Annotated in this window: 37 protein-coding genes and 1 riboswitch; of the genes, 17 read left to right on the top strand and 20 right to left on the bottom strand. The window is 50.6% G+C overall.

Annotation, left to right across the window (positions count from 1 at the left end):
* On the bottom strand, window positions 1-2,476 hold a 2,476-nt coding region (locus ACTS3T_RS11745; protein ID WP_462935013.1), incomplete at its 3' end, for a GAF domain-containing protein.
* Between the two features lies 1 nt (window position 2,477).
* On the bottom strand, window positions 2,478-4,922 hold the full coding sequence (locus ACTS3T_RS11740; protein WP_462935012.1) for a response regulator: 2,445 nt from the start codon (window positions 4,920-4,922) through the stop codon (window positions 2,478-2,480).
* A 213-nt stretch (window positions 4,923-5,135) separates the two neighbouring features.
* On the opposite strand from ACTS3T_RS11740, the gene ACTS3T_RS11735 reads away from it, so the two are divergent.
* Window positions 5,136-6,569: an ABC transporter substrate-binding protein gene (locus ACTS3T_RS11735; protein ID WP_462935011.1), complete on the top strand. Its 1,434-nt coding sequence runs from the start codon at window positions 5,136-5,138 to the stop codon at window positions 6,567-6,569.
* Between the two features lie 142 nt (window positions 6,570-6,711).
* Here ACTS3T_RS11735 and ACTS3T_RS11730 read toward each other — a convergent pair whose 3' ends face one another.
* The 3 genes from ACTS3T_RS11730 to ACTS3T_RS11720 form a co-directional block, all read right to left on the bottom strand.
* Window positions 6,712-7,671, bottom strand: coding sequence for an ABC transporter permease (locus ACTS3T_RS11730; protein WP_462935010.1), 960 nt, complete (start codon window positions 7,669-7,671; stop codon window positions 6,712-6,714).
* Window positions 7,672-7,805: 134 nt separating this feature from the next.
* Window positions 7,806-8,342, bottom strand: a complete 537-nt coding sequence (locus tag ACTS3T_RS11725) for an anti-sigma factor family protein (RefSeq protein WP_462935009.1) — start codon at window positions 8,340-8,342, stop codon at window positions 7,806-7,808.
* Between the two features lie 187 nt (window positions 8,343-8,529).
* Window positions 8,530-9,198, bottom strand: a complete 669-nt coding sequence (locus tag ACTS3T_RS11720; RefSeq protein WP_462935008.1) for a sigma-70 family RNA polymerase sigma factor — start codon at window positions 9,196-9,198, stop codon at window positions 8,530-8,532.
* Between the two features lie 271 nt (window positions 9,199-9,469).
* Here ACTS3T_RS11720 and ACTS3T_RS11715 point away from each other — a divergent pair, with 271 nt between their 5' ends.
* On the top strand, window positions 9,470-9,994 hold the full coding sequence (locus tag ACTS3T_RS11715) for a hypothetical protein (RefSeq protein WP_462935007.1): 525 nt from the start codon (window positions 9,470-9,472) through the stop codon (window positions 9,992-9,994).
* A gap of 2 nt (window positions 9,995-9,996) precedes the next feature.
* On the opposite strand, the gene ACTS3T_RS11710 is transcribed toward ACTS3T_RS11715, so the two are convergent.
* Complete coding sequence (locus ACTS3T_RS11710; protein ID WP_462935006.1) at window positions 9,997-12,024, bottom strand: ABC1 kinase family protein; 2,028 nt, start codon at window positions 12,022-12,024, stop codon at window positions 9,997-9,999.
* 396 nt (window positions 12,025-12,420) lie between these two features.
* Between ACTS3T_RS11710 and recN the strand changes: the two genes are divergently transcribed.
* A complete protein-coding gene (gene recN, locus ACTS3T_RS11705; RefSeq protein WP_462935005.1) occupies window positions 12,421-14,202 on the top strand; it encodes a DNA repair protein RecN in 1,782 nt (593 codons plus the stop codon).
* Window positions 14,203-14,374: 172 nt separating this feature from the next.
* Window positions 14,375-15,955: a cation:proton antiporter gene (locus ACTS3T_RS11700; RefSeq protein ID WP_462935004.1), complete on the top strand. Its 1,581-nt coding sequence runs from the start codon at window positions 14,375-14,377 to the stop codon at window positions 15,953-15,955.
* 169 nt (window positions 15,956-16,124) lie between these two features.
* Here ACTS3T_RS11700 and ACTS3T_RS11695 read toward each other — a convergent pair whose 3' ends face one another.
* The 3 genes from ACTS3T_RS11695 to ACTS3T_RS11685 form a co-directional block, all read right to left on the bottom strand.
* Complete coding sequence (locus ACTS3T_RS11695; RefSeq protein ID WP_462935003.1) at window positions 16,125-16,610, bottom strand: hypothetical protein; 486 nt, start codon at window positions 16,608-16,610, stop codon at window positions 16,125-16,127.
* A 672-nt stretch (window positions 16,611-17,282) separates the two neighbouring features.
* Window positions 17,283-18,101, bottom strand: a complete 819-nt coding sequence (locus ACTS3T_RS11690; protein ID WP_462935002.1) for an ROK family protein — start codon at window positions 18,099-18,101, stop codon at window positions 17,283-17,285.
* Window positions 18,102-18,174: 73 nt separating this feature from the next.
* Window positions 18,175-18,981: a creatininase family protein gene (locus ACTS3T_RS11685; RefSeq protein ID WP_462935015.1), complete on the bottom strand. Its 807-nt coding sequence runs from the start codon at window positions 18,979-18,981 to the stop codon at window positions 18,175-18,177.
* Between the two features lie 364 nt (window positions 18,982-19,345).
* A riboswitch (Glutamine riboswitch) is annotated at window positions 19,346-19,412 on the top strand.
* A gap of 46 nt (window positions 19,413-19,458) precedes the next feature.
* Between ACTS3T_RS11685 and ACTS3T_RS11680 the strand changes: the two genes are divergently transcribed.
* The 4 genes from ACTS3T_RS11680 to ACTS3T_RS11665 all read left to right on the top strand — a co-directional run bounded on the left by ACTS3T_RS11680 (window position 19,459) and on the right by ACTS3T_RS11665 (window position 23,674).
* The gene (locus ACTS3T_RS11680) at window positions 19,459-19,635 is read left to right on the top strand and encodes a DUF4278 domain-containing protein (RefSeq protein ID WP_462935001.1); all 177 of its coding nucleotides are present in this window, start codon (window positions 19,459-19,461) and stop codon (window positions 19,633-19,635) included.
* Between the two features lie 1,377 nt (window positions 19,636-21,012).
* Window positions 21,013-22,428 carry a multicopper oxidase family protein gene (locus tag ACTS3T_RS11675; protein ID WP_462935014.1) on the top strand — a complete coding sequence of 472 codons (1,416 nt, stop codon included), beginning with the start codon at window positions 21,013-21,015 and terminating at the stop codon, window positions 22,426-22,428.
* 47 nt (window positions 22,429-22,475) lie between these two features.
* Complete coding sequence (locus tag ACTS3T_RS11670; protein ID WP_462935000.1) at window positions 22,476-23,264, top strand: tetratricopeptide repeat protein; 789 nt, start codon at window positions 22,476-22,478, stop codon at window positions 23,262-23,264.
* A gap of 47 nt (window positions 23,265-23,311) precedes the next feature.
* Window positions 23,312-23,674 carry a hypothetical protein gene (locus tag ACTS3T_RS11665; protein ID WP_462934999.1) on the top strand — a complete coding sequence of 121 codons (363 nt, stop codon included), beginning with the start codon at window positions 23,312-23,314 and terminating at the stop codon, window positions 23,672-23,674.
* A 336-nt stretch (window positions 23,675-24,010) separates the two neighbouring features.
* Here the strand turns inward: ACTS3T_RS11665 and glgB are convergent, their stop codons facing one another.
* Window positions 24,011-26,281 carry a 1,4-alpha-glucan branching protein GlgB gene (gene glgB / locus ACTS3T_RS11660; RefSeq protein WP_462934998.1) on the bottom strand — a complete coding sequence of 757 codons (2,271 nt, stop codon included), beginning with the start codon at window positions 26,279-26,281 and terminating at the stop codon, window positions 24,011-24,013.
* A 428-nt stretch (window positions 26,282-26,709) separates the two neighbouring features.
* Between glgB and ACTS3T_RS11655 the strand changes: the two genes are divergently transcribed.
* Window positions 26,710-28,275 (top strand): DEAD/DEAH box helicase, encoded by a 1,566-nt coding sequence (locus tag ACTS3T_RS11655; protein WP_462934997.1) that lies wholly within the window; start codon window positions 26,710-26,712, stop codon window positions 28,273-28,275.
* Between the two features lie 23 nt (window positions 28,276-28,298).
* Here the strand turns inward: ACTS3T_RS11655 and ACTS3T_RS11650 are convergent, their stop codons facing one another.
* The 5 genes from ACTS3T_RS11650 to ACTS3T_RS11630 form a co-directional block, all read right to left on the bottom strand.
* Window positions 28,299-29,375, bottom strand: coding sequence for a nucleotide-diphospho-sugar transferase (locus ACTS3T_RS11650; RefSeq protein ID WP_462934996.1), 1,077 nt, complete (start codon window positions 29,373-29,375; stop codon window positions 28,299-28,301).
* Window positions 29,376-29,546: 171 nt separating this feature from the next.
* Window positions 29,547-30,236 (bottom strand): DUF4340 domain-containing protein, encoded by a 690-nt coding sequence (locus ACTS3T_RS11645; protein WP_462934995.1) that lies wholly within the window; start codon window positions 30,234-30,236, stop codon window positions 29,547-29,549.
* A gap of 12 nt (window positions 30,237-30,248) precedes the next feature.
* Window positions 30,249-31,991, bottom strand: a complete 1,743-nt coding sequence (locus tag ACTS3T_RS11640) for a GldG family protein (protein WP_462934994.1) — start codon at window positions 31,989-31,991, stop codon at window positions 30,249-30,251.
* Between the two features lie 65 nt (window positions 31,992-32,056).
* On the bottom strand, window positions 32,057-32,854 hold the full coding sequence (locus ACTS3T_RS11635) for an ABC transporter permease (RefSeq protein WP_462934993.1): 798 nt from the start codon (window positions 32,852-32,854) through the stop codon (window positions 32,057-32,059).
* Window positions 32,851-33,885 carry an ABC transporter ATP-binding protein gene (locus tag ACTS3T_RS11630; protein ID WP_462934992.1) on the bottom strand — a complete coding sequence of 345 codons (1,035 nt, stop codon included), beginning with the start codon at window positions 33,883-33,885 and terminating at the stop codon, window positions 32,851-32,853. Before ACTS3T_RS11630 ends, ACTS3T_RS11635 begins: the two co-directional genes overlap by 4 nt.
* A 131-nt stretch (window positions 33,886-34,016) precedes the next feature.
* Here ACTS3T_RS11630 and ACTS3T_RS11625 point away from each other — a divergent pair, with 131 nt between their 5' ends.
* From ACTS3T_RS11625 to bchB, 5 genes are all read left to right on the top strand, one after another.
* Window positions 34,017-34,442: a hypothetical protein gene (locus tag ACTS3T_RS11625; protein ID WP_462934991.1), complete on the top strand. Its 426-nt coding sequence runs from the start codon at window positions 34,017-34,019 to the stop codon at window positions 34,440-34,442.
* 38 nt (window positions 34,443-34,480) lie between these two features.
* Complete coding sequence (locus tag ACTS3T_RS11620) at window positions 34,481-34,732, top strand: TIGR02450 family Trp-rich protein (protein ID WP_462934990.1); 252 nt, start codon at window positions 34,481-34,483, stop codon at window positions 34,730-34,732.
* A 373-nt stretch (window positions 34,733-35,105) separates the two neighbouring features.
* Entirely contained in the window at window positions 35,106-35,822 is a 717-nt protein-coding gene (locus ACTS3T_RS11615) for a biliverdin-producing heme oxygenase (protein WP_462934989.1), read from the top strand.
* Between the two features lie 273 nt (window positions 35,823-36,095).
* A complete protein-coding gene (locus ACTS3T_RS11610) occupies window positions 36,096-37,841 on the top strand; it encodes a putative bifunctional diguanylate cyclase/phosphodiesterase (protein ID WP_462934988.1) in 1,746 nt (581 codons plus the stop codon).
* A gap of 357 nt (window positions 37,842-38,198) precedes the next feature.
* Entirely contained in the window at window positions 38,199-39,725 is a 1,527-nt protein-coding gene (bchB, locus tag ACTS3T_RS11605; protein ID WP_462934987.1) for a ferredoxin:protochlorophyllide reductase (ATP-dependent) subunit B, read from the top strand.
* Between the two features lie 80 nt (window positions 39,726-39,805).
* On the opposite strand, the gene ACTS3T_RS11600 is transcribed toward bchB, so the two are convergent.
* Entirely contained in the window at window positions 39,806-40,783 is a 978-nt protein-coding gene (locus ACTS3T_RS11600; RefSeq protein WP_462934986.1) for a homocysteine S-methyltransferase family protein, read from the bottom strand.
* An 83-nt stretch (window positions 40,784-40,866) separates the two neighbouring features.
* A complete protein-coding gene (locus ACTS3T_RS11595) occupies window positions 40,867-41,931 on the bottom strand; it encodes a hypothetical protein (RefSeq protein WP_462934985.1) in 1,065 nt (354 codons plus the stop codon).
* A 224-nt stretch (window positions 41,932-42,155) separates the two neighbouring features.
* Between ACTS3T_RS11595 and ACTS3T_RS11590 the strand changes: the two genes are divergently transcribed.
* Window positions 42,156-42,695, top strand: a complete 540-nt coding sequence (locus ACTS3T_RS11590) for a hypothetical protein (protein ID WP_462934984.1) — start codon at window positions 42,156-42,158, stop codon at window positions 42,693-42,695.
* Between the two features lie 286 nt (window positions 42,696-42,981).
* On the opposite strand, the gene ACTS3T_RS11585 is transcribed toward ACTS3T_RS11590, so the two are convergent.
* Together ACTS3T_RS11585 and ACTS3T_RS11580 are read right to left on the bottom strand one after the other, a co-directional pair.
* Window positions 42,982-43,446 carry a GNAT family N-acetyltransferase gene (locus ACTS3T_RS11585; RefSeq protein WP_462934983.1) on the bottom strand — a complete coding sequence of 155 codons (465 nt, stop codon included), beginning with the start codon at window positions 43,444-43,446 and terminating at the stop codon, window positions 42,982-42,984.
* Between the two features lie 256 nt (window positions 43,447-43,702).
* Window positions 43,703-44,008 carry a hypothetical protein gene (locus ACTS3T_RS11580; protein WP_462934982.1) on the bottom strand — a complete coding sequence of 102 codons (306 nt, stop codon included), beginning with the start codon at window positions 44,006-44,008 and terminating at the stop codon, window positions 43,703-43,705.
* A gap of 158 nt (window positions 44,009-44,166) precedes the next feature.
* On the opposite strand from ACTS3T_RS11580, the gene ACTS3T_RS11575 reads away from it, so the two are divergent.
* Both ACTS3T_RS11575 and ACTS3T_RS11570 read left to right on the top strand, forming a co-directional pair.
* Window positions 44,167-44,403 (top strand): helix-turn-helix domain-containing protein, encoded by a 237-nt coding sequence (locus tag ACTS3T_RS11575; protein WP_462934981.1) that lies wholly within the window; start codon window positions 44,167-44,169, stop codon window positions 44,401-44,403.
* 294 nt (window positions 44,404-44,697) lie between these two features.
* Entirely contained in the window at window positions 44,698-46,149 is a 1,452-nt protein-coding gene (locus ACTS3T_RS11570) for a DUF6602 domain-containing protein (RefSeq protein ID WP_462934980.1), read from the top strand.
* Window positions 46,150-46,569: 420 nt separating this feature from the next.
* Here ACTS3T_RS11570 and ACTS3T_RS11565 read toward each other — a convergent pair whose 3' ends face one another.
* The gene (locus tag ACTS3T_RS11565; RefSeq protein WP_462934979.1) at window positions 46,570-46,827 is read right to left on the bottom strand and encodes a nucleotidyltransferase family protein; all 258 of its coding nucleotides are present in this window, start codon (window positions 46,825-46,827) and stop codon (window positions 46,570-46,572) included.
* Between the last annotated feature and the right edge of the window lie 39 nt (window positions 46,828-46,866).

Raw genomic sequence — 46,866 nt, 5'->3', positions numbered from 1 at the left:
GGAGGGAGGGGGAGAGGGGGAGATAGGGGGATGGGGGGATGGGGGGATGGGGAGAGGGGGGGAGGGATGAATTGTCCCAGGCTGTCTCTAGCTCTGTAGGCTGACTTTCTCTATTTTGCTCGCCTTCTTTCTCTCGCCTTACTGCCTCACGTTGGCTGATTAAATTGGCTTCTAACCATACTGTGCCGCCGGGTTCTGAAAATTTGATAGCGTTGCTGAGCAAGTTGGTCAGCACTTGCAAAATGCGATCGGGGTCGGCTGATAGCGGCAGCGTTAGGGGCTGGCTGACTAGCGTGACTTGAGCTTGACTCGCCATACTTTGCACCAGATCTAAAGCCGTTGCTATCAACTGGGCGGCATCGCAGGTTTGTCTTTGCATCACCACTCGACCTGACTCAATTCGCTCAATGTCGAGAATGTCGTTAATCAGGCGAATGAGTCGTTCGGCGTTGGCTGCGGCGATGTTGAGCATCCGCTGAGCTTGCTGTGGTTGGGCGCTCAAAACACCACCCGCCAACAAATCGAGCGCTCCTGAAATAGAGGTTAGGGGGGTGCGCAGTTCGTGGCTCACTACCGAAACAAATTCGTCTTTGAGGCGTTCAATTTCACGGCGATCGCTGATATCAATACATGAGCCAATGTAGCCCTCAAACAGACCTGCTGGGGTAAAGCGGGGCACCCCCGTATTTAGCACCCAGCGATACTGACCGTCAAAGCGTCGCAGCCGATACTCGACTTGAAAGGGCTGGCGGGCTGCAAACGCTTGCTGGTAGGCATCTAGGCAGATGGCTAAGTCTTCGGCATAAACCCCCGCCGTCCAGCCGTTGCCCAGTTCTTGCGCTAGCGATCGCCCGGTAAAATCTAGCCATCCCTGGTTAAAAAAGCTGCATTGCTGGTCAGTCCCAGACATCCAGAGCAACACCGGGGCACTATCTGCCAGCGTCCGAAAACGCGCCTCACTTTCGCGCAAAGCCGCCACTAACTGACTTTGAGCTAAGGCAATACCCACCTGGTTGGCGAGCTGCTGCAAAAGGTCGATTTCAAACGTCGTCCACTGCCGAGGCCGACTGCACTGATGGGCAATCAGCAAGCCCCAAAGCGTTTCACTTTGCAAAATGGGGACGACCAAATTCGCTTTCACCCCAAAGGATTGCAGCATTTCCAGATAGCAGGCATCTACCCCAGTAGTTTCAACGTCCTCAATTTGACCCACGCGACCCTGGCGATATTGCTCTAGAAAATCGCTTTCAAAGCACGGATCGTCAATTTCTTCGCCTAAAATCATCGGCCAGCCAGAAACAACCGCCTCTTGCAAAACCGTCCCGCCCGACTGATCAGGCCGCAGTTGAAAAATAAGCACCCGGTCGGCTTGTAAAAACTGCTGCACTTCCGTAACGGTTGTTTGCAAAATCGTTTCTAGCTTGAGCGATTGCCGCACCTTGAGCGCCAGTTCGGCAAATAACTGCGATCGCCGATTTTGCCGCCGTAGCGCGATCGCGGCTTGCTGCTGGGCTTGGCTAGCCTGGTTAGCGGCAATAAAACGACCAATACTCTGCGCCATTAGCTCAATAATTTCGCGCTCGTGGGGAGTAAAGGGGGTTTGCCTGATCTCGGTGGAGGAAAAGTTGAGCGTGCCGTACACTTCACCATTGACGAAAATAGGCGCACCTAAATAAGCTTCCAAACGCAAGTTTTGATAAACCGGATGCGACTGCATCTCCCGCTGAGCGCCAACGTGCTGATAAGTGACCGTCCGTTTTTGCCTGACTACGGCTGCACAGTAGGTTTCAGCTAGCAAAAACTCCAAACCGGGCTGCAAAAAGGTCAGTTCAGACTGAACAGCCCGAATGATATAGGTTTGGTCAACCACTTGACTGATAATGCCAGTGGGCATTTGCAAAATAGCGCCGCCTGTCGTTAAGCAGTCAGCAAATAAAGCCTCTACGGTGGCGTAGTCAGTTGTATTAATGCGATGCAGATGCTTAAGCTGGGTGCTGAAGGTGGCTAATGCCTGCGTTTGCTGTTGCAGAGCGACTTCAGCTTGTTGACGCTGCTGCACAGCTTCAATGCGATCGCTAATATCACTGCCAATCCCCAAAAAGCCAACCAACTCCCCTTGCGGATTGCGGACAGCCGTTACCGAAAGGCTCACGGAAAAGCGACTACCGTCTTTGCGAATATAAGTCCACTCGCGCTCATCGGCTTTTCCTTCTCTGGCTTTAGCTACAAAAACTTCAAACCCAGGCTCGATTACCCTACCCAATTCTGCGCTCAGTTCACGCGATCGCTGCTGTATCTCTGCCGCATCATGAAAAATCGCGGGCGTCATTTGGTTGATTACCTCTGCGGGGGTGTAGCCCAGCCAGCGAGCGGCGGCGGCGTTGAAAGTGGTGATGATACCTGTTGGTGTTGTTGAAATAATGCTGTAGTTAGCGCTATCTAAAATGGCTTGCTGTAGCGCGGCGGCTGTAGACATTTCACGACCTCCGACGACGAACTGAACGCGATCGCCCCTTATCTGTGGCAGCGGTGGACGTTGGGGTTATGGCAGGTAAAGGGGGGTCGGCTTCTGCTTGGGCGTGAGTTGTGGCTGTCTGGTATAGCTGCGCTAGCGTTATTCCCCCTTGGGGATAAGCTGCCATGCCCATCGTTAGCCACACGGCAGCGGTTTCGGCTACGCTTTTAAGCGGGCTACTAATTTCGTCTGCTAGCCGTCTTTCGCCTTCGGCTGGGGTCAACCCGTACAGCCCAATGACAAAAGTGGTTCCGCCCCAACGGCCTACCACATCTTCTCCTTGAAAGTGCTGACGTAGCTGTTTACCCACGCTGGCTAAAACCTGATCGCCAGCCGCATAACCCTGCTGCTGGTTGAGTTGCTTTAGCCCCTCTACCGTCAGAACGGCTAAACAAAATGGCTGTCGTCGGCGATCGCAAAGCTGAAGCAAATCCTGTAGCAACTGGGTAGCGTGCCGCCGATTGAGGACACCCGTTAGCATATCGGTTTGGCTCAGGCTTAAACGCAAACGGGTGCGCTCTAAGCGGTTTAGTACCCGTGTTACCAGCTCAGGAACCACAATGGGCTTGCTGAGATAGTCATCTGCTCCCACTTCAAAGACTTTTCGCTTTGTGTCTGCATCGGTGTGGGCGGTCAAAAACAAAATCGGTAAGTCGATCCAGCGGCGGTCATTGCGAACAGTTTGACACAGTTCTAGACCGTTGATGTCAGGCATTTCAACATCTAAAATCAGCAAGTCAGGGGTTGTCGCCTCTAGCACCTGCCAAAACTGCTGAGGGTGGTCTAAGGTCACTACCTCTAACCCCCAGGGTTTGAGCCAATAGCGCAAAATTTCTAGCACGGTGGGATCATCATCAACGGCCATTACCCGCGCGGCGACGGGGCGCGATCGCTGCAACACCTGCACAATGGCTTCAACCACCTCGACAGCCGCTTCACTGCTGCGTAATAATCCTCGTCCGCCCAAGCGGGCAACCTGCACCCGATCAATAGAGGCTTCAGGCGGGATCATCCCCAATACGGGGATAGGCGGCGTATAGGCTCTTAATTCGCCCAGCAATGCCCGACTTTCAGGGCACAACCTGCCCTCAGTGGGATCGGCTTGAGCGGGTATCAGCATTAACAACACCACATCTGGACGCTCCGCACTGATTTGGGTGTGAGCTGTGCTGACATTTGGCACCACCTGGGTTTGCAGATCCCGCTGGTGCGCCATCTGGACAATGGCAGCTAGCGTTGAGGCTTCATACTGTCCTACTAGCCACAGCAGCGGTCGCGCTCGGTTTTGCCAGCTACGGCGGGGCAGCGCTGCGGGAACAACTTGTGGCGGGGTTTGCTCTAGCAGGGCTGTGAGCGCGGTGACCCGTTCTACAAGCTGTCGTTGTTGACTGGGCGAAAGCGGCTGCGGCGTCTGGAGCAAATGTTCAATTTCCCGCGCCAGAATGGAGCCTTGATCTAGCTCAAACATGCCCAAAGCGCCAGCTAGTTTGTGAGCCGCTTGTTCGGCTTGCTGCCGTAGCGTTGGCATGAGCCGATCGCTGAGCAAAGCAGTGACTGCTTGGTTAATCAGGGCAATGCGTTGATGGATCACCGCCTGCGATCGCTGCCAGGAAGCGTCTAAAGCGCCCAAAACTTGCTGTTCTGGACTGAGTGACTGCGCTGCGGTAGGTAGGGGGGGCGGGCGATCGCTAAAATCCTGCTGCCGATCGGGGGCTGTCGCCACCACAATTGCCTCTTCTGGTTTGAGCCGATAGCCAATGCCGTAAACAGTTTCAATGGGTTCATCGGGTACGCCAGCGGCTCTGAGCTTTTGTCGCAAGGTGCGGATATGCACAGTAACGGTTTCTTCCCCCGGCATTTCTTCAAACGACCAGAGGTGATCAATCACGTCACTGCGGCTGAAGACACGCTGAGGATTGCGTAGAAACAGCTCGAGTAAGCCATATTCTTTAGGGGTGAGATGCAGCGGCTGGTCGCGATAGTGAACTTCATGGGTGCTGGGATCGAGGTGCAGTTGCTCCCACTGTAGCGCTGGCAAAAGCACGCCCCCACCCCGACGCAAAAGCGCCCGAATTCGAGCCAGTAGCTCTTTCAGGTTAAAAGGCTTGGTGACGTAATCATCGGCTCCCGCATCTAGGCTAATGACTTTGGTTTCATTGTCTTGACGAGCCGTTAACATCAGCACCGGAACTTGAATACGCTGCGATCGCAGCCGCCGACAAAAACTAATCCCATCCAATTTGGGCAGCTCAATATCCAGCAAGATGAGATCGTAGGGAAAGCTGTCAATCAGCTCCCAAGCGGTTTGGCCATCCGCAGCGACATCGACCGTGTAGTGTTGTGCAGTGAGGCTTTTGATCAGCGGTTCGACGACTAGCTCATCGTCCTCAGCTACCAGAATTCTCATTGGCAGTGGCTGTTAAGCAAGCAGCTGGTTAGCAGGTATCGGCAAGCGCTAAACATCATCTTTCAGCCTAGCGTTGAGTCTATAGATTCGTTAACTGGCAGTTGCAAATTGATACCTGGACTTTTCAGTTCTTTACTTCTTATGAGAGAGCCATCATTCAACCGCTTGATTAAACGTATACTCGCATCAGCGCTCCTTAAATGACAATTATCCATGTCTAATCGAAACGAAACGCCAATTTTGCTAGTCTCGCTGCTGCTCACAGTTGCGTTGGTGGGTGCTTTAGGCGTTTGGTTATGGCCTCGTTTACAGGCAGGTAACTTTTCCCCCGCTTCAACGCCTGACGCTGCTTCCCCCCCCTCTGATTCGCCTCAGGAAACAGCAAATGCTGGCAGCCGTTCTCAACTCAGTCAAGGTGAGCAAATTCTCATTGGTGAAAATGTTTCTGCGCTTAAACAGTCGGCGGTAGACGCGATCGCAGCGGCAGACTATACGCGCGCGGTTTCTTTGCTGGAATCAGCTTTGGCTGAGAATCGCAACGATCCAGAAGCCCTGATTTATCTCAACAATGCTCGTATTGCCGAGCAGCCAGCTTACACTGTGGCAGTGGCGGCTCCCATCACCACGGCTTTGAACCCGGCGCTAGAAATTTTGCGCGGTGTGGCTCAAGCCCAAACCGAAATCAATGCAGCGGGCGGGATCAATGGTGTGCCTCTTAAGCTGGTGATTGCCGATGATGGTAGTAGCCCCGAAACGACGGCGGCAGTGGCTAACCAACTGGTGGCGGCATCAGATGTTTTGGCGGTGATTGGTCATTTCAGCAGCACCACCACGCTAGAAACAGCTCCTATTTACACCCAAGGACAACTGCCCTTGGTCTCGCCGACCAGTACGTCCGTTGAAATTTCGGGGGTAAGTGATTATGTTTTTCGCACGACGCCTAGCGATCGCTTTATGGCGACGGCGCTAGCCCGCTACATGCTCAACCAGTGGCAACAACAACAAGCTGCCGTATTTTTTAATGCAGAGAGCGACTACAGCCTCTCTTTGAAAGATGAATTTACTACGGCAGTCTTTAGCGATGGGGGTCAGGTGCTGGCTGAAGTAGACTTGAGTGCCCCCAACTTTGACGCGGCTGAAGCTGTGAACCGCCTTAAATCTCAAGGGGTAGCGGTGATTATGCTGGCGGCTAATACCGCTACCCTAGATCAGGCGATCGCCGTGATTGAAGCCAACGCGGGTGACCTTTCCCTACTGGGGGGCGACAGTCTGTATAACCCAAGTATTTTATCGGTAGGAGCCGCAGCAACAGATTTAGTGGTCGCCATCCCCTGGCATGTGTTGGCTAACCCTGAGGCTGAGTTTGCTCAAACCTCGCGGCAGTTGTGGGGGGGAGATGTTAGCTGGCGCACAGCTACCACCTACGATGCCCTCAAAGCGATCGCAGCCGCTTTAACCGCGACCCCTTCACCAACGCGGCAAAGCCTCCAGTCTGCTTTGGCTGGATCTACCTTTGTCGCTGAAGGGGCTACCACTGAAGTCCGGTTTTTGCCGTCGGGCGATCGCAACCAAGCTGCTCAGCTTGTCCAGGTCGAACCGGGTTCGCGTTCGGGACGTGGCTATGATTTTGTGCCGATTCAGCCTTAAACGCCATTGATCGCTAAAGGCTGAAGGGTGAGGGCAGCGGGCAGAGACAAAGCTTTTCTGTCAGCGGCTTTTAGCCATTAAAGGGTTTTAACGCTAGCGGCGACAGCTATAGCCATAGGGACTATCAGCATTTGGCAAACCGTTAGTCATACCGCACCCTGGGATCTAACCAGCCATAAAGCAGATCAGCCACCAGGTTAAAAATCACCACCAAAATGGCATAAATAAAAGCGATCGCCATCACCACGGGCGTATCGCCCCGATATATAGATTCCACCAACAACGCCCCAATTCCTGGCACCCGGAAAACCTGCTCTGTTACCAGCGATCCGGTAAAAATAGTTGGGACATCCAACGCTACCAGCGTCACCACTGGAATCAGCGCGTTGCGCAAAACATGCAGGTTGATTACCCGAAAAGCTGAAAGTCCTTTGGCATAAGCCGTTTGAACATAGTCTTGCGGCAACTCCTCTAAAACGGCTGCCCGGACAAAGCGCATCAGTACAGCGGTTTGAAACAGCGCTAGCACGCAAATTGGCATAATTGACTGCCGCAGCAAGGCCCAAAAGCTAGACCAGTCTTGCAGCCCGATCGCGCTGTTGTAGATGAAGGGAAACCAGCCTAGCTGAACGCTGAAAACAATAATAAACAGCAGCCCGGTAAAAAAAGTCGGTAGGGAAAAGCCCATAAAGGCCAGGGTTGTAGCCAGACGATCGAACAGAGAATGTCGTTTAATTGCGGAAATAACGCCCAGTGGAAAAGCCAGCAGCACGCTCAGGCCATAGGCGGATCCCAGCACCCAAAGCGTTGTGGGCAAACGCTGTCTAATCAAGTCGCTGACTGGGCTACGACTGGTGAAAGAGTAGCCCATATTGCCTTGCAAAAAGGCCCACGCCCACTTGACGTAGCGAAGATGAATTGGCTGATCTAACCCCAACGTGCGGCGAATGTTTTCGCGTACCTCGGCGGTAATGGCAGGATTTGAGGCCAAATCGCCTAAAGGATTGCTAGGCGCGATCGCCAAAATCGTAAAAATAATTAGGCTAATGGCAATTAATGTAGGAAGGGCAATCAAAAGGCGCTGCAGCAGATAGCGAGTCATTCAGTCTATACAGGAAATGCGGTGTTTCTGAGTCAGACGGGGTCAGCCAATTAGTTGCAGTTAAAGCGCCAACGCCAAAAGCCGGACGACTGCACAGTCATCCGGTACGGTTGGGCTAAAGCGGGGTGGCGACTCTACTCAGTGAAGGTGGCAGGGGCTACCACTGCTTTGGGAATTTCGATGATGGGTTCGTCTAAAGCCACCTCTAAAACAGCTTCTTCTGCTATTGGCGGCGTCAGGTTAGCCAACTTTAACAAACTGGGGCGACCTTCAAAGACCCCGGAAATGCCCCCTAAAACCAAAACGGCAGCAGTGCTAGCACTGGCTAAAGCCAGCAGTCGAATACGCTGTCCCATACGCTGAAGGACGCAAGCCAGGGTTTGCTCAACGGACACTTCTGCATCTGGCACAGGCAGCGACTGGATGCCTTGTCTCAGCGTTAGAAGGCGATTGTAAAGGCACTGCGCGCCTGGATCATCTGCCAGCCACCGATTAACTTGGCGACGCTCATCGGGCGTCACCTCACCGTCAAGATACGCACTTAACAACTCGAAGCGATCGCGCTTGGTCGCATCTAGATCCCCAAAAGCCTGACGGCGTTTAGGGACAAAAGACAAAGGGGAAGACACAGGAGATTGCATGGAGACGGGCTGATTGATGTTTGAAGTCATCTCAGAACGGATATCGACACAATATCGGACTGAGCAAAGTGCAGAAACCAATGCAAAAAAAATATCGAGGAATTGGGCTAGCCAGATTCCTCAGATAATCTATTCGTAATCATAAGGGGATTTACTGAGATAAGATACCCCCCCTGATGATAGAGATTTCTGCACCTAAGCGACCCAGTTCAATGAGTTATTTAAATACGTGACCCTCCAAATATGGCTGAAGTTCCCCTTGCAGCCGCTGGCGGGCGCGGGCGATCCGAGATTTTACAGTGCCCAGTGAAACACCAGTCATGTCTGCAATTTCTTCGTAAGCCAGTCCTTGAATTTCTCGCAGCACAATAGTGGTACGAAACGATTCAGGTAGCTCAGCGATCGCCAGCTTTAACTGGTCGTAGAATTCCCGGCTGAGCATGTCATCTACCGGGCTAGGTAAGTCGGCAGGCAGCTCCCAATCAACTTCGCCATCTTCTAAGGTGCGAGGGGCGTCAAGCGATAACATCGTGCGGACGCGCTTGCGCTTGCGTAACTCGTCGTAGAACAGGTTGGTGGTGATGCGACCCAACCAGCCCTTAAATTTAGCCGGTTCATTCAATCGGCGGATATTTCGATAAACTCGGATCCAAACTTCTTGAGTCAGGTCAGCGCGATCTGACCAATCGGGGGCGAGATGGTAAAGAAGTCGCTCTACATGAGACTGATAGCGCTTTAGCAGCTCTGCAAAAGCAGCTTTGTCAGGACGGCGACTGCACTGACACCGAAGCACAAGATCGAGGTTCGAGAGTCTCTCAGGGGGCAATTGAGCAGACGTAGGCAGAGAAGTCGTTGGGGAATAAGTCGTTGTAGAAGTAAGACTCATGATTCCTTTATTCAGCTGATTGTGCTTTTCGGGCATACCACCCTGAGATGGCAATACTCGCAACCGAGCGATCGCTTAAATTTATTCAGCAATCAACGCAAAGCGTTCTTAAGCTTTTTATAAGACGTCTGCTAACCCCACAGTCCGATGACTGTGCCTGTCATTTTTTTGGCACATTGGTAAATACTCGGAGAAGACTCAGGGGGTGGGACTGTATGAAAGTCAGGCCAAACGTGTACGCTAGCTTTATAGCTTTGCAGTCAGCTGCCCCATGCAACATCTTGCCAGAGTTCTAAAAAAAGCTTTTATTGGCGGTGCTGAGCTAGAGCTGCTGGCCCGTCAGACTTCAGCGTATACTTGGGAGCTGATGCCAGAGGCTAGCCTCTTGAAAACTGCCAAAATGATCGCCTTCAACGAAGGCGCTCTCATTTTGGTGAAGGTCACGTCTGCGGTTGACCAGGAACTTGACATTGCTGACGTGAAAGACGCAACCGAGTGGGTACTCGACCTCGTCGCCCATTACCTCACCAAAGGACTTTCACCTGAAGCGCTGGCTCAAGAAATTGAGCGGGCGGAGCAGTGGCGGCAGTCTTTAACCCTACAAAACCAGGAAGTGAGCCGTCGCTCTTTAGAAACGCTGGCGCGTCGAGATGAAATTCAAGAATTGGAAAAAAAGCTCAAGCTCGATCGCGAAGAACTTGAGCAAAGAGCCTTAGAACTAGCTGAGCGAGAACGGCAGCTAGAGCAGGCTAAGCAAAATACGGCTGAGAACGCCAAACCCGCATCAGATTTGTAATTCTAAACCTGTGGCTGCTCTACTGGCACAGGCGGCAACGATAGCTGCGGTGGGCGATGGCCGTTATTGTTGGCCGACGGCTCTGGTTCTGAAAGTAAAACTCCTCGAATCAGGCGAGCGGCAGCGCGTTGAGCGAGGCCACCAAAAATGCGCTGTCCCATCTGCCGAGTTTCCGGCTTGAGCAATACCTGAGGCAAGACAGCCGCTAGCGTTGTGGCATCAAAACCTTGTGTATCGCGCAAAATGCTGAGAATGCGAGTGATATGTTCAAAGCTGGCAGATGAAGCCGCTGGGCTAACTGGCTGCGGAGAGACGGCAATGCCAAGATTTTTTTGGATGGCATGGTTGACGCTGTACAGCAAGCCCTGGCCAAAGCGATCGAGCTGTTGGACAATTTCATCGGCAATGCGATCGCGGAAAAATTCTCCCCTTTCTGAAAACAGAAATTCTAGGGTTTGGTTGAGCGCCTTGTTTAGATCGTAGTCGTCGCTGTTGCGGGCGTTGCGCAGAAGATTTTCCAATCGATTCCAGCGAAAGTTACCGTCGCGAAAGAGCAAATCATTGAGCGAAGCTCGCAGTTCTGGTGCTGGATCGGTTAGCAAGCGCTTGGCGATGTAGGGATAGGCTTTGCTCAAAACTTTGAATTCTGGATCAACATTGATCGCAATCCCTTCTAAAGTGACAAGCGAACGAATAATCAAAGCGTAGTAGGCCGGTACCCGGAACGGATATTCGTACATCAGTGCCGAAAATTCGTCTGTGATGCTTTTGAAGTTTAGTTCGGCTACGCTAGCCCCTAAAGCATTGCTAAAGACACGCCCCAAAGCAGGAATAATCGGCGTGAGATCAGTGTCGGGCGTCAGAAATTCTAGTTTGACATAGTCTTTGGCTAGCCCCTCAAAATCGCGGTTGACCATATGAACAACCGCCTCAATCAGACCGTAGCGCTGATAGGGTTTGACTTCGCTCATCATGCCAAAGTCTAGGTAAGCTAGCTGTCCGTCAGCGGTGGCCAAAAGGTTACCAGGGTGCGGATCGGCGTGGAAGAAACCATGCTCTAACAGTTGCCGCAGCGAACACTGAACCCCCACATCAATTAAATAGCTAGCGTCAATTCCCTGGGCACGCAGCTTTTCAATTTGGGTTAGCTTAGTACCCTCAATCCACTCCATCGTCAGAACTCGACGAGCCGTGTAGTCCCAATAGATGCTCGGTACGTAAATATCGCGCAGATGGCCGTAAAGCTTAGCAAAACGCTCAGCATTGCGACCTTCATGGGTATAGTCCATTTCCTCAAAGATACGGGCACCAAACTCGTCCATGATGCCTGTTAAGTCGCTGCGAACACGAGAGACATATTTATCTGTGAGTTTGGCTAACTGCCGCAGAATGTAGAGGTCTAAGGCAATTTGCTGAGCCAAACCTGGCCGCTGAACTTTAATAGCGACGGTTTCTCCTGTTTTTAAGCGTCCTTTGTAAACCTGTCCTAACGAAGCGGCAGCTACGGGTTGGGGCGAAATCTCGGCGTATAATTCTTCGGGCAATGCGCCCAAGGCTTCGCGAATAAATCGAAAGGCGATCGCGTTGGCAAAAGGCGGTAACTGGTCTTGTAACTTGGCAAACTCATCTAGATAAATGGGGGGAACCAAGTCAGGTCGAGTCGAAAGTGCCTGTCCAATCTTGATGTAGGCTGGGCCCAATCGGGTCAGCATATCCCGCATCTGAATGGCTCGTTTGGCTTCGTTGGCTTTAGCTTTACCCGTACGGCGATCTAGCCAAACCTGCACGTAGAATCCTACCAGCGGCCACAAGATGCTAAAAAATCGCCACAAGACCCGCAGCGGTTGCCGTCCGTAGTGCTGCTCGATTGCTGCAGGGTCATAGGTTAACAAGTCCGTTGGCTCAAGCTTGGCAGGCCGAGGGGTGGCTAAGGGAACGTTTTCAACCTCGGTGGTTAGCGGCTGAGAGGCTTCATCTGACCAAACGCTTTCAGGAGATGAAACAGGAGCAATCACCTCAAAATCGGACATAGGCTTTGGATTCATAACCTCAGGTTGGATAGGGTCGCTTAGCTGAGCCATTACGGACATTAAAGCAAAATTAGCAGTCGTAAACTATTGTAACAATATCGCTTTTAAGCCGAAATCTCATGTGCTAACGGATAGATAAACGTTAGTACATCGGTATGCAAACCCCTTACCATAGAATTTGACTGCTATCAGACGTCTCAGCTTGACTTGCTATACCCTCAATAACAGGGAGTTTTTGGGGCGGCTTGTCGAGAACGCTACTGGCTGATTGAGGCTAGAAACGGCTTAGATGTTCAAAAAAGCAGTCTAGGCGACAAAGATTTCTAGATTCAAAGCAGGCGATGGCGATGGCTGCTTGATTGCCTGCTGTTTACCACCACGGTGAAATTAATTTACATGTTGGTTTCCCTGAAAATTGAAAACTTTGCCCTAATCGATCAATTGACGCTGCCGCTTAAGCCCGGCTTGAATGTGCTAACGGGGGAAACGGGGGCGGGCAAGTCGATTATTCTAGATGCCATTGAGGCTGTACTGGGGGGACGGGCTTCAAGTCGTCTGATTCGTAGCGGTGAAAAGAAGGCTTTGCTCGAAGCTACATTTATTCCCCCCGTTGAGTTACATGATTGGCTAGCGCAGCAGCAAATACCGTTGTCTGAGACGGGGCAATTGGTTTGTAGCCGGGAGTTAACCGCAAGTCGCGGAGCCGTCCGCAGCCGCTCTCGTTTAAATGGAGTTGTAGTCAACAAACCCCAGCTAGAAACGCTCAAGCCTAGCCTGGTGGAAATGACGGCTCAGGGGCAAACGATGCAGCTTGGAGCCGCCAACCTGCAACAAAATTGGCTAGACGGTTTTGGGGGAGACGAACTCCTAGCTCAGCGCGATCGCGTTAATGAAGCTTATCAGCTAGCTACAGCAGCTTTTCAAGCGCTCGATCGCCGTCGCAAAGCCGAACAGCAGCGGCTACAGCAACTTGACCTGTTTGAGTTTCAAGGACAAGAGCTAGGAGGCGCTAACTTAGAAGAACCCGACGAACTGGTGAACTTGCAACAAGAGCAGCAACGGCTGAGCCATGCGGTTGAGCTACAGCAGCAGAGCTATCAGGTTTACCAAATTCTTTACGAAAATGATGGCGGAGCCGAAGCCTGTGGTGATCTGCTGGGCAAGGCCAGCTCAATTTTAGAAGACATGCTACGCTTTGATCCCAGCGTTGAACCCATCATCGATCTGGTCAGTGAAGCCCTGGCGCAGGTTGAAGAAGCCGGACGCCAAATTAATAGTTACGGTGAAGACGTTGAAACTGACCCAGAACGGCTGCAAATAGTTGAGCAGCGGATCAGTCAGTTGAAGCAGCTTTGTCGCAAGTATGGGCGAGATTTGCCAGAGCTGATTGAGTATTACCAGGAAATTCAGGCGTCTTTGGCTTTGCTGAATGGCGATGGTCAATCGATTGAAGCTTTAGAGCAAACCTATCAGGTGCGGCAGCAAAAGTTGGTGGCCGCATGCCAGCAACTCACGCAGCTACGACAGCAGGCTGCAAAAGTGCTAGAAACTCGCCTGATAAAGACCCTCAAACCGTTGGCAATGGAGCGAGTTAAATTTCAGGTAGAGATTACCCCCGCTACCCCATCAGCTACTGGGGCTGACCAAATTCAGTTTTTGTTTAGCCCTAATCCGGGTGAGCCGCTACAGCCGCTCACTGACGTTGCCTCGGGTGGTGAAATGAGCCGTTTTCTTTTAGCGCTCAAAGTTTGTATTTCTGAAATTGATGGCGTTGGCACAATGGTCTTTGACGAAATTGATGTTGGCGTTTCTGGCCGGGTTGCGCAAGCGATCGCCGAGAAGTTGCATCACCTGAGCCGCAGCCATCAGGTTTTGTGTGTTACCCACCAGCCAATTGTGGCTGCAATGGCGGATGCCCATTTTCGCGTTGGCAAACAAGTTATTGAGTCAGCCACCCCGCCAGAGGCTCAGCGGCGCAAGTCGCGCAAAAGCAAAGCAGCAGACGAAGCTGCCCAAGAACGAACGGTTGTGCGGGTTTCGCCGCTCGACTTAGACCAGCGCCGGGAAGAACTGGCTCAACTCGCAGGCGGGCAGACGCATCAAGAGGCGATCGCCTTTGCTGAATCTTTGCTGGCTCAAGCGGCTAAACTGCGCCAACAGCAGCAGGTTCCCGCTTAGAAGTGATAGGGCTATCCTCAGGCGGCTTGAAGTAAAGATAGCTCTTAGGAACTATTTGGAAAACGAGTCTAAAACTTTAAAATGGCTGGGCTTTGGCTTGTGTCTTGCCTGCGGTAGAAAAGCGCTATAAAGTGCTGAGCAAGCCAGTCAACTCACCTATTTGTTATAAACAATGCCTATTCTTGCAGTCGTGGAAGCGACCTTAGAAAATGCGGCGATTGAGCAAAATCTGCGCCAATTTTTGCTAGTCCTTTCAGTTTCTTTGGGCGTGGCTACGCTCTCTCGCGTTTTTAGCTGGCTGCGCAACATTCCCTATACTTTGCTCCTGCTCTTAGTTGGGCTGGGGCTGGCTATTCTCAATGTTAGGCTGGTCAATCTCTCGCCGGAGCTGATTCTCTTCATTTTTTTGCCACCGCTGTTGTTTGAAGCGGCTTGGAATATTAAATGGTCAAATCTAAAACGAGATTTTTTCCCAATTGGGCTTTACGCCGTTTTGGGCGTTGTGGTCAGTATTGCAGGTATTGTTTTAGGGCTAAGGCAATTTGCTGGCGATTCACTAGCGATCGCGCTGATTGTAGGGGCTAGCTTATCGGCTACTGATCCGGTTTCAGTCGTCGCCCTATTTCGCGAGTTGGGAGTTGACAAGCGACTGACAACGCTAATGGAGGGCGAAAGCCTCTTCAACGATGGCGTTGCGGTTGTGGCCTATAACCTGCTGATTGGCATTGCCTTAGGAGTTGAGCAATTTAATATTTCAGTGACGCTAGCTCAGTTTTTTGTCTTTGTGGGCGTGGGCGTGAGTATTGGCGCTTTGATTGGCTTTGGTATTTCGTTTTTGACACAGCGTTTTGATTTGCCCCTCGTCGAGCAGTCTTTAACCCTGGTATCGGCCTATGGTACGTACCTAGTAGCAGAAGAACTAGGGGGATCGGGAGTTATTGCCGTTGTGACGACGGGGTTAATTTTGGGCAACTTCGGTTCCCGCATTGGCATGAACCCGCGTACCCGCTTAGTAGTTTCAGAATTTTGGGAGTTTTTAGCGTTTTTTGTTAACTCTATTGTCTTTTTGCTCATTGGCGATCAGGTGCGCTTTGAGGGGCTAATTGAGCACCTTGATTCTATTGGAGTCGCCATTGTGCTGTTAACGGTTACGCGGGCGGTGAGTATCTTCGGCTTTGGCTTTCTCAGCAATCAAGTAATCGAAAAAAATATTTCCTTAGGGAATCAGACCGTTTTATGGTGGGGCGGTCTGCGGGGATCGGTATCGGTCGCGCTGGCTTTGAGTGTGCCCGTTGTGTTAGCCAATGAGCGGGATGAAATTATTGCGATTGTGTTTGGCGTGATGCTGTTTACCCTGCTGGTGCAAGGGCTGACAACGAAGTTTTTACTGGTGCGCTTAGGGCTACTGGGCGACCAACCCCTACGGCAGGAATATACGCAGTTGATTGCGCGGCGTGTGGCGCTCAATCGGGTGCTAGATCGACTACGAACCTTAGAAAGCCGCCAGGAGATTGAGCCAGAATTTGGCCGTTATCAAATGGCGCTAGTAGAAGGCCAGCTAGAAGAGGTGCAAGAAAGTCTTGACCAACTCCAGCAAAATAAACCCGAACTACAAGTCTTTGCGGCAGAGCAGCTCAAAGAAGAACTGTTAGCGATCGAGTCCGATACCTATGCCGAGTTTATTCGAGCAGGTCAACTTAAAGATGAATTAGCCCCGCTGCTGCAAGATGTTTTGCCTGAAAATGCCGGCTGATTGGGGTCAGGCTGGTGATTTGTACCAGATTTGCGCCAGCGGTTGTGCCATAAGAAAACCTCTTTCCTAAGGGCTAGAAAAGAGGCGCTGCATGAGGGATTGAAATTTAGACGGAGGTTGAAATCAGCGGCTGTGGGTCTGAGCAAAAGACCCACAACCAACGTTTGGCTTAGAAAGTGTAGCCTAGACCAACGAAGCCATTCACATCGCTATCGTCGTTGATAGTCCAGTTAACTGAGCCGTTGGCGACTACCCGCTCGGTGATGCGGTAGTCAGCACCAGCCGTTACTAAACCACCAAACTCGTCATCGTCTGTTGTGAAGGCAACGCCACCGCCGACATAAGGAAAGAGTCTACCTTCTTGGTCGGGAGCATTGAAGTCGTAGGTTACAGGCAGCATAAAGCGAGTTGTGCCGTCATCGTCGAAGTCGAGGTCACTGTGAACAGCCGGACGAGCTGAAAACTGGTCACCCAATGTAATTTTGCTGTTGACGCCTAAGCCGACATCCGAATCACCTAAGTCACCGATCGCAGCCCCAATACCTACATAGTTGTAGTCAGTAGGAGCTGTTTGAGCGTTGGCGGCAAAGGGAACCACTGCGATCGCAGCTAAAGCAACACCAACGGGAAGTAAAGAACGCAGAGACAGTTTCATGATTTCTCTCCTAAAAGGTCGTAGAGATAAACAAACCCAATACTCAAAAGCTAAATTAAGCGACTAAAGGCGGTGAGTTGACTGCTGTTTAAATTGAGGCAGTTTTGGCCGTTAGTCAACGAGGATAGAGTTTTAGCAAGTCCTTACAGGCAAGGGCCTGGGGGAATTCAATCAGGACAGTAAACTTTGAGATAGATTTTCCAGAAAATTCCAGAAAGTTGACTCACGTTTACGGTTGCCGTTGACTTGATCCTCTACTTTTTTCCAGCTTTAGAGAAACACTTGATTCGTTTCTCTTGATACTGTTGTAGCGTTACGCTAATCACAATTTTGAGTTGTTTATGCCACTTGTTACAGTGGCTATTTTTACTCAGTTTAAGCTCAAGCCTTTGCCAGATTAGGGGTTGATAGCGGCTAATAGGGTTTGATTGGGCAAGGCAATAGGACAATTTTTTCGGGTTTGAGTGTTCCAGTTGCAGAGTTGTCTACAGCTAAAGAATTTTGTTGATGGCGCAGCGAGGGGCGTACTCATTTCTCTGTTCTGGGCTTTGGGGCAAGAGACTAGAGGATGAGCGAGGATAGCGACTAGCCAAAGGGACAGGCTGCCTTGAGGTCAACTATCGGTGCTGAGTGACTTAAAAAACTTGTGGGTAGCTCTGCTGCTGACGCCAACTATTGCCAGAGCTTGATGCCCCCTAGCAAACCTAAGCGATTAGAAACTACGGTGATGTTTTCAGGCAAATCAAAGGTAATGTTTTCGGTTTCGCCACCGCCGATATAAAGGTGATCGTAGTTAAAAAGAAACTGTAGCTGGGCGATCGCTTTTTTGAGCCGCTTATTCCATTTTTTCTGGCCTGCTTTTTCTAGCGCTGCTCGTCCTAGCTGTTGCTCATAGGTATCGCCTTTACGAAAAGGGTGGTGGGCTAGTTCTAGGTTAGGCACGAGCTGCCCGTTGACAAACAACGCAGAACCAAACCCGGTGCCCAGCGTAATCACCAATTCAACCCCTTGCCCAGCGATCGCCCCCCAACCTTGAATGTCGGCATCGTTGGCAATGCGTACTGGTTTTTGGCTCACCTGCTCTAACGCCGCCTGAAGGTTGTAACCTTGCCAAGCAATATCGAGGTTGGCCGCTGTTAGGGTGGTGCCGTTGCGAACAACCCCCGGAAACCCCACCGCCACCCGATCAAAGTCTCCCTGCTCGGCGGCCAGGTAAGAAACCGTAGTCACGATCGCTTCTGGCGTTGCAGGCTGGGGCGTATCTACCCGCAAGCGCTCAGTCAGCGGTTGCCCTTTGCTGTCAAGAATCATCACTTTAATACCGCTACCCCCAATGTCAACGGCCAGCGTTTTCAGGGCTTGGGTCGATCGCTGAGAATTTGCTTTGGCACGAGTTGAGGTTTTGGGGCGACTGGTTGCTTTTTTAGCGCGGGTAGAGGTTGATTTAGTCAGTTTGGGGTCGTTTTTTTCAGAGGGTCGCTCCTTAGCCATTTGGGGATTTCTCCTAAGTAACTTGAATGAACGGGCAGCAGGCGAGGCTGTTAGCAGACTTCAATTTTGCAGCCTAAGAGCCGATTTGGGGTTGCTGAAAACGATAGATATCGCGAATTACCTCAACCCATGCTTGGGTAACAGAGTCCATAATGCGATCGCCTTTTTCGCGGGTGGCGGTTGTGGCATCTCCTAACACGCCGCTTTGACTTAGGTCGTGCGTCGCCCAGGCAAACGGCAACGCCCCTTCCATGCTCAGCAAACTGTTTTCTGGCAGTCCTTGGGGGTAAGCTTTGACCGCTTTTTCAAACCGCACTTGCTGCGGCAAAATTGAGAGCATGACGCTGGTTTCAGCATCGCCAGCATGAATGCCTAGCTCTTTTTCGCGATCGCTGAGAAGTTCACCCGCGCAGTGAGGAACCCGCCAAACAAAAAGCGGAAACACCATAAAATCTGGGTAGCGTTGATGCAGATCTCGCGCCACAATTTCTAAAATCTGGGGCTGTCCGCCGTGGGCATTGACAAAGGCTAGCTTGCGAAACCCGGCTCGGTAGATACTATCAGCCACTTCTGTAAGCAATGCCAGCAAGGTTTGAGCCGATAAGGTAATGGTGCCAGGAAAACGCCAGTGCTCATTGGATTTGCCGTAGTAAAGCGGCGGCAGCGCATAGGCGGGCACTTCGGCTTCTAGTTGTTCTAAGGCGCGACCTACTACAGTGAGCGCGATCGCTGCATCAACCGCCAAGGGCAAATGAGGCCCATGTTGTTCGATCGCACCTATGGGCTGCAAGATGACAACAGAGCCTTTATCAGGCATGTTTTCAATCTCTGGCCAGGTGAGATAAGGGAAATAGCGATCGGCAGGAATGGGGTGATGCATTCTACAGGAGCAAGCGTTGAGAATAGTTATCCAGCCTAGCGCAAACTTAGCAATCGGCCCCAGCTTTGGCAAAAAGTGCAAGAAATCTGTAGTTCCCTTAACCTTGACGACAACGCCGTTTTCTACGGAACCCAAGGTATCGCTAACGGCAGAATACAGATGAAAAGCTTTTTGTCAGCGGCTTTCAGCCATTGAAATGTTTCAACTCTAGCAACGACGGCTATAGCTCATTGCCCCAAGCTGCGATCGCCCTGGCTCGAAATCTTCTTCAATCCGCCAGATCAGATCGGTTATTACGACTTTTATCGCAGGTTGTCCGCTTGACGATTTCTCGATAAACCGTAACAATGAATACAGAAATTGAATCGTTCATTCCTTTTGAGGTTTATCTCAAAGGAACGGAAGTAGGGAAACTCCCGAAGGAACGCGCCTCCTTAATTTCTCCACATTGTTCACTAGTTAAAGAGGCGAGAACTCATGAGCTTACATTATCGCGGCGTTCAGTACGAACCCACACAAACTAAAGTTGAAATGGCAGAAGGCGAAGTGATTGGTCTGTATCGCGGGGCTGTTGTGCGCCGTCGAGTTGCCAAGCATGCCCCGGCACAACCCTCAAATGCAGGGCTAAAGTATCGCGGCGCAAACGTACACTAAACCTTCCAGATTGATTTCCGTAGGCTGTTAAAGATTACTCCATTGCCAAGCACCTCTGTAGAGGTGCTTTTTTATTGAGCGTTTACGCCTCAGGCATCTAAACAGATAAGCAATTTTGCCAGATTAATGCATCGATGTACCTGCTTAAGCAGCGGTTATCGCCAGAGGCTAAGGGCAGAATGCAAGCTTTTCTGTCAACGACTCGCAGCCATTTGAGTGTCTTAACGCTGGTCGCTACAGCGATACCCCGCTTTTGTTGGCCTAAAAAAATAGATGAATTGACATCGCCTTAGCCTTCAAGCCATGAAGGTCTACCCCCCGTTGATAGAAGCGGCATATAGGCAGCTTTGGCAACAAAGCGAACAGTTTTCTCATTGAAAATTTTAAACTCTAGGGCAAGTTTGTAAAGTTTCTATGAAGTCTTTCTAGTTGTTTTCACTGAGGGGCGGAACTCGGCGTTTTAATGGGGCTAGGATGCGGCTATCGGATAAGTTTGTCACCGTGCGATCGATTTCATGCGGTTGAAATGGGCGGCAAGTCTCGCGATCGCGAAGACTTAAGGTTCTCTTTCTTGTCAGAGGTCGTCCAAAAAAGCTAAATTCTCTGGTGAGAGTTTAGTTTGGCTAGTTCGCATAAGGCCATCTTTTGACCGTAATTTCCGGTAAAGCGCTGAAACTAGAAGTTACCCTTGACTTCCCCATTATGGGTAATCTCGCTGTTTTGAGCTTTGGCTGATTGAGTCGGTGGCTTTTGCTGTTGCTAGCCTGCTTAAGTTTGCTTGAGCTGGTTTTGCTTAGGAAGAAGCGGGGGGGTGCCAATTTCCCCAGGCGATCGCTCCTTGTTTCAACCTAATCGCTTTGTAGATTTCTAGAGCGTTGCCACCTTGATGGCAACCTGGCTGGTTGAGCGTGTTTCCTCAGGGCTGATACTGGTCAACTGCTGGTCTGGCGATTGCGGCTAGGCAGTTGGCTTAGTTTGTCGGAGTTTTAGCCTGTACCCAAGATTTTGTTCTAGGACTGGCGCAAGTTCGCGGCTGGCTGTAGCGGCTGGCTTTGTGGCTTGAGTTAGCTCAGGTACAGCGCGATCGCAACCTTTAGTAGAGTTTACAGTTACATCATCATGTCTAGACTCAGTCGTCGCAGAGCGATTCAGCTGGCTATGGCTGCGGGTGGGGCTATGATTGTGCCTGCTACCATGCAGCGCATTGCCCGTTCGCAGGTTCTTTCTGACGAAAGTGGCTACCTCAGCCCTCGTCGTCCGCCGCTCTTTGGTAGAGATTTTGCAAGGCCACTGGTTTTACCGCCTATTCGCAGTGACGATCGGGGTGGGTCAAATGGTTCCCAAGACTTTATTGGAACTGACTACTACGATCTCACCATGCAGAAGGCTTATGTAGAGATTTTACCGGGCACTCAAACTGAGATTTGGGGCTATGGCCCAACCTGCCGCCCAGAGTATCAAAGTCGATATCCTTACTGCGATCGGGGATCTTCGTCTCCGGGGCCAACCATTCGCCAGCGCAAAGATCGACAATCGGTTGTTCGGCACATCAACAATCTGGGTAAAGATAGCAAGCAAGGCGATATCTACACTTCCGTCCACCTGCATGGCATGGCAGCACTGCCTCAGTATGACGGCTGGGCTGACGACATTACCTATCCCGGACAGTACAAAGACTATATTTATCCCAACAACCGTCCGGCTAGCATTTGGTATCACGACCACGGCGTACACCGCACCGCCCTGAATGACTATATGGGCTTGGGGGCTATGTACATTGTTGAAGATCCAGATGAAAAAGAAGACATTCCCAAAGGTGACTATGATGTGCCACTGATTTTGAGCGACAAGCTCATGAATCGCGACGGTCAGTTAGTGTATGCCGACAACGGTCAAAAAAATCTGTTTGGCGACATTATCTTGGTGAACGGGGTTCCTTGGCCAGTTATGCAGGTACAGCGGCGTAGGTACCGTTTTCGGGCTTTAAATACAGGCATTACCCGAGCCTACAAGCTGAAGCTGAATGCCGACACACCGTTAACGGTTATCGGTACGGATGCGGGTTTATTAGAGTCACCTGTTGAAACCGATACCTTAGTGATTGGGGTGGCTGAGCGTTATGAGTTTGTGATTGACTTTTCTGAATTTTCGGCTGGTACTCAGATTGAATTGCGCAATGGCGAACTCGACAACCACGAGAGCTTCCCGCGGACTAACAAAATTATGCGTTTCGATGTCGTGGGGGGACGGGTTTCTGATAATCCTCCTTTGCCAGAGAAGCTGCGCAACGATAATTTTGAATACTCAGACGAAATTAATCGGCTGAAGTCGCAGGTGGTGCGTCGGCGCGAATTTGTATTTGAACGTCACAACGGTTTGTGGGCTATTAATGGTCGGTTTTGGGGAGATGGTGGCGTGGAAGCCAACCCTGATGTCGGCGATGTCGAAATTTGGAGACTGGTGAATAACGGGGGGGGATGGAATCATCCCATCCATATTCACCTGGTTGACTTTCTGATGATGAACCGTAATGGGGGCAGGCTGCATCACTATGAGCGGGGCTTTAAGGATGTGGTTTATCTAGGAGAAAGCCAGGAAATTCGGGTGATTACCAAGTTTGGCCCGCATCCAGGTAAGTATATGTTCCATTGCCACAACTTAGTTCACGAAGACCACGATATGATGCGGGCTTTTGAGGTGGGTAGCGGTGGTTTTGATCCTGTCGATGCGGCTCGACCTCAAACGTATCAAATTGACAATCCCAATCGCCCTGACTATGTACCACCGATGTAGTACCTGGTGCAGTTTGGAAGTTTTGGGTTAATTTTCAGGTTTTTGTCATGAATGTTTTTCGTCAAGCCAGTGAGCTTGTAAAAATTACCGTTGCTTGTCTGCTTGCGATCGCGCTTTTGGCTACCCCCGTTAACGCCGAGACGATGGGGATGGCTCACCCTGAAATGCGGATTCCCTCGTTTGACTACCCTTACTACATTGCGCCTGAGCGCATAGCGGCAGAGACTTATTTAAATCAAGGGTTGTCTAAGGCTTACCAGCAAGATCGAGACGGAGCGATCGCTGATTTATCGCGAGCGATTGCAACTGACCCCACCTACGAAATGGCGTATCGTTATTTAGGCGATCTCTACCGCGAAATCAACCAGCTAGAGTTAGCTTTAGCCGCTTATAGCCATGCCCTGGTGTACAACCCTTTTTTCGCTCGCCTCTACAACAGCCGGGGTGAAGTTTTGCTGGCGCTCGATCGCTCACAAGCGGCGATCGCCGACTTTAGCAAAGCGATTGAGGTCTACCCGGAAGACCCTATTGCCTATTACAACCGTGGTAGAGCCTACGCAGATTTAAAAAACTATCCCCAAGCTATTTTTGATCTGCGGCAAGCGATTCAAATTAGCGACCTCTATGCCGATGCCTATGTCAGCCGTGGCCAGGTACGGCAGTCAATTGATAACGTGCGGGGTGCGATCGCAGACTATCTGACAGCGGCTGAGTTACTCAAATCAGAAGCTGAATCTCAAACCGAGCAAGGCAACAACGTGCGATCGCAGCAGCTCTGGCAGCAGTATCACACCCTAGTCGCCAAAGTAGATGCGTTAACCGCCAACCTCAGCTAGCGCTGAGTATCCATTTTGAGGCCATCATTTTTTGGAGTTGTTCACCCATGCAAAAACTTTTGCGGGCGCTGCTATTGCCCGGTTTAATCGCTTTTTTGGTAGCAGAAATGTTGCTAGTATCGCCAGCAATGGCTCAATCTGCTGCTAGCGACTCACTTTGCTATATGCAGACTGAAAGCGGCACTATTGTTGATCTGAGTGAATTTTGTGGTTCTGAAGCAGACAACATTTCGCCCCCAACTACCAATACCGCTCGTCCTGCACCAGCCAGGAACACGCAGCCAACGTACCCCGGCTACACGGGTTCAAACGGCGAGGTCTATGCGCAGACTGTGAGCTACCCAGAACCCCCTAATGTTTATGACTATGGAGCTATTCGGGCTTTCGATCGCCAGCTCTACGGAGATTAAGGTTTAGACCTCAGTAGAGTCTCTCAATCTATGCCGCTTTTGTCAGTCTGAAAAAAAATCAACAGATTTGCCCTATCTCAGCCGACGAAAAATCCAAGGGTTATACCGATTCTTCAAAGTAAAGGTACAGATGAGAATGCCGAAACGTCTGCAAAGCCAAGACTGTTGAATTCAAAATCGAAAATCCAAAATCGAGAATTGATATTATCCCCAGTTTGATAAAGGAGGACTCTAGCTGTAGCCATAAGTGCTGAGACACTTCAACGGCTGAAAGCCGCTGACAGAAAACCTTTCATTTTGCTTTCTGTCTTGGCCTACTGGTTTTAGCTACATCAACTACTGCGGCGTTTGATGGGTCATTTGACTATCTAGCTTGAGCACCAACACACCGAGCGGTGGCAGCGTCAAGCTGAGCGCATAGGGCCAGCGATGGTTGTGTTCCCAGACGTGGGCTTCTTGGCCGCCATGATTGCCAACCCCGCTGCCGCCGTAGATTTCGGCGTCACTGTTGAGCAATTCTTTGTAGTATCCCGCTTCTGGTACTCCCACCCAGTAGCCATGCTGCGGGACTGGCGTAAAGTTGCATACTGTCACCACAAAATCATCGGAGTGTTTATCTTTGCGCAAAAAAGACACCACACTATGCTCGGCATCGTTGCAGTCAATCCACTCAAAGCCTGCATTGGTAAAGTCGTCTGTGTGGAGAGCGGGTTCGCTGCGATAAAGCTGGTTTAGTTCACTCATAAATTGTTTAAGCCGAGCGTGAGGCTCACTTTCGAGTAACCACCAATCCAAATCAGACCAAACATTCCACTCGCGGGTCTGGCCGAACTCCATGCCCATAAACAGGGTTTTTTTACCAGGATGGGTAAACATGTAGGCATAAAGAGCGCGGAGGTTAGCAAACTTTTGCCACTCGTCTCCCGGCATTTTTTGAATCAGGTGGCCTTTGCCGTGGACAACCTCATCGTGAGAGAGCGCTAGCATAAAGTTTTCGCTGAAGGCGTACCACAGGCCAAAGGTGACATTGTTTTGGTGATAGCGACGATTAATCGGATCTTGGCTGAAGTAGTAGAGCATGTCATGCATCCAGCCCATGTTCCACTTGAGGTTGAAGCCTAAGCCACCGACGTAGGTAGGGCGAGAGACGTTCGGCCAGGAAGTTGATTCTTCAGCGATTGAAAGCGCGCCAGGGTAATAGCCAAACAGCAGATAGTTGAGTTCGCGCAAAAATTCTACGGCTTCTAAGTTTTCGTTGCCGCCGTAGTGATTGGGTACCCACTCGCCCGGTTTGCGATCGTAGTCGAGATAGAGCATAGAAGCGACGGCATCCACTCGAATACCGTCAATGTGGTACTTGTCGAACCAGAAAAGGGCATTGGAAATCAAAAAGTTGCGGACTTCGTGGCGGGAGTAGTTAAAGACCAGCGTGCCCCATTCTTTGTGTTCACCTTTGCGCGGATCGGCGTGTTCATAGAGGTGAGAGCCGTCAAAAAAGGCCAGTCCGTGGCTGTCTTTGGGGAAGTGACCAGGTACCCAATCCACAATGACGCCAATGCCATTTTGGTGGCACTGATCGACAAAATACATAAAGTCTTGCGGCGTGCCAAAGCGCGATGTGGGCGCATAGTGGCCAGCAACTTGGTATCCCCACGAGCCGTCAAAAGGATGCTCGGCAACGGGTAGCACTTCAATGTGGGTATAGCCCAGTTCTTGAACGTAGGGAATGAGCTGATCGGCTAGCTCTCGGTAGGTTAAAAAGCGGGCACCAGGTTTTTCGTCAATGGCGACGGCATAGCCCGATTGGGGTGGATGGGCGAGGCTGTCGTGTAGCCAAGAGCCTAAATGCACCTCATAGACCGAAATTGGCTGGTCTTGCGGATTGCGATCGCGCCGTTGCTCCATCCAGTCATTGTCTTGCCAGGTATAGCTCAGGTCGCTAACCACAGAAGCCGTTGCTGGCCGCACCTCTTGTTGGAAGCCGTAAGGGTCAGATTTATAGTAGAGGTGACCGTGGTGATTTTTAATTTCGTATTTGTATTTTTGGCCGACGCCAATAGCAGGAATAAACAAATCCCACACACCACCGCCAATCATGCGCATCTGGTGTTTGCGGCCATCCCAGCTATTGAAGTCACCCACAACTGATACATTGCGAGCATTCGGTGCCCACACCGCAAAGTAAACCCCCTTGACCCCTTCAATTTCTGTGGGGTGTGAACCCATCTTTTCGTAAATGCGGTGGTGCTTGCCTTCGGTAAAAAGATGAATATCAAATTCGCTCAGCAGCGGCGTCTTAAAGGCATAGGGGTCATGCATCACCTGTTCATGTCCACCCTGTTTCACCTTTAGCAAATAGTTAGTTGCCAGTTCTTCAGTATCTACCTGACACTCAAAAAAGTGAGGGTGATGCACGGGTTCCATAGGATGCTGCGATCGCCCTTCAGGATGAATCACCCACGCTGCTTCTGCATCTGGCAAATAAGCGCGTACAACCCAGCGAGTGGCATTCTCAGCCTCTACTGGGTGCGAACCTAAAATCTCAAATGGATTTTGGTGGCGATTTTCAACAATCCGCTGAACCTGATCGGGGGCAGCTGTGGCCATAAAAATTCCTCTTAATCAATACGTTTTAAATGCGTCTTAGCAATCTGCTACGATTGACAGTCACTCTGAACCAAAGCTTTACAGCGCTCCAGTTTGCTGCTAGCCCCACAAAGCCCTGTGAAGCCACAACAGTCTGCCCTTAGCACCGTACAGGGAAATCCCCTATTTAGCCTCCCACATGAGAGGGAATGTCAATCTCAAACTTTGAATAGCTATGTTTTGTTCACAATTTTACAGAAAACTAAGATTTATTACAAAGTCTTTAAAGGGCGATCGCCCCATACCCCGTCAAAACAGATTTGCTTTTAGTCTTTCAAGGCCGTACCCCTATACTTAGTTTTGAATGACTTGGGTTCCCAAGCAGAGCCTCAAAAACCAACCTTCCCCCTTCTCCCCCACCCCCCTTCTCCCCTTCCCCTCCTCTCCCCATGCCCACCCCGCCTCAACTCCGGCCTTACCAGGTTCAACTGATTAACGATCTTTATCGCCAGCTCAACCAGGGGTACAAGCGGGTAGCGATCATTGCCGGAACAGGTGCTGGCAAAACCGTCATTAGCGGTCAGATTTGTGCCCACGCCGAAGCCGCCGGAAAACGCCTAATGTTTTTGGTGCATTTGGATGTGTTAGTCGGCCAGACCTATGAAAAGATGAAAGCTTTTGGCCTGCACTGCGGCTTTATCAAAGCCGGATGGGAAGAAGATCGCGACGCGCCCATTCAGATCGCTAGTGTCCAAACAATGGCTCAGCGCAAGTGGTGGCGCAAGTGGCCGGCTGATGTGGTGTTTTTTGATGAAGGTCACACGACTTTATTTAGCCGCATTGGTAAGCAGGTTCTCTACAAAACTCATGCTGATGCGGTTCACTTAGTCATGACGGCCACGCCCTTGCGCTTAGGTAAAGACCAGCTTGGCGAACACCTAGAAACCCTGGTGGCTGCGCCTGTCCCCAGCGAGCTGCAAGAGATGGGCTTTCTCTCGCAGATGAAATATTACAGCATGCCTCAAGACGGCCTAGCCAAGCTAGATGAAGTACGCACAGTACGCGGTGACTATGACGAAGCGGGGTTAAAAAATGCCTGCGATCGCCCCGAACTGGTGGGAAAAATTGTGGCGGAATGGCAGCGCCTCACTCCGGGCAAGCGCACGATCGCCTTTTGTGTGGATATCGAACATGCCCGCCACGTTGCGGAAGCGTTTCGGCAAGCAGGTATTCCTTCAGATACGGTAGAAGGGGGGACACCGATTAAAGAACGCCAGCGGATGTACGCGGATCTGCGAGAGGAGCGAATTCTAGTGTTGACCTCTTGCAATGTGATTAGCATTGGCTTTGATGAGCCAAGCGTAGAGGTGGGCTTACTGCTGCGACCTACGCAATCGAGTGCGCTACATTTTCAACAAATTGGCCGGGTGATGCGGATTTCGCCGCAAACGGGGAAGCTGTACGGCATTATTTTGGATCAAGCGGGCAATCTGGAACGCTTGGGCTTTCCTGAAGATGTGGAAGAGTATTACCTGCCGATGCAGAAAGAGGCAGCGGGTAAGGGTGGCCCGCCACCGATGAAGCCTTGCCCTCAGTGTGGGCGAATTGTGCATTCGTTTATTGTCAAGTGCCCGGACTGTGGACACCAGTGGGTAAGCGATCGCCCGTTGAATTTAGAAGATATGGTGCCCATCTATTCACGGGAACAGGCTCACCAAATTAAAGATCCGGCCATTCTCTGTGAGCTGTTTCACAGTCATCGCCGTCGCACATTTCGGCAGGGCTATGCGCCAACGCTGGCAGAACACAGTTTTTATGAGCATTGTGGGCGACAGCCAAAGCTGGAGTGGTACCGAGGGTCAGTGTTTGGCCTGCGACCCACGCCGGATCAGTATCAGCTTTTTTTGCATTACTTGAATAAAAGTGCGCGGCGTTTGGGTAAGCGATCGGAGTGGATTATTGGCGAGTTTGAAAAGGAGTTTGGCTCAGGTGCGTGGCAGCAAATGTTGGGTTAGGCGATATTTTTCAGGTCATCGCATCAAACTGAATCTTTTACACCAAACGGTGATTGCCCAACAGCCTGCAAATTTCTGTAAGCCTGTGCAGGATCAAAGCGATCGCGCACACCTGCCAATCGTTTAGCCAGTCGTAAAACGCTATAGAGAGCAGCCAGCGGTAACCCCGTTAGAGCTGGCTGGCCTAATCCTAAAATCTTCAAGCCTTTCCCCAACCGCGACTGAGGCGCTAACCAAGCTAAGTCGTCAGGGGGCAATGAGCCTTTATACCGGGTCGCTGTATAGACATAAGGCGATAATTCCAGCCGAGCTTGGTCAAAATGGCGTCTGATTCCAGCCTGCGCTGCGCGGTAGCGCCAAGGCTTCTCTCCCTGCGAATGAATAAAGGCGGGCAAACCGTTGCAAAAATTACCCAAACGCTCTGAGAGGGTATAACCCGGTGGCCCAAAATATTGAATAATCTCTTTGCCCCGCCGCAAAATTTTCAGCGGTACAGTAGCAAAAGCTTGGCTAGATAACAGAGCCGTCAAGACATCCTGATCACCAAATAAATAAAAAGGACGCTGCCCAATTGGTAAAGCTTGTGCTGCGCGATAGCGGTCACTTTCTAAACCCGCTTTCCAGGCGTCTAGCAGCGGGCTGTGGGCTGGCGTGACCCGGACAACGCCTGTATTCAGGGTAAATGGCAACTGCCTACCCACCTCAAAACCCCATGCTTTGGCTCGATAACCCGCATCAGCATAATGACCGTACAAGGCTTCTTCTGTGACTACTAAAGTGTCCGCCGCCAGCGACCCTAGCGAAGGCCGAAAATCTTGCGTCAAAATAATATCCGCATCGATCCACCAAACCTGTGGGTAGCCTTCTTGCAACAGCCAGCTTAGCAAGTAAGGCTTGATATCGTAAGCAGAAACATGGGCGGGCAGAGTATCGCGCCATTGCACCTGAGCAAACGGAGCTAGCCATTGCTGAAAGGCTGATGAAGCAGGTGGATAAAACAGGACAACTGGCAAATCTGGGCAGTGCTGCTGCAAGCTCAAAAGCAACAGCTTGATGGCGATTTCTTCACTCAGGCGACTTTCGGCAATGCAAACAACCATGCGTGCAGTTCTCCAAAAAGCTGGCTGTAAAGCACGGGTCTACTCACCCGTTGCCTCTTGCCTCATAAACGTAAGGGGGAAGCTGAGAATCAGCCTCCCCCTTACGTATGAGGTCGAAAAGGATGCCAGTGATGTAGGGTTGTTCGCGGCCTAATAGGGCGATCGCGCTGATTACGGGCTTTCTGGTGCTGTGTCGCTGGCGGCTGGGGGGGCATCCGTCTCAACTACTGGGTCAGCCGCTTCGTCAGGGGTGGCTACTGGGGTGCTGGCCTCTGAGTCTGGCGGTGCTGTTGCTATCTGCCATTCTTCTATAGGGCGATTCACCGCATTGACAAAATCAATGGGCACAACCTGCACCTCGACCTCATCCGCATCATCGGGTAAGGGCACCGTTTCGGGGTCAATTAGTGCATAGACAGCCCCGCCGCTAAAATCTTCTCCTCCTAGCACCAGGGTATGGGTAGTTTCATCAGCCAGGGTAAATTCGATTGTAGCGGTGGGAGACGCTAGCCCAAATTCGGCCTGATTGGCTGGCGTTAGGGTAGTCGTTTGCTGGGCTGACTCGGTGCGCAGCAGGTTCAGCAAAAAGGCGATCGCAGCGGGTTCAGCAGGTGCTGTTTCTGGCTCTAGCATTTGCCAAACGTCTGCCTCATCGCGCTCAAAACGCAGGGTAGTATCTTCAGTCGTCACCACCAGGGTTTGCACATCGGCTTCTTCAAACTCAAACAGGCGATCGCTGCTCTGAGTTTGAGTTAAGGTTTCGGTGTCATCAGCGGGTCGCTGCAATTCACTAATCAGCACTACCCCGCCCAACCCCAAAGCCACCAGCAAAAGAATCACAGTGCTACGTTGCAGCTTCATTATGATCAACTCCTAGCGTCGCCGTAGCCACATCACTACGGCTCCAACAACGGCAATTAGCGGCAATATCAAACACGAAAAGACAGCAATGCCCACCTGCTGAGCGGGTGTCATCAGAATCCGGCGGCGAGTCACCTCTTTGGGGCGAATCGACAGCACTTCATCGGCCTGCTGACTCAGCCAGCTAATCGCGTTCAAAAAGACATCGCCGTTGAGCTGCTGCCCAAACAAACCATCAGACGCAAAGCTAGAGTTGCCGATCACCACCAAACGGGTTTCAGCCGGAGGGTCAGCCGCCGTATCTAGAGTCGGCTCGGTACTAGGAGTAGAGGCGGTAGTTGACGGTTCAGACGCTGCCGCTGGATCTGCCTCTACTGGCCGGGTCAACGCCACACCCACCACAAAGGGGCCATCGGGTGCCTGTTCGGGGTCAAACTGGAGTTCGCCTGCCTCAGAAATGCTCTGGGCTTGAGTATCGTACCCCGTTGTTAGCAGCGGCGTGGCCTCTACATTGGGCACCTCAGCAATTTCTAACGGCTGCACTACTGGATAGAAAGAGCGGCCACCGTTAAATTCTTGCGTAATGGGGTGGTCGCCATAATCAGACACAATAGGAGCAGCAGGCCCCAAGCCAACCAGTTGACCTGCCCCAGAAGTATCTAGCACCAGTTCTTGAGTCGGCGTGACGCCCCAACTGGCTAAGAAGTTATTCAAACCGTTGTTGGTGTTGGGGTCAATCAGTAGCAGGGCGTTGCCGCCTGAAGCCAGGTACGCTTCAAGTGCCTCAATTTCGGCGTCAAACAAGGTTTGCTGTGGCCCTGCCACCACCACTACGCTGGCATCGTCTGGAATTTGGGGTGAGGCTTGACTATCGGCTGCCTCAGGCGTTGGTTCCGCCTCGGAGGCGTCTAAATCTTCTGAGGCGTCTGGCGTGCTTGCGTCTGGCTCCAGCAGTTCTGCTAAGTCATTAGCCGCTGCGTCTGGCTCAGCCAGGTTGAGGGGCTTCACCGTGTAGTTTTTGTCTTCTAGGCTTTGGACTGCTTCAAACAGTCCAGCCTGAGTGCCGTCGATCGCGTACTCGCCGTGCCCCTGCAAAAAATAGATCGTAGCCGCTCGATCACCGCCAAGGCGATCGAGCTGGTTAGTCAACTGTCGCTCTGAGAGGCGATCGGTTTCATTCAAGCGCTGAACTAGCTGACGGCGATCGCCAGCCGTTAAATACACTTCACCCGTCGCTTGGACGCCAAATTCTTGGCTAAGGACAGGTTCGTCGTAGGGATTGACGTATTCGTAGCTGAACTGCTGCGGATTTTGCCGTCTGTAGCTTTCTAAAAGCTGCTGATCTTGAGGATTGGGAGCCAGGTCAAAAATGAGCACCCGCACTGGCTGGTTCAGCGTTTGCACCACCTGCTCCGACTGAGGAGCCAGCGTAAAAAGCTGATTTTCAGTCAGGTCTAGCCGCGCCGAGTAGCGAACTGCCAGAAAATTGACCAATCCTAAAATTACCAGCACGGCCAGTATCGCCACCAGCGCATTGGTGCCCACCTGGGTCGATCGCTGCTGCCAAAAGCTTTGCCGCCCTTGCCCGCTAAACCAGGCCCCTAAACCCAACAGCCCTAAACCCACGACCAAAAACACCAGGGGCAGCGGCGTCCAGCCGCCGAGCGCGGCAGCGACCAGGCCAGCAGTAATCAGCGCTAAACCGGGCCAAATCAGCAGCTTGAGATACTTAGAAGAGATGTTTAGTTTTTTCATATCAGTCCACAAGGGACACCGAAAAATTGTGAATGCGGGTCAACAATTAAAGAATGAACCGTCCATTAAGATCGCTGAAACCGTAGCGCTTCAATCGATTGGGCAGTTAAAAACAGTCCTAATCCCAGGTAGCTAATGAACAAAATTAGCCCACTCGTATCTAAAATGCCTTGGGTAAAGTCGGTGTAATGTCGCAGCAGCGAGAGATGCCCCAGGGCAGTTCCCAGCCAGCCCTCTAGCGCCGCTGCAACCAAATCAATCACCCAAAGCCCTAACACCAGAGCAAAGGAAAGGATGGCTGCTAGCACGGTGCTATCTGTTAGCGACGAAACGAACATGCCTAAAGACAAAATCGCCGCCGCCAGCAACACTAAACCGCCATGCCCTAACAGCAACACACCTAGCTGAACGGGCGGTTCTGAGGCGCTGAGGGCAACAATTTCACATAACAGCAACGGTAGCAGCAGCGTAACGTAAAAAGTCAGCACTGCCAGCAGTTTCCCTAAGGCGACGGCCCAATTGGTCATGGGCGAAGTTGCCAGCAGTTCTAAGGTGCCGCGCTTGCGTTCTTCGGCGTAAAGCCCCATCGATAAAATTGGCAAAATAAACATCGACAGCGAACCCAGCAACCCCAGATAAATTTTGAGAAATTCATAGGGCACATCGACGGGGGCTTCTCGACCCATTTGGTCAGCTGCCGCCACCTGCGCAATAATGCCTTGCGGGCTGAGCAAAATAATACTGAGAAAAAACCCACCTATAATCCAAAAAACGCCAGCCACAATGTATGACAGCGGCGACGCAAAATAGCTTTGCAGCTCCCGCTGATAGATCGCCAAAATATTTCCGGCAATAATCTTCATAGGGTGTTCTCCTCGGCTGGTGGCGCTGTTTCTGGCAGGGAGGCTGGCACGGGTTCAGCCGTTTCTGGGGGTAGGGGATCTGATGCTGTCGGTTCTTGCATCGTCAGGTTAATAAAGACATCTTCGAGCGTGGCTCCGGTGCGCCGTAGCTGATATAGCCCTAAGCCTGCCTGCACGATTCGGGCTGCAATTTCTCGCCCCGGATCGCTATCGGCGGCAGCTACCACCTGCAATCGGTGCCGCTGGGGTAGCAGTTGAGCCTCGCTTAAAATATTGACCTGCTTAACTTGCGGCAGTTCTAAAAGCTGCTGCTGGGCAAAGTGGCTGTCGCCTTCAACTTCTAGTTCATAGTTGGTACCGCCGCTAAGATGGCTCATCAGGTTGAGCGGGGTATCGGTTGCCACCACTTGGCCGCGATTGATAATGGCAACGCGATCGCAGGTCATGCTGACTTCTGGCAAAATGTGGGTCGAAAGAATCACCGTATGGTCGCCTGCTAGCTGGCGAATCAGGTTGCGGACTTCGATAATCTGGCGGGGGTCAAGTCCTACGGTTGGCTCATCTAAAATAATTGCTGGCGGATCGTGGACGATCGCCTGAGCAATCCCAACCCGTTGCCGATAGCCCTTCGAAAGCTTGCGAATTAAAACTGACTGTTTCTCGCTCAAGCCACAGCGATCGATGGCTAGAGATACTCGCCGGGAGCGATCGCCTGCTGCCACGCCTTTAATGCGAGCGACAAAGTGCAAAAAGCTTGCAACCGTCATATCAGGATAGAGCGGTGGACTCTCAGGCAGGTAGCCAATGCGTTGCCGCACCGCCATAGAATCTGCATGAACTTCATACTGGCCAATACGAGCGCTGCCGCTAGTTGCTGGTAAGTAGCCCGTTAAAATTCGCATGGTGGTGGTTTTGCCAGCGCCGTTAGGCCCCAGAAAACCCAAGATCTCTCCGGTTTCGACTCGAAACGACACGTCTCGAATCGCTGGCGTTGCGCCATACGTTTTGCTGAGGTTTTCAACTTCAATCATCCTGCAGCATCCATTGCACCAAAAGGGTTCGTTGTGAATTATCGCCTTAAACGACGAGAATGTGTTTGAGAGGTTGCTGGGAAGTCACCTTAACCGAGAGAATGCCTATGTACAAGGCATAAGGTAACTCGGTGAATACGGCGCAACCCGGCCCCGGTTTTGGCTTTACATTCTTATACTATTTTGCGGGCATTGGCCTGATCACGACCCTGCTGGCCGCCCAAAGCCTCCACGTTAGGCTAGAAACGGGTATTCCTGCTCAGCTTGGCATCGGTGTGGGACTCCTCGGCGGCCTCATCGCTGCCTATTTTAACCAAACGCTTTTGCTAGAGGTGCCGTTTCAAAGCAAAAAACAATTTCTGCGATCGCTCAACCAAAGCCTGAATGAAATGGGCTACACCCCAGCGGCTGAGGCAGAAGGCGTTTTAGTCTATCAGCGATCGCCCCTTAGCCAGCTTTTTTCTGGCAAAGTCTATGTTCAAATCAGCGAAAACAACGCCCTCATTTTTAGCCGCGCCATTCATATTCGCAGCCTCCGGCAACGCCTTCCCCTATAACCACAGCCTTTCTCTCGATAAACGTCAGACCACGGCTTATGACCAAGAAACAAAAATTCCCTCACCTCGTCGGTTCCAAATGGACAGCCCAACAACAGGTTTCTGGCTGGCGACATTTTCAAGTCGTGAACCGCAAAAATCAAGGTGCATGGGTTTTTGCCGAAATGGTAGCTTCTTGTGACCCCGACGTCCGCTTTTGGCTTAATGCCAAACTTTTGAAAAATCGCAACCTCTGGCAGGCTGGTTGGCAATCCTTGCAGGAAATGGCAACCGAAGAGTTAAAAATCTAGAGCTTTAGTCATCGGCTCTGAGACACTGCAGGCAGAAGCCGCTGGCAAAAAACTTTCCTGCTGCTTTTGCCTTTGGCTATGCCCCTTAAATTGTTACAAACGTTTGCATTTTAGCGACTCGTTTTACAGAGTGTTTGCCTGCAATCGGTAGGGTCTTCTGCTGATAGAAGCCGCGTTTTTCTCAGCAAAGCCCTCATTGCCAAAGCTGCCAATCTTGGCAGCAACGCTTAGGGTCAAGTTCCGTAAAATTTTTTAATGAAAACTCTCATCAAAAGGGTTTACCTTAACAAACATGGCAAAAAATAGGTTTGTTTAGAAAGTTAACGCCGACATCATTCTCTAAGAGTTTAGGTAATTTAGCGAGACGTTTAGCATGAGCAGCAATTTAGCAACCAAACTTCGTGAGGGCACCAAAAAAGCTCACACAATGGCAGAGAACGTCGGTTTTGTCCGGTGCTTCTTGAGGGGAGTCGTTGAGAAAAACTCCTACCGCAAGCTAGTCGCCAACTTCTATTTTGTCTATACCGCGATGGAAGAAGAGCTAGAGCGCCATCGCCAGCATCCCGTTGTCTCGAAGATTTATTTTCCGGAGCTGCACCGCAAAGCCACGCTAGAAACCGACCTAGCTTATTACTATGGCGCTAACTGGCGCGAGCAGGTCAGCCCGTCTGCGGCTGGTCAAGCCTATGTTGAGCGCATTCGCGAAATTTCTAACACTCAGCCTGAGTTGCTAGTGGGGCATTCTTACACCCGTTACCTGGGTGACCTCTCCGGTGGACAAATTCTCAAGGGCATTGCTCAGCGGGCTATGAACCTGAGTGAAGGGGAAGGGACAGCCTTCTACGAGTTTGACGAGATTCAAGACGAAAAAGCTTTCAAGCAGACTTACCGCGCTTCTTTAGATGAAGCGCCTGTCGATGAAGCGATGGCTGATCGCATTGTCGAAGAAGCCAACGACGCTTTTGGCATCAATATGCAAATGTTCCAAGAGCTTGAAGGTAATTTGATTAAGGCAATTGGCCAAATGCTGTTTAACACGCTAACTCGCAATCGCCGTCGCGGTAGCACCGAGTTAGCTACGGCTGACTAAGTTTCTAAAGTGCTAACAACTGGCTCTTTGTGTTCACTTAAGCACCCTTGCGGGTGCTTTTTTTTGGGCAAAACCAGAGCACTTTTTTTGGCATCACTAAAAATACGGAGACTAACCGCCTTGTCTATTTATTTAGCAGGGCAAGTTCCGCCTTTCTACGAGTTAGTTATATTTTGAGTTTTATATTATACAAAAAGCCCTGAGTGTTTATAACTATTGCAGGCGGCTCGTTTGGCCGTAGCTTGGGGCGCAGAACCTTCACTCCCCTTCGCAATGCAAAAACACAATTTGTGGCTCTATACCTGGCTTGACCGCGTTAAACTCCTCAAACGCTACGAAAGCAAAATCATGGTTGTGGCTTTCGTGGGCACCCATATTCCGCTGTTGGTGCTGCTGTTTTATTTAGTTCACTCGTCTGCTTTTTTGCTAGAGACTAAGCTGCATATCCTCGGTATTGCCTTGATTGCTACGCTGGGTGGCACGCTAGCGACGTTATTTATTTTACACAATCTGTTAATGCCCGTTAGCCTAACGGCGCGATCGCTCAAACGCTACTGGGCTTATCGAGAAATTCCCTGTTTGCCAACTCAGTTTGAAGATGATGCGGGTGTGTTGATGGCCAATGCCAGTCAGGTGGTTCGCAAGTTAGATGATTTGCTCTTGTATTTGGCCAACTACGACAACTTAACGGGCTTGCCGAAGCGATCGCTGTTGCAAAAACACCTGAGCCAAAGCTTTAGCAAAGGATCGTCTCAGCCGTTTGCTCAGGCTGTTTTTCTGATTCACTTCAATGGCTTGCAAACGCTCAGCAGTATCAAGGGTAGTCAGCTAGAAGATAGCGTTCTCCGGGCTGTGGCGCAGCGCTCTCGCCACTTTTGTGGCGAGAGTGGGTTTGTTGCTCAGCTCAATCACAATGAATTTGCGATCGCCCAGTCGCTATCGCCAGCCTCCTACTCAGCAGCCATTCAGCTCACCCATGACTTGCTCAATACGCTGCTAGAACCCTATCAAATCGAGCAAGAAACGTTTCACCTGACAGCTTGCATGGGGGTTGCCTTCCAGTCTCAGCAGGATGACTGTGCCGAGCAAGTTCTCTCCCATGCTGGCGTTGCGCTCCACCGGGCTAAACAGCAAGGTAACAACTGCTTTGAGTTTTACGCCGCCGATATGACCCTGCGACTTCAGGAGCATTTGTATTTAGAAAACGAACTGCGTCAGGCGGTTGCAAACGAACAACTCCACCTCCACTACCAGCCTCAAATTGACCTCCGCAGCGGCAACATGATTGGGGTTGAGTGCCTTTTGCGCTGGCAACACCCTGAGCTAGGCTCCGTTTCACCTAGCCAGTTCATTCCCATTGCTGAATCTACGGGTTTAATCGTGCCGTTGGGGCAGTGGGTTTTACAAACCGCCTGCGCTCAAAATAAGGCTTGGCAACAGGCCGGACTGCCGCCGATTCGCATGGCTATCAATTTGTCACCACTACAGTTTCAGCAATCAGATCTGGTACAGCAAATACGGACAGCGCTAGAGCAAACTGGCCTAGACGCTCGCTACCTAGAGCTAGAAGTGACCGAAAGCCTAGCCATGGAAAACGCAGCCCAAACCCTTCATCTTTTGCAAGAGCTGCATCAGCTAGGGGTTTCATTGGCTCTAGATGATTTTGGTACTGGCTATTCTTCTCTCAGCTACTTGAGAAAGTTTCCTTTTGATATTCTCAAAATCGATCGCTCGTTTATTCAAGCTGCCGATAGTAGCGCTGATGGGGTTGCTTTAGTGGAAGCGATTATGGCGCTAGCTGGCAGTCTTAAGCTTGATTTGGTGGCTGAAGGGGTCGAAACGTCTAGCCAAGTTGAATTTCTCCGCACCGCTCAGGGCAATAACCTCAGCATTCAGGGGTTCTATTTCAGCCCGCCACTGGCCGCTGCTGACCTAGAGCAACTGTTGCAGCAGCAAAGCGCTTCCCCAACGTCAGCCCCAGCGTCAGCCGCAGCGCAACTGAGCTATAGTTTGTGCTGATGGGCAAAAGCTAAATTCAGAGATGGGTTTAATCCTCGCTCTCTGCAACCAATTGCAACAAACAATCAAGAAACATGTCAATTGTCTGAGGGGTTATCAAGCGTAGCGATCGCTGAATAGCCCTGAAGGCAAGGCTTTTGCCGACTGAGTGGCCGCCACCGAGTGGCTATGGCGATTGCTGTGGCGGTTCACAAAAGCCAGATCTTTGAGGACAATCAGAAGCGATGTTTAAGCTTCAGCAGCGGTAGGTCTAAGTTCCAGCGCTCAAGCTGGTGTGATTGAGCCAGATCTACCCATGTGATCAAAAGTTTTCAACGCAAATCGTCATCAGAGACTACCGGATAGGGAGAACGCTATATGAAACTGGCTTATTGGATGTATGCAGGCCCCGCCCACATCGGCACCCTTCGCATTGCCAGTTCTTTCAAAAATGTGCATGCGATCATGCATGCGCCGCTCGGAGACGATTACTTTAACGTCATGCGATCGATGCTGTCGCGAGAGCGCGACTTTACGCCAGTGACAGCCAGCGTCGTCGATCGCAACGTGTTAGCTCGCGGTTCGCAAGAAAAGGTGGTCAACAACATCACCCGCAAAGACCAGGAAGAACATCCGGATCTAATTGTGTTGACGCCAACCTGCACCTCTAGCATTTTGCAAGAAGACCTGCAAAATTTTGTCGAGCGGGCACAGCTAGACGCCCAAGGCGACGTCATGCTAGCCGATGTCAACCACTACCGCGTCAACGAGCTGCAAGCTGCCGATCGCACGCTGCAGCAAATTGTGGCCTATTACCTGAATAAAGCGGGTAAAAAAGGTGAACTGCCTACGGCTAAAACCGCAAACCCTTCGGTCAATATCATTGGCATTACAACGCTGGGCTTTCACAACAACCACGATGTCAAAGAACTGCGGCGGCTGATGGCGGATTTGGGCATTGAAGTCAACGCCGTCATTCCAGACGGGGCTTCGGTTCACCAGCTCAAAAATTTACCCCGCGCTTGGTTTAACCTGATTCCCTATCGAGAAATTGGGCCAGCTACGGCTAAATACCTCGAAGCTGAGTTTGACATGCCCTATGTAGACATTACGCCGATGGGAATTGTCGAAACGGCTCGCTGTATTCGCGCTGTGCAAAAAATCTTGAACGCCCAAGGTGCCGCCGTTGACTATGAAGGGTTTATCGATGAGCAAACCCGCTTTGCTTCTCAGGCCGCCTGGTTTTCGCGCTCAATTGATTGCCAAAACCTGACGGGTAAAAAGTGTGTGGTCTTTGGCGATAGCACGCATGCGGCTGCTATCACCAAGATTTTGGCGCGGGAAATGGGTATTCGGGTGGTACTGGCTGGCTCTTACTGCAAATATGATGCCGAGTGGTTTAAGCAGGAAGTGGGCGAATACTGTGACGAAGTGCTGATGAGCGAAGATCATGGTGAAATTGGCGATGCGATCGCTCGGTTAGAACCAGCGGCCATTTTTGGCACTCAGATGGAGCGACACGTCGGTAAGCGGCTGGATATTCCCTGCGGTGTGATTGCTGCACCGATCCACGTCCAAAATTTTCCAGTGGGGTACCGTCCCTTTTTGGGTTACGAAGGTGCTAACCAGGTAGTAGACCTAATTTACAACTCCTTTACCCTGGGTATGGAAGATCACCTGTTAGAAATTTTTGGTGGCCACGACACCAAAGAAGTGATTACCAAAACCATGTCAGCCGACTCCGACTTGGGCTGGACAAAAGATGGGTTGACGGAGCTAAACAAAATTCCAGGCTTTGTCCGGGGTAAGGTCAAGCGCAATACCGAGAAGTTTGCTCGCGATCGCGGCATTGCTGAAATTAGTGCCGAAGTGCTATATGCCGCTAAAGAAGCGGTCGGGGCTTAGGCAATCGGTCATCAACAGCCGCGGGGTAAAGGTTGTTAACCTGTGTTTCGCGGCTGTTGGCTCCTGTAAGCGGCGATCGCTTACAGCTTGAGCAGTTTGGGCGAAAGCTGCGCCCAGGCCGCAGGTAAGCAAGCCTGACAAATAGCGGCAATATGGCGATAGTCGGTACCGCAGCAGCCTCCTAAAATGGTGAGCTGCGGTAGTTTGCGTCTGAGTTCGCGGTATTGCTGCCCCAGTTCTGCCGGGTTACCGTCATCGAGATCGTCAGCCTCATCTAATTCTGTATGGCTGCGGCGCGAAGCATTGGCGCGAATGCCGCGAATACGATCGCGCCAGGGTTCGTCTACGGCGATCGCGGTAGCAAAGTGAGTCGGATGGGCGCAGTTAATCAGGTAATAGGCTGGGGCGGCATCGGTAGCTGCATCCACCTCTAAAATGGCCTGCTTCAGCGTTTGGCCTGTGGGCAAACAACCGTCAGTTTCTACCGTAAAAGAAATGGCTACGGGTATGTCAGCCGCCTGAGCCGCTTGGGTAATGCCAATCGCTTCAGCCGAGTAATTTAACGTATAGGCCGTTATTAAATCAGCTTCAGCCGCTTTGAAGTCTAAAATTTGCCGCTGGTGATACTGAGCTGCTTCGGCAGCACTCATCAAAATGGCTGGATTGTAGCCATCGCCGCGTGGCCCCAAACAACCACTAATCACAATCGGGCTAGTGGCCGTTTCATATTCGCGGCGAATAGTCTGCAATAAGGCGATCGCTTGCTGGTTGACTGTAGCCAAGGCCAACGCGTCGTACCCCAATCGCGTGCCCCAATCGGGATTAGCCCGCCAGGTAACGCTATCTAAAATCAAACCTACCTGATACGCGCGAGCTAACTCAGCATAGCTGCGGCAGTAATCGTAAAGAATTTGATATCCCGCTGCAGTTTTGAGCAAATCAAACGCAGCAAAATCGGGTAGCTCTAACCCGTGATGAAAAATCAGCGTGGTTTCCAAGCCACCATCGCTGATAAAAGTATTCTGCAATTGCGGCAAGTGTTCTCTGTACTTTGCCATTTCCAAAGCCTCCTAGCTCCATGGCAGGCTGGATAACCTGCGAATAGGTTTCACTTTAGAAAGCAATGGAGAAAAAAGCGGGATTACACCTGCGACGGCTGTACCTTGTAAGGAATTTCTTCAATCGGTAAATTTTCTGGGTCAAGGTTGTCGTACATCAATTGCAGGCGTTTTTCTCCGGCGTATTTAATCAGCTTACCGCTGTACTTGCTGGCCTTAGTGCCTAAGCTTTGGATGCGCACTTTGCCATTAAAAACGGTAGCCCTGGCTAAATAAATCACCAAATCATCGCGCGACGGACGATTAACCGTGGTACTGGCAGTGAGATGTGCCAAACCGCGTTCGTCGAGTTCTTGGGTGAGCGCCATGGCGGTGTTGCGGATGCCGCGAATAGCCACGACAGCGGCGGCTACGGCCAGAGTGATGTCAATGCCGTCGTCGGTAAATATCTGGTGGGTTGAAAGGTACTGAAAATTTTGCTCGCCTAAATCGTCGCGAATGCGGCGATGAATCAGGTTGTGAGGATGGTAATGGCTCAGCGCTCCAGCGATCGCCCCACAAGCAGCCCGTGGTTCTCGCCAGGGGGATTCGCGAGTTTTACCATAAATGCGCTGTCCCCCTTCTTCCAGGCGACCCACATGGGTTTTGAGGTCAATTGCTACCAAAACCATAGACTGCGGGTGACCAGCATAGAGGCGTTGTCGGAGCGGGTTATCTAGCTGATGAGCCACCGTCACATGAGCCAGGGTAGCGCCATTATCGGTACCGCCCCCAGCCGGGAAAAAGGCTTCTAGCTTGAGTTCGCCAATTTCAGACAGCGTGGCAAAGCGAGAGGCCACCACATCCCGATAGCGCTTGGTGGCTTCTCCTTGGTGAATGCGATCGCCGCAGTTAGTATAAGCCAGCGTTGTCACCACGCTGGGCAAGCTCAAGTCGGCTCCGCACACGTTCATATCAGTGGGGCTAGAGGCGGCAAACTGTAGTTCGTCGCGCAGTAGTTGTAAGCCGTTGACCAGCGCATAGCGATCGCTGACAATTTCGTTGAGATAGTTATGGTAAGCATTGCGCTCCATACCAAAGCTGGCTGAGAGCTGCCAAAATCGGTCGATACGCTTTTGCGCCGCTTCACTGTCAAAGGGAAGAGCCATACAAATTTTGCCAATAACGCTCAGCACCCACGTCAGGACTCATTATGCCAAGAATTTGAGCCGTCGGCCTGCCGGGTTCTTTCTAAAGGCATAGTCTAGCGATAGACGCAAACGGCTGATTTACAAAAGAGTTCTCCCGTGCGACTGAAGCATCTACCGCAGGCGATCGCCATTATGAAAGCGTACTGCCAGCCTCAAAGCTGGCTCACTCGGAGAGAAACGCTATGTATGTTGGCGAAACTCAGCGGGCAATTGGACTTTTCCCCGATCGCGCGACTGCCGAAGCCGCTTTGGTCAAGCTACGCGATGCGGGCTTCAACATGGATAAAATCTCAGTTGTCACAGATACCGATCGCGCTGCTTCTGCGCCTGCCATGGCGGGCACCGAAGTCAAGGGCAAAGACGAGCAAGCCGCAGGTGGTGCTAAAGCAGGCGCTGTCGCCGGAACGGCGACAGGTGGCATTATGGGACTCGTCGGCGGTCTAGGCGTGCTGGCCATACCCGGCGTTGGCCCCGCGCTAGAGTTAGGCGTTGTTTTAGCCAATACTCTGCTAGGGGCTGGGATTGGTGCTGCAGGCGGCGGTCTGATTGGGGCTTTAATTGGCTGGGGTGTGCCGGAAGACAAGGCAAATTACTACAACAGCCGAGTTGATGCGGGAGATTATTTGGTTTTAGCCGAAGGCACTACGCAAGAAATTGAAATGGCAGAAGCCATTTTGAGTGAGAACCGGGTACAAAACTGGTATCGCTACACCCCCCAGTAAGGCTGTCAAACCCTGCCATGTGTACGTCGGCTTCAAGCGGACAGGTAATGACCCAATAACCCCTCAACCTGAAAAGTGAGGCTAGAGAGACCCTTCAGTCCACCTCTAGTCTCTTTTTCCGTCTAACCCCTTACCCTACCCTAAATAGCAAACAGCGCAATGACCGCAAAAGCAGCCAAAATCAGCACGATATAAGCGAACGTCTCAGGAATCTCCATGGGAAACCTCATAGAATGCTTCAGCTTGCCGGAAAACAACGGCACAAAAGCTATAAAACGAGTTGCGCTTAGAGTTGCTTGGTCATAAATACGCTGTTGGGGTCATCTGTATAGTCAGCAAAGGGTTCACAATACTCAAACCCATACCGACTGTACAAAGCCCGTGCTGGCGCAAACTCAGGCAACGCTCCGGTTTCTAGATAGAGAGAATTATAAGCCCGTTGCTTGGCTACGTTAATGATGTGCGCTAGCAGCTTAGCGGCGACACCTCGGCGTCGATGCCCGGTAGCCGTACGCATTGATTTAATCTCACCCTTGCTGGCAGTCAGTTCCTTTAAAGCACCGCATCCTAGTAATTCGCCTGCTTCCCAAACCGTCCAAAAGGTAATATCGGGCGATCGCAGAGCCGCTAAATCAAGCGCATGAACACTTTCAGGCGGTGTAATCTCATGCATGTGTTTAAGATGCTCTCGCAGCAAATTAGCAATCTTTTCGCCAGTTAAATCATCTTCGCAAATTTGCCATTGTTTCATTGGATAAACCCCAACTTCAAAGGGCGACTTAGCGGACTTAACGCTCTTCAATGACTCTAGACTGATCCTATCTAGGTGATTCGCTAAGTTCGTCAGGGTGTAGTTGAGCGGACTGCTCAGGAAGTACTGACAATAGTTCAATTTCTAAAGCTCATGCCTTAAGAATAGAGCTTGCCTTGCGTAAGTCCTGATATTAAAAGATCTTTTCTCAGTACATACTTCACTAACACCTACCCTACGGGAAGCCGCTGCGCGTCTACATCACCTCACCGAACTGACTTTGAACATACTTCACTAATACTTTCATGACTTCACCCGGTTGGCTTTGGAGGGGGCGCTCGGCGGTGGGGGCGGGGAGAAAGTCAGTCCATTTGAAGACTTCAGCGAAGCGGTGGGTGTGGAGGCTGTAAATAATGGCACTGACGGCGGCTTTGGAGCCAATGACGAGGAGTTTGACGGGTTCTCGGTCTGGCTTGGGGTAGTTGTGGAGTTTGAGGGAGATTTCGAGACTGACGGTTTCGGGGGATTGGGAGGTGGTGGGGAGGAAGGCGTGAGTTTGCATGGCTGTCACCTTAATGGACTACAGACGGACGTAAAAGAAGCACTCTTGAGGAGTGCAAGCGGTTGTCGCCGAAGTGGACTACAACTTTTGAACATTATGGCATATTTTGTAGTCCATAGGGACTCATTTTCTTTACCCGTTGATGATCCTCTGACACGATGAATGTCATGGGAAAAGCGGGACGAGTGTTAAAGCAAGTGCTGGAGGATTACAGCATCAGCCAGACTCAACTAGCCAACACGCTAGGAGTCGGGCGATCGAATGTATACCGTTGGGTCAATGAAGTACGCGATCCTAATTCCGAGACTGTCCTTAATATCGTTAAGGCTCTAGAGCAGCTCCGCCCCGATGCCGCCGTAAGGTTCAAACAACTCTACATGAATGGCGAAGAATAGGTGAGCTAATATTTTATTGTGTGAAAACCTTAAAAAGCTAGTTCCCTAATGGCACGAGCAAGTAGAGCAAGAAAGGGAGTTAAAAGCTTGAACCAAGTATGACTCTGACCAATACAATCTCGACCTTGAGAGCTGATTTCTCAAGTTGCTTAAACCCCCATCGGGTAAGACTTTCAGGAAAACTGCTTGATGCTGTTTCTAGAGGCCAAAACCCTTGACATGAAAAGGATGCAAGCAATTTAAGGTTTGCTTTAGAATTCAGATCTGAAGATACTTGAGATGACTTTCAAATAAATGGTACATCCCGTATATGCAGAGAGGCTAAAGAAAGATATAAAGTGTTTGGTCTCTACATCTGAAGAAATCGAAAATATTAAGCATAAAGGTCTACGAGGAAGCTACAGAGAAATCGGTCTCGGTAAGCTATTGTCGAATTATCTTCCTTTTGGCTGGGAAGTAGGAAGTGGTGAAATTCTTGATCACTCAGGAAATACTTCCTCTGAAATTGATTTGTTGATATACAATCAAGCATCTATCCCTCCAATCCTTTTCAATATTAATGAGGGATGTTATCCGGTCGAAAGCTGTGCCTATGCATTTGAAGTGAAAACAACTTCTAATGCTCAAGAAATAAAAGGTACTTTAGAGAAATTCAAACGCCTTAGAAGTCTTAAACCCCTTTCTTCTACTAGGCCAGTCACTGTATACTTCGCATTCAATAGTGACTTGAAAGATAAAACAGAATTTCAGAGATATATCGAATATGATGATAGTTTTTCAAGCGATCCGCTAATAGATGTTCTATGTGTTATGGGGCAAGGTTATTGGTTTAGTGTTAGGGACAGAAGTTCGATTACATGGTATTTATTTGAGCCACAAGAAGGCGATTTCGAGGTGGGTTTTTTCTTGTCTGGAATCATCAATACAATCAACAAGAAAAACTCATCAGCTCCTTTTGGAAAATACACTATTGACGAGAATGAAAATAGAAGGATTGTATACCATCGAGACTTCATCAAGAAAATTGAAGTCGGAATCAGCGAAAGTGTATTTTTAGAGGCTGGCCTTAAAAAACATCAAAGAGGAGATTACTCTGGAGCCATAGAATCATTTTCTCTAGCTCTTCAAGATTCGCGTCAATTATCTTCTTTTCTGTTTAAGGTTTCTTCAGAAAATTTCGATGTAGGAAAATACGATGCTGTTTTGGAATATACAAACAAAGTAATTGATACGTATATACCGTTTAAGTATAACTATAGACTGTTCGAGCAACGAGGACGGGCATACCTAGAACTTGCTAGAGAAAGTGGAGAGGAAGTGAGCAAATCACATGATGGTAGAGCACTAATAGAAAAGTCTTTGATAGATTTCGAACATGCAATCAGGCTTAATCCTGCAAAACCGGAACTTTACTACTGTTTTGCCTTCGCAAAAATGCATTTAGGGACTGTTGGTAATGTTGAAAATGTACAAGAAATGGAGCGTGTTCTAATCAAAGCCCTGAAACTAAGGCCACAGTACCAGGATGCGCTTGTCTTATTAGGAATGGCATATAGCCATATAGGATTAGATTCTCAAGCAAAAGATGTTTACATCAGTGCATTGGCAATAGATCCGAGTAAGGAAGAAATTCTTAGGTTAATTGTGTCTGTAGAACAGAATCTTTCTTTGAAAGGTGAAAAAGACACGATTATTACAAAAGGCGAATTTCCCTATTGGATAGAAGGCAACTATGAACCCACATAAAAATTGTTGTCAGCTCATATGCTTATCTACAAATCGAAACAAAATTCCAAGGATAATCGATTGTCTTAATATTTATTGCTTGTAATCATATTGTTTCTGCGGTGCTATCTAATTCCATCTAAGCTAGGAATGAAATTAGCATGCTTTGGCAGTGAAATATCTTCTCCTGTAAACTTCATCATTGCTCGGCTCTCTACCGCTGGCTTCTCAGTGAACCGATCGCGCGGAATCACAATTCGATAATCATTATCAATACCAAAACACCCCCGATCAAACGCTCAATGGTGGTTCTTGCAGAGCGCAATACCATTCACAAACAAATCATTGTGAAACTACGAAAACGGCGTAATGTGCGCCCCATCCACAATGTTTTGCCCATCCCAACTCACCACCCGCATCTTGCAAAACGCACACTGTTAGTCATACAGCTTCACCACATCTACCGATCGCCCCAACAAATCCTCCAAATCTTGTATCGAGCAAACTCCGTTCCGGCTCCAGATCTACCAGCAAATCAACACCACTCTGCTCATTGGCCTCCCCCCACGCCACCGAGCCAAACAGCCGAATATTAGAAGCGCCATATTTAATCGCCACACTCATAATGTCCGCCCTTTTCGCCCTGAGCTGCTCTAGCAGGGGATTGAAATTTTGCTGACCTGTAGGATGACCGTTCATCTCACCCCCTCAGCGACGAATAAATCGATTGACCGCCAA

Origin of the sequence: Almyronema sp., assembly GCF_052168255.1 — a bacterium.
Classification (GTDB): domain Bacteria; phylum Cyanobacteriota; class Cyanobacteriia; order Phormidesmidales; family Phormidesmidaceae; genus Sphaerothrix; species Sphaerothrix epifaneia.
The sequence above is the reverse complement of the archived record's forward strand: the minus strand, read 5'-3'. Positions and strand labels throughout refer to the sequence as shown.

Coding starts and splice junctions, on each gene's coding strand:
- ACTS3T_RS11740 (WP_462935012.1), bottom strand. CDS start 4,922: ATGAGAATTCTGGTAGCTGAGGACGATGAGCTAGTCGTCGAACCGCTG.
- ACTS3T_RS11735 (WP_462935011.1), top strand. CDS start 5,136: ATGTCTAATCGAAACGAAACGCCAATTTTGCTAGTCTCGCTGCTGCTC.
- ACTS3T_RS11730 (WP_462935010.1), bottom strand. CDS start 7,671: ATGACTCGCTATCTGCTGCAGCGCCTTTTGATTGCCCTTCCTACATTA.
- ACTS3T_RS11725 (WP_462935009.1), bottom strand. CDS start 8,342: ATGACTTCAAACATCAATCAGCCCGTCTCCATGCAATCTCCTGTGTCT.
- ACTS3T_RS11720 (WP_462935008.1), bottom strand. CDS start 9,198: ATGAGTCTTACTTCTACAACGACTTATTCCCCAACGACTTCTCTGCCT.
- ACTS3T_RS11715 (WP_462935007.1), top strand. CDS start 9,470: ATGCAACATCTTGCCAGAGTTCTAAAAAAAGCTTTTATTGGCGGTGCT.
- ACTS3T_RS11710 (WP_462935006.1), bottom strand. CDS start 12,024: ATGTCCGATTTTGAGGTGATTGCTCCTGTTTCATCTCCTGAAAGCGTT.
- recN (WP_462935005.1), top strand. CDS start 12,421: ATGTTGGTTTCCCTGAAAATTGAAAACTTTGCCCTAATCGATCAATTG.
- ACTS3T_RS11700 (WP_462935004.1), top strand. CDS start 14,375: ATGCCTATTCTTGCAGTCGTGGAAGCGACCTTAGAAAATGCGGCGATT.
- ACTS3T_RS11695 (WP_462935003.1), bottom strand. CDS start 16,610: ATGAAACTGTCTCTGCGTTCTTTACTTCCCGTTGGTGTTGCTTTAGCT.
- ACTS3T_RS11690 (WP_462935002.1), bottom strand. CDS start 18,101: ATGGCTAAGGAGCGACCCTCTGAAAAAAACGACCCCAAACTGACTAAA.
- ACTS3T_RS11685 (WP_462935015.1), bottom strand. CDS start 18,981: ATGCATCACCCCATTCCTGCCGATCGCTATTTCCCTTATCTCACCTGG.
- ACTS3T_RS11680 (WP_462935001.1), top strand. CDS start 19,459: ATGAGCTTACATTATCGCGGCGTTCAGTACGAACCCACACAAACTAAA.
- ACTS3T_RS11675 (WP_462935014.1), top strand. CDS start 21,013: ATGCAGAAGGCTTATGTAGAGATTTTACCGGGCACTCAAACTGAGATT.
- ACTS3T_RS11670 (WP_462935000.1), top strand. CDS start 22,476: ATGAATGTTTTTCGTCAAGCCAGTGAGCTTGTAAAAATTACCGTTGCT.
- ACTS3T_RS11665 (WP_462934999.1), top strand. CDS start 23,312: ATGCAAAAACTTTTGCGGGCGCTGCTATTGCCCGGTTTAATCGCTTTT.
- glgB (WP_462934998.1), bottom strand. CDS start 26,281: ATGGCCACAGCTGCCCCCGATCAGGTTCAGCGGATTGTTGAAAATCGC.
- ACTS3T_RS11655 (WP_462934997.1), top strand. CDS start 26,710: ATGCCCACCCCGCCTCAACTCCGGCCTTACCAGGTTCAACTGATTAAC.
- ACTS3T_RS11650 (WP_462934996.1), bottom strand. CDS start 29,375: ATGGTTGTTTGCATTGCCGAAAGTCGCCTGAGTGAAGAAATCGCCATC.
- ACTS3T_RS11645 (WP_462934995.1), bottom strand. CDS start 30,236: ATGAAGCTGCAACGTAGCACTGTGATTCTTTTGCTGGTGGCTTTGGGG.
- ACTS3T_RS11640 (WP_462934994.1), bottom strand. CDS start 31,991: ATGAAAAAACTAAACATCTCTTCTAAGTATCTCAAGCTGCTGATTTGG.
- ACTS3T_RS11635 (WP_462934993.1), bottom strand. CDS start 32,854: ATGAAGATTATTGCCGGAAATATTTTGGCGATCTATCAGCGGGAGCTG.
- ACTS3T_RS11630 (WP_462934992.1), bottom strand. CDS start 33,885: ATGATTGAAGTTGAAAACCTCAGCAAAACGTATGGCGCAACGCCAGCG.
- ACTS3T_RS11620 (WP_462934990.1), top strand. CDS start 34,481: ATGACCAAGAAACAAAAATTCCCTCACCTCGTCGGTTCCAAATGGACA.
- ACTS3T_RS11615 (WP_462934989.1), top strand. CDS start 35,106: ATGAGCAGCAATTTAGCAACCAAACTTCGTGAGGGCACCAAAAAAGCT.
- ACTS3T_RS11610 (WP_462934988.1), top strand. CDS start 36,096: ATGCAAAAACACAATTTGTGGCTCTATACCTGGCTTGACCGCGTTAAA.
- bchB (WP_462934987.1), top strand. CDS start 38,199: ATGAAACTGGCTTATTGGATGTATGCAGGCCCCGCCCACATCGGCACC.
- ACTS3T_RS11600 (WP_462934986.1), bottom strand. CDS start 40,783: ATGGCAAAGTACAGAGAACACTTGCCGCAATTGCAGAATACTTTTATC.
- ACTS3T_RS11595 (WP_462934985.1), bottom strand. CDS start 41,931: ATGGCTCTTCCCTTTGACAGTGAAGCGGCGCAAAAGCGTATCGACCGA.
- ACTS3T_RS11590 (WP_462934984.1), top strand. CDS start 42,156: ATGTATGTTGGCGAAACTCAGCGGGCAATTGGACTTTTCCCCGATCGC.
- ACTS3T_RS11585 (WP_462934983.1), bottom strand. CDS start 43,446: ATGAAACAATGGCAAATTTGCGAAGATGATTTAACTGGCGAAAAGATT.
- ACTS3T_RS11580 (WP_462934982.1), bottom strand. CDS start 44,008: ATGCAAACTCACGCCTTCCTCCCCACCACCTCCCAATCCCCCGAAACC.
- ACTS3T_RS11575 (WP_462934981.1), top strand. CDS start 44,167: ATGAATGTCATGGGAAAAGCGGGACGAGTGTTAAAGCAAGTGCTGGAG.
- ACTS3T_RS11570 (WP_462934980.1), top strand. CDS start 44,698: ATGGTACATCCCGTATATGCAGAGAGGCTAAAGAAAGATATAAAGTGT.
- ACTS3T_RS11565 (WP_462934979.1), bottom strand. CDS start 46,827: ATGAACGGTCATCCTACAGGTCAGCAAAATTTCAATCCCCTGCTAGAG.